General features: G+C 36.3%; 54 protein-coding genes. 2 read left to right on the top strand and 52 right to left on the bottom strand.

Annotated features, from left to right (window positions below; translation table 11 throughout):
* Positions 1-251: 251 nt before the first annotated feature.
* From aroA to prsW, 29 genes are all read right to left on the bottom strand, one after another.
* Complete coding sequence (aroA, locus tag Q1A47_RS05790) at positions 252-1,538, bottom strand: 3-phosphoshikimate 1-carboxyvinyltransferase (RefSeq protein ID WP_026681009.1); 1,287 nt, start codon at positions 1,536-1,538, stop codon at positions 252-254.
* A gap of 31 nt (positions 1,539-1,569) precedes the next feature.
* On the bottom strand, positions 1,570-2,670 hold the full coding sequence (locus Q1A47_RS05795; RefSeq protein WP_026681010.1) for a prephenate dehydrogenase: 1,101 nt from the start codon (positions 2,668-2,670) through the stop codon (positions 1,570-1,572).
* A gap of 1 nt (position 2,671) precedes the next feature.
* On the bottom strand, positions 2,672-3,763 hold the full coding sequence (gene hisC, locus Q1A47_RS05800; protein WP_026681011.1) for a histidinol-phosphate transaminase: 1,092 nt from the start codon (positions 3,761-3,763) through the stop codon (positions 2,672-2,674).
* Positions 3,764-3,767: 4 nt separating this feature from the next.
* Positions 3,768-4,142 (bottom strand): chorismate mutase, encoded by a 375-nt coding sequence (gene aroH, locus Q1A47_RS05805; RefSeq protein WP_026681012.1) that lies wholly within the window; start codon positions 4,140-4,142, stop codon positions 3,768-3,770.
* Entirely contained in the window at positions 4,139-5,254 is a 1,116-nt protein-coding gene (gene aroB, locus Q1A47_RS05810) for a 3-dehydroquinate synthase (RefSeq protein ID WP_366141114.1), read from the bottom strand. The genes aroH and aroB overlap by 4 nt, the downstream gene beginning before the upstream one ends.
* Positions 5,220-6,389 (bottom strand): chorismate synthase, encoded by a 1,170-nt coding sequence (gene aroC, locus Q1A47_RS05815; protein ID WP_166530094.1) that lies wholly within the window; start codon positions 6,387-6,389, stop codon positions 5,220-5,222. Before aroC ends, aroB begins: the two co-directional genes overlap by 35 nt.
* Before the next feature lie 116 nt (positions 6,390-6,505).
* On the bottom strand, positions 6,506-7,300 hold the full coding sequence (locus tag Q1A47_RS05820; RefSeq protein WP_026681015.1) for a protein-glutamate O-methyltransferase CheR: 795 nt from the start codon (positions 7,298-7,300) through the stop codon (positions 6,506-6,508).
* A gap of 75 nt (positions 7,301-7,375) precedes the next feature.
* Positions 7,376-7,822, bottom strand: a complete 447-nt coding sequence (ndk, locus tag Q1A47_RS05825) for a nucleoside-diphosphate kinase (RefSeq protein WP_026681016.1) — start codon at positions 7,820-7,822, stop codon at positions 7,376-7,378.
* Positions 7,823-7,912: 90 nt separating this feature from the next.
* A complete protein-coding gene (hepT, locus tag Q1A47_RS05830; protein ID WP_166530093.1) occupies positions 7,913-8,884 on the bottom strand; it encodes a heptaprenyl diphosphate synthase component II in 972 nt (323 codons plus the stop codon).
* A 32-nt stretch (positions 8,885-8,916) separates the two neighbouring features.
* Positions 8,917-9,621 carry a demethylmenaquinone methyltransferase gene (locus Q1A47_RS05835; protein ID WP_026681018.1) on the bottom strand — a complete coding sequence of 235 codons (705 nt, stop codon included), beginning with the start codon at positions 9,619-9,621 and terminating at the stop codon, positions 8,917-8,919.
* Positions 9,622-9,625: 4 nt separating this feature from the next.
* On the bottom strand, positions 9,626-10,423 hold the full coding sequence (locus tag Q1A47_RS05840; RefSeq protein ID WP_299631118.1) for a heptaprenyl diphosphate synthase component 1: 798 nt from the start codon (positions 10,421-10,423) through the stop codon (positions 9,626-9,628).
* Positions 10,424-10,513: 90 nt separating this feature from the next.
* Positions 10,514-10,738, bottom strand: coding sequence for a trp RNA-binding attenuation protein MtrB (gene mtrB / locus Q1A47_RS05845; RefSeq protein ID WP_026681019.1), 225 nt, complete (start codon positions 10,736-10,738; stop codon positions 10,514-10,516).
* A gap of 131 nt (positions 10,739-10,869) precedes the next feature.
* Positions 10,870-11,142, bottom strand: a complete 273-nt coding sequence (locus Q1A47_RS05850; protein WP_021291258.1) for an HU family DNA-binding protein — start codon at positions 11,140-11,142, stop codon at positions 10,870-10,872.
* Between the two features lie 677 nt (positions 11,143-11,819).
* The gene (spoIVA, locus tag Q1A47_RS05855) at positions 11,820-13,298 is read right to left on the bottom strand and encodes a stage IV sporulation protein A (RefSeq protein WP_026681021.1); all 1,479 of its coding nucleotides are present in this window, start codon (positions 13,296-13,298) and stop codon (positions 11,820-11,822) included.
* A 206-nt stretch (positions 13,299-13,504) separates the two neighbouring features.
* Positions 13,505-14,233 (bottom strand): hypothetical protein, encoded by a 729-nt coding sequence (locus Q1A47_RS05860; RefSeq protein ID WP_026681022.1) that lies wholly within the window; start codon positions 14,231-14,233, stop codon positions 13,505-13,507.
* A 17-nt stretch (positions 14,234-14,250) separates the two neighbouring features.
* The gene (locus Q1A47_RS05865) at positions 14,251-14,448 is read right to left on the bottom strand and encodes a DUF2768 domain-containing protein (RefSeq protein ID WP_026681023.1); all 198 of its coding nucleotides are present in this window, start codon (positions 14,446-14,448) and stop codon (positions 14,251-14,253) included.
* Positions 14,449-14,720: 272 nt separating this feature from the next.
* Entirely contained in the window at positions 14,721-14,981 is a 261-nt protein-coding gene (locus tag Q1A47_RS05870; protein ID WP_026681024.1) for a stage VI sporulation protein F, read from the bottom strand.
* A gap of 61 nt (positions 14,982-15,042) precedes the next feature.
* Positions 15,043-16,077, bottom strand: a complete 1,035-nt coding sequence (locus tag Q1A47_RS05875) for an NAD(P)H-dependent glycerol-3-phosphate dehydrogenase (RefSeq protein ID WP_166530092.1) — start codon at positions 16,075-16,077, stop codon at positions 15,043-15,045.
* A 14-nt stretch (positions 16,078-16,091) separates the two neighbouring features.
* Positions 16,092-17,402 carry a ribosome biogenesis GTPase Der gene (gene der / locus Q1A47_RS05880; protein WP_166530091.1) on the bottom strand — a complete coding sequence of 437 codons (1,311 nt, stop codon included), beginning with the start codon at positions 17,400-17,402 and terminating at the stop codon, positions 16,092-16,094.
* A gap of 202 nt (positions 17,403-17,604) precedes the next feature.
* Positions 17,605-17,790 (bottom strand): capping complex subunit for YIEGIA, encoded by a 186-nt coding sequence (locus Q1A47_RS05885; protein WP_026681027.1) that lies wholly within the window; start codon positions 17,788-17,790, stop codon positions 17,605-17,607.
* A complete protein-coding gene (locus Q1A47_RS05890; RefSeq protein ID WP_026681028.1) occupies positions 17,791-18,684 on the bottom strand; it encodes a YIEGIA family protein in 894 nt (297 codons plus the stop codon).
* A gap of 25 nt (positions 18,685-18,709) precedes the next feature.
* Positions 18,710-18,850, bottom strand: a complete 141-nt coding sequence (locus Q1A47_RS05895) for a hypothetical protein (RefSeq protein WP_299631129.1) — start codon at positions 18,848-18,850, stop codon at positions 18,710-18,712.
* A gap of 435 nt (positions 18,851-19,285) precedes the next feature.
* Entirely contained in the window at positions 19,286-20,416 is a 1,131-nt protein-coding gene (gene rpsA / locus Q1A47_RS05900; RefSeq protein WP_026681029.1) for a 30S ribosomal protein S1, read from the bottom strand.
* A 160-nt stretch (positions 20,417-20,576) separates the two neighbouring features.
* Complete coding sequence (locus tag Q1A47_RS05905; protein ID WP_166530090.1) at positions 20,577-21,155, bottom strand: 1-acyl-sn-glycerol-3-phosphate acyltransferase; 579 nt, start codon at positions 21,153-21,155, stop codon at positions 20,577-20,579.
* Positions 21,156-21,167: 12 nt separating this feature from the next.
* On the bottom strand, positions 21,168-21,851 hold the full coding sequence (cmk, locus tag Q1A47_RS05910; protein WP_121605086.1) for a (d)CMP kinase: 684 nt from the start codon (positions 21,849-21,851) through the stop codon (positions 21,168-21,170).
* A 153-nt stretch (positions 21,852-22,004) separates the two neighbouring features.
* The gene (locus tag Q1A47_RS05915) at positions 22,005-22,667 is read right to left on the bottom strand and encodes a flagellar brake protein (RefSeq protein WP_026681032.1); all 663 of its coding nucleotides are present in this window, start codon (positions 22,665-22,667) and stop codon (positions 22,005-22,007) included.
* Between the two features lie 87 nt (positions 22,668-22,754).
* Positions 22,755-24,098, bottom strand: coding sequence for a germination protein YpeB (gene ypeB, locus Q1A47_RS05920; RefSeq protein WP_026681033.1), 1,344 nt, complete (start codon positions 24,096-24,098; stop codon positions 22,755-22,757).
* Positions 24,099-24,112: 14 nt separating this feature from the next.
* Complete coding sequence (gene sleB, locus Q1A47_RS05925; protein WP_026681034.1) at positions 24,113-24,925, bottom strand: spore cortex-lytic enzyme; 813 nt, start codon at positions 24,923-24,925, stop codon at positions 24,113-24,115.
* A 465-nt stretch (positions 24,926-25,390) separates the two neighbouring features.
* A complete protein-coding gene (prsW, locus tag Q1A47_RS05930; protein ID WP_051388308.1) occupies positions 25,391-26,101 on the bottom strand; it encodes a glutamic-type intramembrane protease PrsW in 711 nt (236 codons plus the stop codon).
* An 86-nt stretch (positions 26,102-26,187) separates the two neighbouring features.
* Here prsW and Q1A47_RS05935 point away from each other — a divergent pair, with 86 nt between their 5' ends.
* A complete protein-coding gene (locus tag Q1A47_RS05935) occupies positions 26,188-27,159 on the top strand; it encodes an asparaginase (RefSeq protein WP_026681035.1) in 972 nt (323 codons plus the stop codon).
* Between the two features lie 302 nt (positions 27,160-27,461).
* On the opposite strand, the gene Q1A47_RS05940 is transcribed toward Q1A47_RS05935, so the two are convergent.
* The 22 genes from Q1A47_RS05940 to Q1A47_RS06045 all read right to left on the bottom strand — a co-directional run bounded on the left by Q1A47_RS05940 (position 27,462) and on the right by Q1A47_RS06045 (position 48,996).
* Entirely contained in the window at positions 27,462-28,424 is a 963-nt protein-coding gene (locus tag Q1A47_RS05940; protein ID WP_026681036.1) for a YpdA family putative bacillithiol disulfide reductase, read from the bottom strand.
* Positions 28,425-28,548: 124 nt separating this feature from the next.
* Positions 28,549-29,829: a Glu/Leu/Phe/Val dehydrogenase gene (locus Q1A47_RS05945; protein WP_026681037.1), complete on the bottom strand. Its 1,281-nt coding sequence runs from the start codon at positions 29,827-29,829 to the stop codon at positions 28,549-28,551.
* A 322-nt stretch (positions 29,830-30,151) separates the two neighbouring features.
* Entirely contained in the window at positions 30,152-30,730 is a 579-nt protein-coding gene (locus Q1A47_RS05950; protein WP_026681038.1) for a genetic competence negative regulator, read from the bottom strand.
* Between the two features lie 162 nt (positions 30,731-30,892).
* Complete coding sequence (locus Q1A47_RS05955) at positions 30,893-31,612, bottom strand: metallophosphoesterase (RefSeq protein WP_205388520.1); 720 nt, start codon at positions 31,610-31,612, stop codon at positions 30,893-30,895.
* An 864-nt stretch (positions 31,613-32,476) separates the two neighbouring features.
* Complete coding sequence (locus Q1A47_RS05960; protein ID WP_026681040.1) at positions 32,477-32,812, bottom strand: hypothetical protein; 336 nt, start codon at positions 32,810-32,812, stop codon at positions 32,477-32,479.
* The gene (locus Q1A47_RS05965) at positions 32,809-33,396 is read right to left on the bottom strand and encodes a CPBP family intramembrane glutamic endopeptidase (RefSeq protein WP_026681041.1); all 588 of its coding nucleotides are present in this window, start codon (positions 33,394-33,396) and stop codon (positions 32,809-32,811) included. Before Q1A47_RS05965 ends, Q1A47_RS05960 begins: the two co-directional genes overlap by 4 nt.
* Complete coding sequence (locus tag Q1A47_RS05970) at positions 33,383-34,939, bottom strand: ATP-dependent DNA helicase RecQ (RefSeq protein ID WP_026681042.1); 1,557 nt, start codon at positions 34,937-34,939, stop codon at positions 33,383-33,385. The genes Q1A47_RS05965 and Q1A47_RS05970 overlap by 14 nt, the downstream gene beginning before the upstream one ends.
* Positions 34,932-35,999: a helix-turn-helix domain-containing protein gene (locus Q1A47_RS05975; protein WP_166530089.1), complete on the bottom strand. Its 1,068-nt coding sequence runs from the start codon at positions 35,997-35,999 to the stop codon at positions 34,932-34,934. The genes Q1A47_RS05970 and Q1A47_RS05975 overlap by 8 nt, the downstream gene beginning before the upstream one ends.
* A 492-nt stretch (positions 36,000-36,491) precedes the next feature.
* On the bottom strand, positions 36,492-37,649 hold the full coding sequence (locus Q1A47_RS05980; RefSeq protein ID WP_166530088.1) for a hypothetical protein: 1,158 nt from the start codon (positions 37,647-37,649) through the stop codon (positions 36,492-36,494).
* Entirely contained in the window at positions 37,646-38,179 is a 534-nt protein-coding gene (gene sigX, locus Q1A47_RS05985) for an RNA polymerase sigma factor SigX (RefSeq protein ID WP_026681045.1), read from the bottom strand. The genes Q1A47_RS05980 and sigX overlap by 4 nt, the downstream gene beginning before the upstream one ends.
* A 338-nt stretch (positions 38,180-38,517) precedes the next feature.
* Entirely contained in the window at positions 38,518-39,036 is a 519-nt protein-coding gene (locus Q1A47_RS05990; protein ID WP_166530087.1) for an ECF transporter S component, read from the bottom strand.
* A gap of 5 nt (positions 39,037-39,041) precedes the next feature.
* On the bottom strand, positions 39,042-39,482 hold the full coding sequence (locus Q1A47_RS05995) for a DUF4430 domain-containing protein (protein ID WP_121605081.1): 441 nt from the start codon (positions 39,480-39,482) through the stop codon (positions 39,042-39,044).
* Positions 39,483-39,532: 50 nt separating this feature from the next.
* A complete protein-coding gene (locus Q1A47_RS06000; RefSeq protein ID WP_026681048.1) occupies positions 39,533-41,299 on the bottom strand; it encodes an ATP-binding protein in 1,767 nt (588 codons plus the stop codon).
* 2 nt (positions 41,300-41,301) lie between these two features.
* Entirely contained in the window at positions 41,302-42,015 is a 714-nt protein-coding gene (locus Q1A47_RS06005) for a response regulator transcription factor (protein ID WP_026681049.1), read from the bottom strand.
* Between the two features lie 120 nt (positions 42,016-42,135).
* The gene (gene ccsB / locus Q1A47_RS06010; RefSeq protein ID WP_166530086.1) at positions 42,136-43,326 is read right to left on the bottom strand and encodes a c-type cytochrome biogenesis protein CcsB; all 1,191 of its coding nucleotides are present in this window, start codon (positions 43,324-43,326) and stop codon (positions 42,136-42,138) included.
* Between the two features lie 25 nt (positions 43,327-43,351).
* The gene (locus Q1A47_RS06015) at positions 43,352-44,995 is read right to left on the bottom strand and encodes a cytochrome c biogenesis protein ResB (RefSeq protein WP_166530085.1); all 1,644 of its coding nucleotides are present in this window, start codon (positions 44,993-44,995) and stop codon (positions 43,352-43,354) included.
* 31 nt (positions 44,996-45,026) lie between these two features.
* Entirely contained in the window at positions 45,027-45,599 is a 573-nt protein-coding gene (gene resA / locus Q1A47_RS06020) for a thiol-disulfide oxidoreductase ResA (protein WP_026681052.1), read from the bottom strand.
* 52 nt (positions 45,600-45,651) lie between these two features.
* The gene (locus tag Q1A47_RS06025; protein ID WP_166530084.1) at positions 45,652-46,395 is read right to left on the bottom strand and encodes a pseudouridine synthase; all 744 of its coding nucleotides are present in this window, start codon (positions 46,393-46,395) and stop codon (positions 45,652-45,654) included.
* A 72-nt stretch (positions 46,396-46,467) separates the two neighbouring features.
* Positions 46,468-46,998 (bottom strand): spore maturation protein, encoded by a 531-nt coding sequence (locus Q1A47_RS06030; RefSeq protein ID WP_026681054.1) that lies wholly within the window; start codon positions 46,996-46,998, stop codon positions 46,468-46,470.
* Between the two features lie 3 nt (positions 46,999-47,001).
* Complete coding sequence (locus Q1A47_RS06035; RefSeq protein WP_026681055.1) at positions 47,002-47,586, bottom strand: nucleoside recognition domain-containing protein; 585 nt, start codon at positions 47,584-47,586, stop codon at positions 47,002-47,004.
* A complete protein-coding gene (locus tag Q1A47_RS06040; protein WP_026681056.1) occupies positions 47,580-48,692 on the bottom strand; it encodes a D-alanyl-D-alanine carboxypeptidase family protein in 1,113 nt (370 codons plus the stop codon). The genes Q1A47_RS06035 and Q1A47_RS06040 overlap by 7 nt, the downstream gene beginning before the upstream one ends.
* Before the next feature lie 145 nt (positions 48,693-48,837).
* Positions 48,838-48,996: a hypothetical protein gene (locus Q1A47_RS06045; protein ID WP_205388518.1), complete on the bottom strand. Its 159-nt coding sequence runs from the start codon at positions 48,994-48,996 to the stop codon at positions 48,838-48,840.
* Positions 48,997-49,058: 62 nt separating this feature from the next.
* Here Q1A47_RS06045 and Q1A47_RS06050 point away from each other — a divergent pair, with 62 nt between their 5' ends.
* Positions 49,059-49,220, top strand: coding sequence for a hypothetical protein (locus tag Q1A47_RS06050; protein ID WP_166530083.1), 162 nt, complete (start codon positions 49,059-49,061; stop codon positions 49,218-49,220).
* Between the two features lie 189 nt (positions 49,221-49,409).
* On the opposite strand, the gene Q1A47_RS06055 is transcribed toward Q1A47_RS06050, so the two are convergent.
* On the bottom strand, positions 49,410-50,288 hold the full coding sequence (locus Q1A47_RS06055; RefSeq protein ID WP_166530082.1) for a superoxide dismutase: 879 nt from the start codon (positions 50,286-50,288) through the stop codon (positions 49,410-49,412).
* Positions 50,289-50,690: the final 402 nt, after the last annotated feature.

The following is a 50,690-nucleotide window of genomic DNA, read 5'->3' on the forward strand; positions in this document are numbered from 1 at the left end:
CTCCTGCGGGATTAGCGCGAGCCGAAAATCCACTTTGCAACGTGTTCTTCTTTGCAAAGTTAGTTGAGGCCGTGCCCCGGAAAGCGAAGTAATTAGTCGGAGCATTGTCAATATACATCAAACATTTCAAAATAACTATTTGGCTTAACGCAGTCATTGCACTGATTTTATACTTTCTTAACTTACAAAAAATAACTGCCGAGAAAGTTCCTCGACAGTCTAGCTACCTGCACATATATAAATACATCGTCTTACTTCATTTGTTGTAAATCTTGAAAGAACCTAGGATAAGAAGTTGAAACCGGGGAGATATCATCAATCACTACTTCACCATCTGTTATTAATGAGGCAATGGTCGCCATCATAGCCATCCGATGATCGTGATAAGATGCTACTTTATTACCGGTTAGCTTTGACTTACCTTCAACAATTAGTCCATCTTCTCTTTCCTCAATCCTAGCTCCTAAGCTTGTTAAAACTTCTGTAACTGCTTTAATTCGATCTGTTTCCTTTACTCGAAGTTCTTTCGCATCTTTAATTATTGTTCTTCCCTTTGCCTGCGTTGCTAGTAGTGCAATTACTGGTATCTCATCGATTAATCGTGGAATCATATCACCTTCGATAGTCGTAGCGTGTAAATCCTGATAAGTGATTGAGATATTTCCTAATAATTCTCCACCTTTTCTATGGATATTTCCCACTTCGACAGCCGCTCCCATTGCTTTTAATACATCTATAATGCCTGTCCTGCTCTCGTTTAAACCTACATTTAGTAATGTCACATTACTTCCTGGAACAATCGCAGCTGCCACAAGGAAAAATGCAGCAGAAGAAATGTCCCCTGGTACATATATATCGGTAGCAGTAAGCGGTTGTTTTCCTTGTAGTGAAACGGTACTACCTTCAATTAGTATTGACGCTCCAAAGGCTTGAAGCATTGTTTCTGTATGATTTCGCGAAACCGTCGATTCCTCTACAGTTGTTTTCCCGTCTGCAAGTAGTCCTGCTAACAATACTGCTGATTTGACTTGTGCACTTTTTACAGGTAAACGGTACTCAATTCCTGTTAAACCATTTCCTCTTATGGCTAATGGAAGTTTACTCCCTTCTAATCTACCATCAATAATGGCTCCCATTAATCGTAAAGGATCAACCACACGATTCATTGGTCTGTTTGTTAGAGATACATCACCGTATGCCGTTGTAAAGAAAGGAAGCCCCGCTAAGACACCTATCATGAGTCTTGCCGTTGTACCAGAGTTTCCAAAATATAAAGGTTCCTTCGGCTCGATTAACGCTTCAGGACCTTTCCCATCAATCAATAAAGAATTTCCTTGCTTTTCAATAGAAACACCCATTTCACGAAAAGCAGTAACTGTGCGCATACAATCTTCACTATCTAGAAAATGACTTACCCTTGTCACTCCATTTGCTAAAGCTCCAAAAATAACGGAACGATGAGAGATTGACTTATCTCCAGGTACCTCTATTTCTCCACGTAGCGGATTTTCAGTAGGAAGTAGTTTTTGCTCCTTCAATCATTCTCACATCCTTTTCTTTAACTGCTGATTACTTTTCAATCATCGTTTCATATCCTTGCTGTTTTAAAATATGTTCACTTGATTTTTGTAACTGCTGAGTAGCAAAACTTAACCGCAATGCTCCCATGATACCTTCACGGATCTCCAGGATTTGTATATTATTGATACTTATACTTTCGTCGGCAAGCAATTGCGTTACCTCTGCTAACGCCCCAGTCTGATCACGAATATCGACATATAAATCATAATACGACGGAATAATCCCTTTATCAGAAGTACCCAATCCATCTCGATAATTTTTAGCACGATCTAAGTATTGAATCATTTCTTTTTTACTGCTAGTATCCACAAGATTTTTGAGAAATTGCATTTCTGTTATCCATTCCTCCAAAAGCTGTGACATTTTCTTACGATTGTGATAAAAAATATCCTGCCAAAGTGTCGGATTACTTGAAGCTATTCGCGTAATATCACGAAACCCACCAGCGGCAAGATTGGGAAGATAGCTATGCGTTTTAGCCCAATGTTCTGCTTGATGCACTAAAGAGGATGCAATTAAATGCGGAAAATGGGATACGACACCGGTCATCTCGTCATGCTCTTCAGCATTTAACGTAATAAATTTACTTTTGGTTGGAAGTAATATTTCTTTCAGCTCTTCTACCTCATTATTTGTACTATTGACAGTAGGTGTTAAAACATAGATTGCATTTTCAAATAAATGGGATTTAGCTGCTTCAATTCCTTTTTTATGTGAACCTGCCATTGGATGGCCGCCAATAAAGACGATCTTCTTGTTTTTTAACTGATTTGCTGTATGGATAACTGATTGCTTGACTGATGAAACATCACTTATAATAACTCTATTTGGAAAAGGTACTTCATCTAGCTTTTGCAATAAAGCTATTGTTTCCGATATAGGTGCTGCTAGGATAATATAATCGGCATTGATGGCATCCATAGGGAATTCTGTTATTACTTCATGAACAATATTGTTTTGCTTGGCATATTCTAGAGTGGCTGTATTGATGTCGTAACCAATAATATGATGATCAGCTACCCTAGCCAATCCTTTTGCTATGGATGCTCCGATCAGGCCAAGACCTGCTATAACTATTCTTCGTTTCACATTATGTCTCCTCATTGTTATAAGTTAAAAGTAGTTGCTGTAACTGTTCCATATCCTTTTCTAACCCTAATGTTAAGCGAATCGTATTAGGGATACCTAATAGCTCGCCTGGTCTTACAATAAATCCATGCTTTATTAAATACTCAAATAAATCTATTCCACTCTTAGGTGTGCAAACGAGCAGAAAATTGGTTTCCGATGGATAATATTCCCAACCAATTTGATCCAAAAAGTATTGAAAGGATCGCTTAACACGATTGTTATTCGATATCGTTTGGTTTAAAAATTCACCATCTTTCCATGCAATTAATGCTAATTTCTGGGCAATGGAAGTTGTATTAAAAGGGCCTCGAACGACATTTAATTTAGTGATAATTTGCTCAGCTGCTAAGCCATAGCCAATCCGTAGTCCAGCGAGCCCATATGCCTTTGAAAACGTACGTAAAATAATTAAGTTCTTAAAATTGGGCAGTTGTTTTATACTTTCTAAGTCTCTTACTGGATCTAAATATTCATAATATGCCTCATCGAGAACTACAAGCACATGCTCAGGGCACCTTGTTATAAAATCATAAAAGTCTTGTTTTGCCATTGCATTACCTGTGGGATTATTTGGTGAACAAAGCCAAACAACCTGTGTATCATCATCGACAGCAGCAAGTATTGATGCTAAGTCAAGATAGCCACCTTTTGTTGGAATTTCTTTTATTTCCGCCCCTTCAATTACGGCATTATGCTTGTACTGTGGAAAAGTTGGCTTAGGCATAACCGTATTTACTCCCGGATATAAAAACGCGCGACAAATCATTTGAACAATCTCTTCAGAACCACTTCCAAAAACAATCTCAGATTCTTCCACCTTTAACTTTAGAGCAAGAGCAGTGCGTAATTCAGCAGTGTAACCGTCTGGGTACATATCGAAGCCTAGTCTATGTTCCAATAGAAATGCATCGATTTTACTCGAATAACCATACGGATTTTCATTGGATGATAGTTTTACAATTCGATCTATTCCGTATTGATCTTTGATATCCTGTATCTGTTTACCTTGTTGATATGGTTCTAATAACTCAAGTGCCGCTTTACCTTTCATTCTTTTACTCTCCTACCTTTTCTGTTAAATCTGGACGTAAGTTGACTGCTTGATTGTGAAATACATGATCAATTTTATGTTGTGGTGTATCGGTATTTACAACCATCATGATACGTATACAAAGCTTTAAACTATTTGGAACATCAATCTCTGTCATGCACATAACTGGTACATAAGTCCATCCAGTTAATTTTCTTAGTGCTTTTGCAGGAAACGTAGCAGTTATATCCTTTGTTACAGAGATAAAAACATGAGATACCTCTGAGGGATCGATCCCGTTTTTGCTAACCATTTCCTCTATTAATATTTTTGTGTTTTCAATAATAACAGTCGCCTCATTTTTTGGAACCGTTGTCGCCCCTCTAACTCCTCTTGTCACTTAGCCACCAGCTTTCCTACAAAAGATTTTAAATAATGCTCCACTTGCTGATCCGTTACTTCTTTTACAATTGGTTTTCCTATTTCTTCAAGAAGTATCATCTGAATCATGTTTTTCACGTTCTTTTTATCTTTTTTCATTTTCGTAATAATTGATTGCATATCCTCATACTGAAAGTTCAGTGGGTAATTATTTTGTTGTAGCCATTGGAAAAGTGCTTGATACGGTAGATTGCTTGAAAATAGATCTTCACTTACATGTAGCGAAAATAATAGACCGATTGCAACAGCTTCACCATGTGCTAGCGAGCCATAGCCTAATTCAGCTTCAATGGCATGACCAAGCGTATGACCTAAGTTTAAAAATTTGCGAATGCCTGACTCCTTTTCATCGGACTCTACAATCCTAGCCTTTATTTGTATACCTATGCGCAAATGCTCTTGAAGTTCCTCTGAAGATAATGCAAGCAAATTCGTTTTTAAAAAAGAACGAAAAGTGAACTCATCAGAGATCAATGCTTCTTTTATTAACTCTGCATAACCAGAGCGTATCTCTTTTTGATTTAATGTCCGCAATGTTTCCACATCATAGATAACACTTTTAGGAGGGTAAAAGCTGCCAATCAGATTCTTCCCCATTTGATGGTTAATAGCTACTTTTCCACCTACACTACTATCATGAGCCAAGATAGTAGTTGGTATTTGTACAAAATCAATACCACGCATGAATGTAGAAGCTACAAATCCAGTCAAATCTCCAATGACTCCTCCGCCTAAGGCAATCATTAATGACTCCCGATCAAGACCATACCTTATCGCTTCTGTTTGAAGTTGATAAAAATACTCGATACTTTTTGTTTTTTCACCTGACGGAATGATCGAATGAAACACATTCTCCGTGGAAAGTCCGCTTAGAACATCCCTTAAATACAATTTACCCACTTGCTCATCCGTAACAATTAATATGGAAGTATAATCTTTTTTAAGAAAAGATTGTACTTCATAACGAATACCTTCACCTATAATAATAGGGTAGTCATGCGAGCTAGAATGGACGATGATTTCATCTGTTTCCATACTAAAAGCACCTGATTTCTTCTCGATACGCTTCAACAGCTTGTTGTAACTGTGGAAATTGATCGCTTGAGAATTGTTCTGTAAGAGCCTTTGCTAATTCAAAAGCTACAACATGTTCCATAACAACCGCTGCCGCAGGTACAGCACATGCGTCTGAGCGTTCGACAGTTGCTTTGAATGGCTCTTTTGTTTCAATATCGACACTTGTTAATGGTCGCTTCATTAAAGTTGGAATAGGCTTCATAACACCTTTAACAATTATTGGCATGCCGGTTGTCATACCACCTTCAAAGCCGCCAAGTCGATTTGTCTTTCGATAATATCCTTTGTCTTGATCCCAAGCTATTTCGTCATGCACATCACTACCATTTCGCTTCGCTGCTTCAAAACCGATTCCAAATTCCACACCTTTAAATGCATTAATACTAACAACACTTCCTGCAATTCTGCTATCTAATTTACGATCATAATGAACATATGAACCAATCCCAGCAGGCATCCCTTCGACATATACCTCAACAACTCCACCAATAGAGTCTCCTTCTTGTTTTGCTACATCAATAGCATGCATCATATTCTCTTCAACCTGTTTATCTAATACTCTTACAGGGGAATCTTCAGAGATCTGTTGTCGTTCTTTTGCAGTATAATTCGCTTGCTCCACTGCTTCAATACCGGCTATTTCTTTCACATAACCTGCAATTTCTATACCAAGATGCTTTAACAGCGTTTTAGCTACGGCTCCTGCCGCAACACGTGCTGCAGTTTCACGAGCTGAGGAACGCTCTAAAATGTTTCGAATATCCCTATGTCCATATTTTAAAGCACCATTTAAATCTGCATGACCAGGTCTTGGTCGTGTAACCACTCTTCTGATTTTTGTATCAGCTTCGATTGGGTCTTCTCCCATAATGTCTATCCAATGTTTATAATCATCATTATGTATAACGAGTGATAAAGGGGAACCAAGTGTATATCCATGTCTTACACCACTTGTAATTTCCACAAGATCTTTCTCGATTTGCATTCGTTTACCTCTACCATATCCCTTTTGTCTTCTTAAAAGGGAGCTGTTTATATCATCTTTTAACAGTGGCATTTGGGCGGGTACGCCTTCTATAATGGTCGTTAGCTGTTTTCCATGCGATTCTCCTGCAGTTAAATAGCGCACATTACATTCTCCTTTATGAATTTTTCTAATTACTATATCATAACTTATTGTGTTTTTGGAAATAAATTTGAGAAAAAGCATAAAATATCTAAGAAAGAATGAAAAATAAACTCTTATCAAATCGATAAGAGTTTATCTTCGTCCTTTTTTTGGTAAAAAAAGGTATCCAATAATTGCAGATCATAATTATCAGGACTAAATATCTGCTCTGTACTTCCTACGAACAAAACACCGTTATTCGTTAAAGCTCTACTAAAATTACGATAAATCATTTCTTTCGCCTGGTCGGTAAAATAGATCAGTACGTTTCTACAAATAATTAAATCTACATTTGCTGGATACCTATCTGCTAATAAATTATGTTTTTCAAAAGTAATCGAATTTTTTAATTCATCTTTTACATAGTACAAGCCGTGTTCTTGCGTGAAATATTTATTTACAAGCCCTGATGGTAATTCTTTAAGTGCTTGTTCTTGATATACAGCTTGTTTTGCTTTTCCTAATACAGCATTGTCGATATCAGTAGCAATGATTCGATAGTTTATACTTGGAAAGTACTCCTTAAGCATGATGGCAACACTATATGGTTCTTCTCCTGTTGAACAAGCAGCACTCCAAATCGTGAGGGAATTCCTTTCCAAAAGCTGAGGAATAATGGAGGTTTTTAATACCTCCCACCTCTTTGGATTTCGATAGAACTCCGAAACATTAATCGTTATACGATCTAGTAGTTCCTCTAATAGATGTTCATCATTTCGCATCGCCGTAAAGTATTTTGAAAAGCTCGAATATCCTCGTTTATTTCTTAATGAGGTTAGCCTTCTCTTCATTTGTGTTTCTTTATATAAATTCAAGTCAATGCCTGCCATGTTTTTTACGTTGGCAATAAACTCCTTATAGTCTTGTTCCACCTTCTCCCGCCTCTTTCACCTAATTAAGAATCATATAATAAAACCTCCGTCTGTAACGGAGGTAATGGTGTGTCATTAGTATACCCAGTCACTATCCTGTTTTGTATAGGAAGTAAGCTCTTTCTTTTCAAAAAATAGTCCGAGTTCTCGTTCTGCACTTTCCGGAGAATCTGAACCGTGAATGACATTTTTACCTACTGTCATACCATAGTCACCACGAATCGTTCCAGGAGCTGCGTCCACAGGATTGGTTTTACCCATCATCTCACGAGCGATTGCGATTACATTTTCACCTTCCCAAGCCATGGCAAAGACTGGGCCGGAAGTAATGAAATCTACTAATTCTCCAAAAAATGGCCGCTCTTTGTGTTCACCATAATGTTGTTCAGCCAACTCATTTGGTATAACCATTAATTTTGCACCCACTAATTTAAACCCTTTTGATTCAAAGCGATTTACAATTTCTCCAACTAAATTACGTTGAACACCATCCGGTTTAACCATTAAAAATGTTTTTTCCATGCTACACACCTCATCAATTATGTATTTTGTATTTGTCTAACCGATAAAATTCTATCAAAATTATGTAAAAATTACAACGGGACAAGGTGATTATGATCGTCGCTTCCCAATATATTTTCCAATATCCATCAACGTATTTTTTGATCTGCTATCCGGAAGCTCGCTAAGTTTTTGCAAGGCTTTATTTAAATAACGGTTGCTTAATGCATAAGACTCCTCAATTGCATCTGAATTTCGGACATCTTGAACAATTTCTTGAATCTTTTCCTCATTAATCGCCTCTGAATGATTAAATAAATGCTCTATTTTTTCATGAAATGTTTTATTTTTCATCGCTAAAAACACTGGTAATGTTAGATTTCCTTGTAAAAGATCATTTCCAGCTGGTTTCCCTAGTTGTTTTGGTGATGCTGTAAAATCAAGAATATCATCAATGATTTGATAAGACATCCCAATATTATAACCATATTGATAGAGGCGATGTGCATCTCTCTCATTAACACCTGAAGCTATCGCTCCCATTTTACAGCTGGTAGCAATTAATAATGCCGTTTTCCTTTTAATCCTCCGTAAATAATTACGTAAGTCTTGATTCAAGTTAAACTTGTCTCGAATTTGTTCTATTTCTCCCCTGCACACCTCTACAATTGTCTTGGATAAAAGTTGGTGAATTTTTGGATCCCGTAGCATAGTTATCTCTTCTAGTGCTCGAGCTAGAATATAATCTCCCGTGTACATGGCAACACGATTACCATATAGCTGTCTAATCGTTGGTTTTCCACGACGAATTTCTGCATCATCAATAACATCATCATGGACTAACGTTGCCATATGAATGAGTTCTAAAGAAACTGCTACTGTCTTCAATTTTGTTAGATCATACGTACCTACTTGACCTGATAGTAAGACAAATACGGGGCGTATTCGTTTACCACCAGCTTTAAGCAATTCTGTTGATGCTTCGCGCAACACGGAGTGATCTGCTTGTATGACTTGATTTATGGTTGCTTCTATATCTTCTAAATCTTTTCTTAAATATCCATAAGCTTTAGCTAATTTCATGTATGTCACCTTTTTTACTTATTCAACAGTTATCATTTGAAAGCCATATGCATTGCCGCTACACCACCAGTATAACTTTTAACCTGTACTTCAGAAAATCCCGCAGCTAAGAACATTTGCTTTAATTTTTTCTTTCCAGGAAATTCCTTGGCAGACTCTTGTAGCCATGCATACTCCTTATAGCTTTTTGCAAATAGCTTACCAATCAATGGCATCATATAACTAAAATAAAAATAATATAATTGCCGATAAATAGGTATGGAAGGTTGGGAGGTTTCTAAACATACTGCTATACCGCCAGGCTTTAATACACGATACATTTCTTGTAAGACAGTCATGTAATTCTCCACATTTCGAAGTCCAAAGCCAATGGTCACATATTCAAAAGAATTGTCTTCAAATGGTAAGTCCATTGCATTTCCTTGCATAAAACGCAGCTGACTTATTTGTGCTTGCTGTTTCTTCTCTTCGGCAACAGACAACATATTCTTACTAAAATCAAGCCCTAAAACTTCTCCAGTAGGACCAGTTTCTTGAGCAATAGCTAAGGACCAATCTCCCGTTCCACAACAAATGTCTAGAGCTTTAGATCCAGCTTCTACATTCATTCGCTTCATGACATCTTTTCGCCATGCTTTGTGACGTTGAAATGAAATAATCGAATTCATGGAATCATATTTGGAATAAACTTTTTCGAAAACGTGATGGACACGCTCTTCTTTTGATTGCTCTGACATACCTTTACCCCTTTTCCGCAATAGATGTCTTCGTATGAAACACCTCAGTCAATTGTTTTCTGATATGCACAGCTAGTTGCTGGTTACTTGTAAGATTTTTTACTTTCTGGTTAACATGACATATTTTCTTTTGCAAATACTTATCTAAATAACTTATAAGCAATGTTGAATCACTGTCACCATTAGCCCAATTTTTAATTAAAGAAGAAGACTTCCCGTTTTTTAACCGTTTTATATCTTCAACAATATTTCCTACAATTAACCAATCTTCCGCAAGTTGTTCCACTGTAGGAACCTGTAAATACGCTGCAATACGCACAATAAGTAAGGCGTCTATCCGTTTCGTTAATTTCATATATTCTTCGAACGATAAAGCTTCTTGGTAATATAGATCCATTTTATATTCATTGATTTCCTTAATTGCTGTTGCTAATTGATGGATTAAATCAAAATCATCGATTTCGGCTAAGAGCAAATAGTATAGTCCACTATAATAATCGCCAGCTAAAACACGTAATTGCTTTTGCAGTTTCACAGCTGGACTTTCATCCTGTTCTGTTTTACTTGGAACAAGATCATGTGTATCTAAAGCTACTTGAACAAGCATTGTCGTTACAATATATCTTTCCTTCTGGTATTCGGATAGTGATGTAGCATTTATGATTTCGTTCAATAACCTTAATTTTTCTTCGTCGATGACGGGCTTGTTTATATATGTTTCTAAAAATGTGTGCTGTAACTCATCTTCTATGCGTGCTTTGAGTTTGTTTACGTCTAATCCAGATGTATTCAAAGAAATCACCTTAGCCCTTTCATCCATTCTCATCATGCTTTAGCTATTATAGCATAATTTATGTAGCATCGTTAATCAAGCATTCTGTTATAAAACGAACTATTCATTTTCAATTTGACCATGGCTTGTTTGAATTATTGCTTTACCGCGAACTTTTACAGCAGACGTATGTTCTGTAAATTGCGCAATCATTACCTCCCCTTTATCTAGCTTTTCAGAATGATGGAATCTTGTATCTGTACCACGTGTTAAACCAATCACATTAACACCGTCTTCTAATGCTTTTATTACAAAAAAATCTGATGTCACACTCGTTTTATCCATTATGCGTCCTCCTTAGTAATCTCTTAATAAATAATGAATTATATATGGGACAATGTCAATCAAGCAATTATCACTAAATAGACAAGAAAAAAAGGATACGCTAATGCGCATCCTTCGCCCTATGTAAAATATTATTTTACGCTATCTTTTAGGGCTTTTCCTGGTTTAAATGCAGGAACTTTACTTGCTGGAATTTCGATCTCTTCTCCTGTTTGAGGATTACGACCTTTACGAGCTGAACGCTCACGTACTTCAAAGTTACCAAATCCGATTAACTGTACTTTTTCACCTTTTTGTAGTGAATCCATGACAGAATCGAAAACTGCATCAACCGCTTTAGTTGCATCCTTTTTAGAAAGTTCGCTTTTTTCAGCTACAGCATTCACTAAGTCTGTTTTGTTCATGACATTCACCTCCTCCCATTAATCATCAATCGACATTGGAACAAAAATGAAACTATCATCATTTGTTCACCATTTTGCCAGTTTTTATACTTCATGTCACATGTTTCTTTAGTGACAAGGCTTATATTAACCGAGTTTGCAGCAAAATTCAACAGTTAGCACCCAATTTTTACTTATTTCTTTATGATTTAACTAGATTTTACAGTAAAATTGGTAATTAATACCAAAAAAATTAAAACTGTTCTATTCATTGCCAGCAATACATTTCGGCTTTAATAAAGATATACGACACCTAATAGAAATATCCTGCTGTTGGAAAAAATTTTTTTTAGAAATTGACGATTTTGCTAGAATAACTAATAACCAAGTGAAATAGAAGGTAGCATAAATTAGTCTATTTAAGTGAGATAATTATACCATCTGATGTAGCTTTGCTATTCTCATTAATCCAACCTATGAGGCAAAGAACACAAGCGCCAGATTAGAAACTTAGCGACTGGAGCGAGTCAACGGAGAAAAAGGAATCACGGTGTGCTTGCGGAGCCGATGATGAGATTCGTGAAGTCGCATCGTTTCTGGGCGCTGGAGCTGGAAACGGCTCAACATGCCCATATCTATCCATAGGTTCCAATTTCATAATTTCCTAGACAAATAAAAAAGCAGCCTTTGATCAGCTGCTACAGTATAATCGCTATAAGTCCACCTGAACCTTCGTTAATTATCCGTTCAAGTGTATCTTTTAATTTATATCTTGCATTTTCTGGCATTAGTGCTATTTTTGCTTGAATACCTTCCCTTACAATAGAGCTTAATGACCTTCCAAAAATATCTGATTCCCAAATGGATAAAGGGTCCTCCTCGAAATCCTGCATTAAATATCGAACGAGCTCTTCGCTTTGTTTCTCGGTCCCAATGATTGGGGAGAATTCCGATTCTACTTCTACTTTTATCATATGAATGGAGGGCGCTACTGCCTTTAGTCGCACTCCAAATCTAGACCCTTGTCTTATTATTTCCGGCTCATCCAGAATCATGTCTTCTAATGCAGGTGCAGCTATGCCATATCCAGTTTGCTTGACCATTTGTAAAGCTCCTGAAACCTGATCATATTCACGTTTGGCATGAGCGAAATCCTGCATCAGCTGCAAGAGGTGATCTTTTCCTCTAATTTCTTCACCAACAATTTCTTTTAATACTTCATCATACAAATGATCAGGAGCATGTAAGTCAATCTCTGCTACCCCTTCTCCCATTTCCATTCCAGCCAGACGAGCCTGATCAATATATTCGAATTCAGAAAATTCTCCAACAATATGATCTACATCTCGTAATCGTTTGATATTTTTAACTGTGTCTTGAATGGCGTCTTGATAATTTCTTCTTAACCAATGATCTTCATTAAGAACCATTACCCAGCTAGGTAAGTTAACATTAACTTCTAGGACCGGAAATTCATAAAGCGCCTCACGTAAAACATTGTTAACATCATGCTCTGTCATTGATTCAATACTCATAGAAAGTACAGGAATATCATATTTATCCGATAGCTCTTGCCGTAACAGCTCTGTCTCCTGACTACTTGGTCTTTGAGAATTTACAACCATGATGAACGGTTTTCCAACTTCCTTTAACTCATCAACTACTCTAGCTTCTGCATCAACATAATCATTTCGTTCTATTTCTCCAAATGATCCATCGGAGGTTACAACTACACCGATTGTTGAGTGCTCCTGAATAACCTTACGCGTGCCAATCTCCGCCGCATCATGAAAAGGAATAGGTTCTTCATACCAAGGTGTATGAATCATTCTCGGACCGTTCTCGTCCTCAAATCCTTTCGCTCCTTCAACCGCATATCCGACACAATCGACTAGGCGCACATTGACATCAAGCCCCTCATCCACATTGACTGATACTGCTTGATTGGGAACAAATTTTGGTTCTGTTGTCATGATGGTTTTCCCAGCTGCACTCTGCGGTAATTCATCATGCGCCCGAGCCCTTTCACTCTCTTCTTCAATGTTAGGCAGGACTACCAACTCCATAAATTTCTTAATAAAGGTGGATTTTCCTGTACGGACTGCTCCTACAATTCCAAGATAAATATCTCCATTCGTCCGTTTCGAAATATCTTTAAAAATATCAACTCTTTCCAAAAGATCCCCTCCCGATCTCCGTTCTTTTTCATTACGAACAAACTACGAATAATTGACATTACAAGTCTATGATGTTGTCCTATCAAAATATGCCTTAAATATGTGCAAAAGATTAAAAAACATAAACGTTCAACCTGTTCGTAAAAGAAAAGACAAATAAACCCTTGAAACAATATATGTTACAAGGGTTTTAATATGATATATTTTTATTTATTTTCAAGTTGAAATACTGGTTCACCATTTTTTATTGTATAAGGGAACGAATATACAGGTACAAACGGCGTGTTATCAGCTAGTATATACCTTATATCATCACCAGGTTTAAAACCATGCTCATACTTATTTAATGCATTATTTAAGTCTATTCGATAGTCAACATAGAGATTACCCTCTACATCCATGATGATTGGTATATGCTGATTAGAATATGGACTAACAACCGTTGGCGACTTATCTAAACCTAGTTTTTCATAATCAATAGAATACACGCCTTCTTCGATTTCTTCACCAAACGGCGGATAAATATGTTCATTTCGGTATATATCTAACTTAACATTTATACTTCGTATTGCTTCAGTAACTTGTAAATCAATTAACTTCACACGTGGGTTATTATCAGGTGTAATTAGTGTATACTGATATATCCCACCATTTTCATACGCATTACCAGGAATTTCAGTTAAAATATTTTCTTCCTTTAGCTTTGAAAAATCAACTAAGTATTTTTCGAAAATTGGTGTATCACTACCCTTTGTTCTTATTGGAACCAATCCCTGTGTCTTCTCCTTAAACTGATCGACCGCTGATTGAACCGTTTCCAATTGATCTTGATTTGGTGCTTGATTTTTGGATAGCTGATTCTGCGGGTATAAACACCCAGTAAGTAGGATGGTAACTACTAACACGATTAACATCTTTCCATATGTATACTTCACTATAAAGCCTCCTTGCCTTACACTGTAGGACCGCTAAAAACAATGTAAAAGATAATTAAGCCACCGGTAATTAATGATAAATAGGCAAAAATTGCAACTATTCCGGCCAAAACACCTTTTAGTTTATATCGAGATAACAGAATAAGACCAATTGCTACTAGCAGTAATACCATACCTGCAAATGAAATATACATTTTTAGCATTGATTCCGACATGACACCACTCCTATACAAACAAACTGAACAATATCATTGCAACACGTATTATAACACAAAGACATATACACTCGTCCAAAAAATACGTATTCAAAATATTTCGTCGATGCTACAGACATTTTCATTTGTACCATAAAAATCCGAGATGAAGGGGGCTTACTCCATCTCGGTTTGACTAAATAATTATCCACAGCAACTCTATCCATGAATGCTTGTGCGATTTATTTTATGCGAGTATACGGCTGAATGTATCCTCACTTGCCCAAGTACGCTTATTTTTTAAATAATTGGTTTAACGAATTCATATCCATTGGTACATCATTTTTGACAATAGACTGTACAATTTTATCTTCTTTTTCCTTTGATATAGGCTTATTAGCTAATTTACTTAAATGACGAACTAGCTTTCTAACTGTTTTCTCGTCTTTAAAATTAGCATGTTTAACCGAATCAGCAACTTTGTATACGTCATCAGGATTAATATTTGCCTTTTGCTGTATTTTGTCAAAAAGACCTTTTTGGAAATTATTCACGTACTCGCCTCCCTGCTAAGTTAACTCAACACATTATATGCAGGAAGGAGTTTACGTGTTATCAGGAATACCTCTCCATTAATAATTTAGCTAGATCGTCCATTTCCTCTCTTTTCGTTCGATTCATAAGCTGCTCTACAATGTCCTTCGGATCCTTCTCTTCAAATAAAACTTGATAAATTCCCTTCGTAATTGGCATCTCTACCTGTTGTTCTTCAGCAAATTGATATGCAGCTTTCACCGTACGAACTCCTTCAACTACCATGCCCATCTGTTCAAGCACATCATCTAATTTATGTCCTTTACCTAACAGGTTGCCTGCTCGCCAATTACGGCTATGAACACTAGTACAGGTAACAATTAAATCGCCAACCCCTGGTAATCCTAAAAAGCTTAACGGATTTGCTCCTAGTGAGGTCCCCAATCTCGCAATTTCTGCTAACCCTCTTGTAATTAATGCTGCCTTCGCGTTATCTCCATAGCCTAAACCATCAGAAATACCTGCACCAAGTGCAATAATATTTTTTAGAGCACCACCTAATTCAATCCCTAAAATATCTGGGCTGGTATAGACGCGAAATGATTCATTAATAAACAAATCTTGCGCAACCTTAGCATTATCCATCTGAACTGAAGAAACTGTAACAGTTGTTGGTTGACGTAAAGCAACCTCCTCAGCGTGGCTAGGGCCAGATAATACAACAATATCTTCTTCCTTATAATTTTCTAGCTCCTCAGCAATCATTTGTGATACACGTTTTAACGTCACCGGCTCAATTCCCTTTGACGCATGGATGATTGTTACATCATGATTAAGCACATCATTCAATGACTTACAAACTTCTCGAATTGCCTTGGTTGGTACTACTATAACAACCGCTGTAACGCCATCTATTGCTTCAGTTAATATATCATATGCCTTAATATTGCTTGGAATTTCAACATCTAAATATTTGTCATTTCTTCTTGTTTCATTGATTATAGCAGCTTGGTCTTTTCGATGCGTCCATAAGTTTACCTCATGTCCATTATCAGCTAATACAATACTTAAAGCTGTTCCCCAGCTTCCAGCTCCCAATACAGCAATCTTCGTCACAAAATTCTCCTCCTCTATTGTCTTCTTCTCGCAAATAACTTAATTGGTGTTCCAACAAATCCAAATGCTTCTCTAATTTTATTTTCTAGAAATCGTTCATATGAGAAATGCATGAGTTCTGGATCATTCACAAATACAACAAAGCTAGGTGGTTTTACAGCCACCTGTGTAGTATATAAAACTTTTAATCGTTTCCCTTTTAAAGTTGGTGTAGGATTCATTGCAATTGCGTCCATAATCACATCGTTTAGCACATTTGTCGGGATCCGCTTCGCGTGATTCTCACTAGCCAATTTAATCGCAGGAATAAGCGTATGTAGACGTTTTTTTGTCATTGCGGATAAAAATACAATTGGTGCGTAATCCAAATATTGAAAATGAGCCCGTACGTTTGCTTCAAATTCTTTCATGGATTTTTCGTTTGCCTCAACCGTGTCCCATTTATTAACAACAATTACGATAGCACGTCCCGCCTCATGAGCATAGCCGGCAATTTTTTTGTCCTGTTCTCTGATCCCTGTTTCAGCATCAATTAAAACCAATACAACATCAGATCTTTCAATGGCTTTCAATGCCCGCAAAACACTGTACTTTTCTGTAGTTTCATAAACTTTCCCACGTTTTCGCATACCGGCAGTGTCAATAATTACAAAGTCTTGGTCATCCTTATGGAGCTTCGTATCAATGGCATCTCTCGTCGTACCTTCTATCTCACTAACAATAACCCTTTCTTCATTTACTAACGCGTTTACTAATGACGATTTTCCAACATTTGGTCTTCCAATCAAACTAAAATATATTGTCTCCTCGTCCTCATCGTTATCTTCCCTTTCAGGAAAGTAGTCAACAACTGCATCTAATAAATCACCTAATCCCAGACCATGTGAACCAGAGATAGGATAAGGCTCGCCAAATCCAAGCGAATAGTATTCATAAATTGATTCACGCATCTCAGGGTTATCAATTTTATTTACCGCAAGTACAACTGGTTTATTTGATTTATATAATAATTTAGCTACCTCTTCATCTGCACCAGTTATACCTTCTCGTCCATTTACAAGAAATATAATGACGTCTGCTTCATCAATTGCAATTTCAGCTTGCTGACGCATCTGAACAAGTAGCGGTTCATCTCCCATTTCAATACCACCGGTATCAATGATGTTAAAGGTAGTTGCTAACCATTCAACTTGTGCATAAATTCGATCTCTTGTTACTCCAGGAATATCTTCTACGATGGATATCCTTTCGCCAACTAATCTATTAAAAATAGTTGATTTTCCAACATTTGGTCTTCCTACAATTGCTACAACAGATTTCCTCATGAAAGGAACATCCTTTCTCTTTACGTTCAATTTTAATGTTATACCATTTTTTATTGTCCAAATAAGCGATATTGTCGTATCGATAATTATATATTGCAATCATTGAAATGTTATTTCTATATTTATCGTCACTGCTCTATGACCTTTGAACAATTTCTATAATAGCAAAAGTAGTACATATTAACAATGAAATTCAAAATCGTTAATGCCTGACGATAATAAATAACTCTTCACTTAGCTCATGGGCAATTCCATCGGTGATTGCTTCTAGATTAGCAGCTGTATCCTCAGCTTCCTTTCTATTCTTGCAGATGAAAATAGGAGCACCACCATCAATAGCTGATCTATTCGTAGTAATAACAGCCAAAATCGCCTTTTCAATTTGCATTTATGAATTTCCTCCCTTTTTCACCGAACCTGATTCTGAAGGCATGCGAATTGCATTCTCTAATACTGGTACTGCTCCAATAACCTTAATTGCCTTATCAACCTCACGAATTTGTGGCAAAATGAATACGCCTATTCGACCATCATCTAAATCCCTTTTAATCAAAGGTGTAAGTGCTGGTGTGCCGGAATCACGGAAAACGCCAAGGGTTACAGATACATCATGTAATATTGCTTGTCGTTGCCCTAGATTTGCAATTGTCGTAATGACATTCATATTCTTAGGGGTTAAGACAAACCCCATACCATACTTCAATATTTCTTCCTGTCTTTCTGGAAGCCCGATATTCATAATATAGATGTTATCGACATAGAGACCGGCTCCTTCAAAATGGAGTTGATGATGTTTTATGTCGACAATATCCTTTATCGTCGATCCACTCATTAATATTCTGCTTATTATTAAACAAGCAATTGCTGCAATCATTGCATAGTACACGTTCCATACAAGAAAAACAAGTGTGCTTATAAAGGAAGTGATAATAACTAAGTAATTTCTACTTTCGAATGATATAGCTATCCCTTCAATATATGTTTTTCCTCTTGGTACTAATTCAAAACTATCTACTTCGGTTAAGGTATTCCGCTCCATATTTCTTACTTCTCTAAACTGGGTTGCTGCAACAGTTAAAAATGTAACTGCAGTAAATTCCAACTCCATGATTGCCGGAATAGCTACCGACCCTAATGCAGCTGCAATAAAGCCCAATGATACATGAATTACCTTTCCATGAAGATATGTAGGGTATTGACGATAATCGGTACGTAACATTAGTATTCTTGCTACAGTTCCTATGATGACACCAAATAGAATTGGTAACGTATATTCATTCATTCTGACACCTCATGCATGCTTTGATTTATCCCGCATATAACTGGCAGTAATTACTCCCTCCTTCAAGCAATAGAGTGAAACCAATATTGGTAAAAGGGGATTGAACTGTGAGTAAATGTCCGATGGGTTTAAGGGCCTCTAGGTCATACCCTTGTGGTACTAACAATCAATGGGGATAAACAAAACCCTCACTGATTGAAGTTTTACTTTATGACGAAATAATTTACTTCTTCCTTTTTGTAGTATGTCTAAAATTGTTTTTATTACTATGACAAATAGGAGAATATCAAAAAATTGAATGTCGCCAATTTTTTCTAGAAAACCATATGTGGGATAAAATAATAAGCCGCTGTGCACAATTACCGCTTGCCATTAGCATCATAGCTATTTTCAAATAGTGGTATAGAACAAAAGAGCAAGCGTCCGATTAGAATCGTATCGACTGGAGCGAGCCAACGGATATAAAAGAATCACGATGAGCTTGCGGCCGATGATGACCTAGATTAGGGCGATTCGTGAAGTCGCATCGTTTCTATTTCCTAGACTACAAAAAAGGTTCTTTCTAAATTAAAGAAAGAACCTTTTTAAACAGCATCTCTATTTATTTGTATTTATTTAATTTATCACCAATAAAGTCTCCTAGTTGAAATCCAGACTGATCTTCATCCTTTTCATATTGCTTATATTCTTTTGCTTCTTGCTCTTGCTCAAGTTCTCTTATACTTAAAGAAATACGCTCTTCTTTTTCATTAACATCGAGTACTTTCACTTTCACGTTCTGACCAACTTCTAATACTTCCTGTGGTGTTCCGATATGACGGGTAGCAATTTGCGAAATGTGAACAAGCCCTTCTACACCAGATTCTATCTCTACAAATGCTCCAAAATTAACTAATCTTTTAACAACGCCTTCTACAATAGCTCCTCTTGAAATACGTTCCTCAATACCTGACCACGGACCTGGAAGTACCTTTTTACGAGATAGTGAAATACGTTCGCTATCTCTATCAACAGATAATACTTCTACTTTAATTTTATCTCCTTCTTTCACCACTTCCGAAGCATGATCAACATGCTCATGGGCAAGTTGAGATATATGAACAAGACCATCAACGCCACCAATATCAACAAATACACCAAAATTAGTTAAACGCTGTACCGTACCCTCGATTACTTGTCCAGATTCCAGTGATTGAAGTAATGATTTTTTCTTCTCTTCTAGCTCTGCTTCCTCGACAGCGCGATGAGATAAAATAACTCGATTTTGCTCTCGAACTAGATCAACAATTTTTACAGTAAGGGTCTTATCTTTATAATCACTAAAGTCTTCTACGTAGTGTGTTTCGACTAGGGAAGCAGGTATAAATCCACGTAACCCTACGTCTACAACTAAACCACCATTAACAATTTCTTTTACCTCTGTTTCAAAAACTTCATTATTTTCATATTTTTGTTGTAAGTCTTCCCATGCTTTATCTGCATCAATTGCTTTTTTAGATAAAATTACATCCTCTTCATCTATTTTTTTAACCTTTAGTGTTAGCGTGTCTCCTTCAGTTACAACATCGCTAGCTTTTTCAATATGAAGATTAGATAGTTCCCCAATTGGCAATATCCCTTCGGCTTTGTATCCGATATCAACAAGAACCTGTTTTTCATCTACTTTAACAACCGTTCCTGTTAGTGTATCTCCTACATTAACATTTGATACTTCATTTTTTGCTTCACTCATATCCATAGCCCTCCTAAATACAATTCGAAACAGAATAACTTATCTTTATTTTTGTTATTCACGTTTCCGTCATTCACCCTAAAACTAATAGAATAATACCAAAAAAAATCCCTTTTTTATAACTTCTAATAATTATAATTATTTGTCAAGTAAAGTAGTTTTAATTATTTTTTTCAATTAGTATGCTTATTTCTTCCATAATTGCATTGGCAGCTTCTTGTGCAGAAGCCTTTTTGATTCGTAATTCTTCCATTCGAACAGGCTCTCCGTATATAACCTGTAATTTGTGAAACGGTTTATATGTGCCCACAATCGCACAGGGAACAATAACTGCCTTAGATCGTAGGGCAAAAAAACCAGCCCCAGCCAGCGGTTCTCCTAGTTTACCCGTCTTACTTCTCGTCCCCTCTGGAAATAATCCAAGTGTACGCCCTTTAGAAAGTATTCCTAACCCATTGCGAAGCGCATTGCGATCACTCATACCTCTTCGAACTGGAAAAGCTTGGATGCCTAATAATAATTTCCCTAAAAATGGTTTTTCAAACAATTCCTCTTTCGCCATAAAATGAATATCTCTAGGAGAAGTTATTCCAACAACAGGAGGATCTAGGTTGGAAATGTGATTAGAGCATATTATAACTGGACCTTCCTTTGGCACATTTTCTTTACCAGTAACCTTGATTCGATATAGAGGATAAAATATAAGCGCAACAACAAATTTAGCGAATTTATATAACATGAAAGTTTCCCTCTATTTCGTATGTTTTATTTTTTTGGCTTGCTCGAGTATTTGCTGTGCTACCTCGTTTATGGTAAGTGATGTTGTATCAATTTCAAGAGCATCCTCTGCTTTAACTAAAGGTGATGCTTCCCGTTTAGAATCAATTTGATCTCTTTGCTCAATTTCTTTTTTCAATTCTGCTAAATCAGAAGCTATTCCATTTTTTATATTTTCTTCATGCCTTCTTTTTGCTCTTTCTTCAACAGTAGCTACTAAAAATATTTTAACTTCAGCATCTGGAAGTACATGAGTCCCAATATCGCGACCATCCATAACCACATCTCTTTTAGCGGCCAAGGCTTGCTGACGATTAACCATTTCACTTCGGATCTTCGGATGTTTAGCAACATAAGAAACCGTATTAGTGACTTCAAGTGAACGAATTGCTCCTGTTACATCCTGATTGTCAATAAATACCTTTTGTCCCTCTATGGTTTGCTTTAATTCAATAGTTGTTTTTAGTAGTAGTGCCGTTAGAGCTTCTTCATCGTTTACATCTACTGAATGGTTCATTGCTTGTAATGTTAAAGCGCGATACATTGCTCCCGTGTCTATATAAATACAAGCAAGTTCCTTAGCTACCATTTTTGCTACCGTACTCTTTCCTGCTGCAGCAGGTCCATCAATTGCTATTGTTAATGTATCCTTTTTCATGAAATGACTGTCATTCCTCTCATAACGATAAGTTCTATTAAAATAGGTTGAAAAAACTTGGCTAATGCCAAGTTTAAGAAAACAAACCTATTTATTATAATAACATACCCCACAAATATAGGTCTATTTCAAAACGGGGTTAACATGCTGTTATTATTCTAACGACATTTCTTTTTTTCTAGCCTCTCGCTGTTTTTCAAAACAATAACGGATAATATTTTGTTGCTCACTCGTAGACAGTGTCAAAAATTTTAACGCTGCTATTTTTATACCATGTTTTTTTTCCTGTTGAAAAGAAATAAATTCTACAATCGATCGCACATAATAATACGTACCATTTGAGAAAGGGAGCGTAAGCCAAACCTCCGCCTGACATCCAACTATTTTTATATGTTTTGGAATAATAATAGAAATTCCCCCTGCACTTAAATCAGAAGTAATCGTCGTAAATGGTTGACTGTTACTATCGATCATATGCACCGCTACATCAATTGCTGTATTAACTCTAACAAAGGTTCGTCGTTGAATTCGCTTCATATTTTCGTCAGGTAACGCAATTGCCATAGCAGGCACATTAAGCTTTACTCTTGCTATAATTTCTGAATTAAAGTGATAGATAATATCTTCTTCATCACTATAAGTTACCGATAACAACGTACCTTTTACGAATAATGTCGACTTCTGCGTTTTCATATGAACTGGATAGTCAATAAACAAATAGTTTTCGTTTTTTTCAATTACTTTACATCGGTATTTTTCTTTTTCTGTATTCCCAGCTATGGCTATTTCAATATTCAATACCGTACCAATTTTCATATTAACTCACCCTATTTCACTATAATGAACCTTTATACCTATTATTACAGAAAAATCCGAAAAGAGGAAGACAATTTTGTCCTCCTCCTACATACTACTTGCATAGTTTATTTCCGAACCACTCAATTTCTCTACTCTTTCTTCTTTTCCATCCATAGCATTAATAAATATTCGGTACGTTTCGTTTCCTAATATACCAAGAAATTCATAGGTTAAGACTTCTTCACCAAGATCATTATCAATTACGGCTAGAAATTCTTCCTGGATATCGACATTAGGATTAACCATCTCTTTTGCTTCTTCTTCACTGAGCTCTGGCGTTGGTTTTTCTCTCTCTGTATGGTTCATAAAGTAATCATTTGCTGTTAATCCAAGAATATCACCGTTATCTAACGCCACTTTAACTTCCATCGCATCGGAATAATAACGGACCCCATCTTCACTGTATAGGAAAGAGAATGCACCAATATTATCAAATTGCGTACTTTGAAATACAGTCATATTTTCAAAGTCAAATTGCTCTAAATATTTTTGCGCTTTTTTCATGCCTTGATTCAAGCTAATTTGTTTATCATTTACCGGTCTATCTACCAACAGCGTAATTGGATGTCCGCCTTTTTGCGAGAGATCCATATAGGCATTTTTCTTATCATTACGGTAGGAGATGCTGTAAACTGGGACATCTGCGCCTTTTCCGCTCTTTGTTATATTTATTTTTTCATTATTTTTTACGTTAAATAATGATTTAGCTTTTGCCAATGCTTCATCTTCACTTATTTCTTCTCCAGTTAGAAACTTATACTCATGTTTTTTGACGGAGGTATTTGAGATAGAAGCATCACCATTACCCTCTGAAAATCCTTCTACCGTTTTTTCCACAGTCTTAAACCCATCAATAATCGTGTTATCCATCTGTTCATCTTCATTCGCCATTGCTAACTGAACATCCATCCAGCGTAAATTATTTTTTAAAGCTACATGTTGAACTTGCCTTAATTCGTCTTTAATCTCACCTGACTGCTTGTATAAACTTTCTAATGATTTGGTCTCCTTATCTGACAACGGATCAGTCTCTAAATTCCTAACCGCTGTACGATAGGTAAAGTCGCCAATCTCTGAAAGAAATTCTTCCGTTTTATTAAACGGTAGTAATCCTAGCGGTAATTGACCGACATCAGAGAGTGCCTCTGATGTTATACGCCATATTTCTACGAGCTGTGGCGATAATCGTTGATCTGAATTCATAGCTAATGCAGAGCCAATTTTATCATTCAGTAGATCTACGTGATAGGTGAGCTCATGAAAGGCTCGTTGATACGTATTTTCAGCTTGGATAAGAATTGCGTTTTTTTCCTGATGTTCTTGGTAGCCCCAGAAAGCTGTACCTGCAATCCCAATTGCTAAGACAGCGATTAGTATCCAGCGAAACATAATAAACACCCTTTCTATTTACAAAATATATGTTTTCCTATTTTCTTGATTTGTGGTCGTGACCATATCCACGCCGATGTTGCTGTATCTGGATTAAAATAATACTGTGCATTCCCTGATGGATCCCAGCCGTTTATCGCATCTAGCACTGCTTTCCTTGCAGTTTCATTTGGTGTTAACCAAATTTGTCCATCTGCAACAGCAGTAAAGGCTCGAGGCTCAAAAATTACACCAGAAACATTATTAGGGAAAGTAGGACTTTCAACCCTATTCAAAATTACTGCTGCCACTGCAACTTGTCCGACATATGGTTCCCCTCTTGCTTCACCATAAACAGCATTTGCCATTAATTGAATATCATTTTGTGAATATCCCTGCGGCACATTAACAGCTGTATTGCTATCGGCTTGATTACCACCAGTAGCACCTCCACCAGTATCCTGGTTTTTATCTGTTCCACCATAATGGGTAAAGTCTTTTCCTTGATTAATTTGTTGCTTGACATACGACTCATCATATTCACTGGCTTTTACTAGTTTTGCCTTTGTAGCAGCACCGGCAAGCCCATCAATTTCCATACCAAATTCATATTGAAAATTCCGTAAAGCCCAGTATGTTCCCCAGCCAAAAACACCATCAATTTTCCCATTATAAAAACCTAAATATTGTAACCTAGCTTGCAATTCTATAACGTCATCACCGACTGCACCGTGCTGAATTACTTGTGAACTGAAAGCATGGACAGGTTTATCTGGTTGTGATACTTGTATTCCAATAAATAAAAAACATATAATAAATAATGTAATCGGTCGTTTTTTATTCCTCATCTGTTATCCTCCTGCTATCTCATATTGTCTATCTATTTTTTGACTAAATCATGTTTTTATTCATGAATCGTTCACTTGGACTAATACCGGACTTTGAAGTGCATAAAATTAGGAGAAGCACAAGTAAACGTAGCATAACTGTACTTAAAACGCGTGACGTTTTATAAAGTAGCTGAGCCTTGTATTTAATACAAAGAAATACAGACACATCGAATTCTGATATAATTAGAACAAAAGCGCAAGCGCCCGATTCGAAACATAGCGACTAGAACGAGTCAATGGAGATAAAAGAATCAAGGTGCTCTTGCGAGCAGATGATGACTTATCGGTGCGATTCGTGAAGTCGCCTAATTTCTAGGAAACTGGAGCTGAACGCGCTCAGCACGCCCATATTTATCCACGTGGAATAATTTTATATTTTCCTAAACTAAAAAAATCCTCTTTACTTAACGTATAAGAGGATTCTTAGCCTTCTTTTCTATTTTGTACATCGACTGTAGATGCTTTATGATCTGTATCTATTAAAAGATAGTGATTCATTGGTTCATTAGCTAATTTTACTCTGCGTAATCCTATAATCCATAGAATAATCATAAATGGGGCAAGCAAAACTACCCAATTACTAGCGACTTCGACAAGAATATAATTATAGGTGCCGTGCAATAAAAAAGGAAACAAAAATGCGAGTAGTAAATTTTTTGGTTTTTGTAACGGGTAAAGCTTCGCCTTCCCAAAATAATAACCCATAATCACTCCAAATAATGCATGAGAGGAAACTGGAAATAAGGCTCTTGTAAATGCATAGCTTATTCCATTTGTAAACAAATATAATACATTTTCAAGCGTCGCAAAGCCAAGACTGATGGCTACTGCATATACAATTCCATCATAATGAGCATCGAATTCTGAATGATGAAATATAGCATACATGAAAATAAACCATTTAAAGAACTCTTCTAATAAAGAAACAAGAAAAAAAGACTGTAAAAAATTATTAGTAATCAACTCTTCAGATTGAAATACATATTGAATAAACATGATTGGAAACACAAGTAACATACCTAGAACAAAGGTACGAATAATTAATGGCAAGGGTTCGCTATAACGATCCTTTAAATAGAAAAATGACATTAAAGCTAATGCTGGTGCTATTCCAGCAGATAAAATTGAAAACATAGCTTTTAACCTCTTTCACTTCCAATACAATAATCGTATCATTAAGTATAGTGAATGAAAATAGAAAATTATAGCAGGTGATTAAAATGAAGAAAATACTTATCCTCCATACTGGCGGGACCATCTCAATGGTTGAAAATAAAGAGACAGGTGCAGTAAATACAACTAGCCAGCATCCACTAACAGATTTAACCCACCACTTAAAAGCATATGCAAATATCGATGAGCGTATTGAGCTTTCATTACCCTCACCACAAGTAACACCGAAGCATATGTTACAATTAGCCAAAATAACAGAAGAGATGCTACCGTTCTATGATGGTATTGTAATTACACATGGAACAGATACATTGGAGGAGACTGCCTATTTTATTGATCTTTTACTCGATACTGATAAACCAATAATAATAACTGGTGCAATGCGTTCAAGTAATGAAATTGGTTCAGATGCTCTATACAATCTAATTAGTTCAGTTAGAGTTGCTGTATCCGATCAGGCGTCTAACAAGGGCGTGTTAGTAGTTATGAATGATGAAATTCATACGGCTAAAAATGTGACGAAGACTTCAACTAGTAATGTAGCTACCTTCCAAAGCCCACAATATGGGCCGCTTGGAATAATTACTAAAGACTCTATTATTTTTCATCACACCGTCATTAAACGATATGCTTATCCAATTAACCAAATTGAGAAACAGGTTTTTTTATTAAAAGCTTATGCTGGTATGGACGCAACAATCCTTGAGGCTATTCATAAAATAAATCCAGACGGTATTGTAATCGAGGCATTAGGGCAAGGAAATCTTCCAAAAGAAACAATTGTACCAATACAGCAAATGGTCCAGCAACATATACCTGTAATTTTAGTATCTCGATGCTACCAAGGTGTTGTACAGGCTACATACGGATACGATGGCGGCGGAAGACAATTAAAGGATATGGGAGTTATCTTCGCGAATGGCTTGACTGGTCCAAAGGCTAGAATTAAATTACTCATTGCACTAGAAACAACTAAGAATATGGCTGAATTACAATATATCTTTGAAAATGAATTTTAGCTTTCTACAAGTCAGGAACCTACATTGTCGGAACAGAACATAATAACCCAAAGCCGAACGAAGAGGTAGTTACCCCAGAAGTTAGACTTTTCACACTAATTTCTGGGGGCGTACCAATCCATTCGGCTTTTTCTACTCAAAGCTATTTTATGGTAGTCTAGGAAATGATAAAATTTGCCCATGTGGATAAAAGGGGCGTGTTGAGCAGCGTCCTTCAACTTACACACAGTGCCATTATTTTATAATTTCTTTCCTGTTCTTGTTCGTCTATAGAGAGGCGAGCATTGATGTTGTTCCCATCCTCAACTTTTGCTGTGGATTGATTTTGCAATTGCTTCTCCATGGAAACGTCCATTTTCAATAAAGATTTTATTATTATTAAATCCTGCTGCAACTACGCCAGCTATATAAATACCGGGTATATTAGTTTCATAATTTCTTTCATTAAACCTCGGCATCCCTGAATCTTTATCTATTTCTACTCCCATAGAAGTAAGTAAAGAAATATCAGGTCGATATCCTGTCATTGCAAAAACATAATCATTCGGGATAGTTTTAGTTTCCCCATCCACTTCATATACAATCGCTTCCTCAGTTACGTTACAAACCTTACCATTAAAGATCATATTCACTTCTTCTTTTCGAACAAGTGAATCAAATTCTGGCAAAATCCAGGGCTTAATACTCTCCGAATAATTACTACCTCTATATATAACGGTTACTTCTGCACCTGCTTTATGCAATTCAAGTGCTGCATCTACGGCTGAGTTCTTTCCACCGATCACTACTACACGCTTTCTAAAATAAGGATGACCTTCCTTGAAATAATGCATCACCTTATCCAACTCTTCACCTGGAATGCCCATCATATTTGGTTGACCATAATAACCAGTAGCAATTACAACATTATCTGCTTCATACTCTTGTTTTTCGGTTCTCACATGAAATCCATTATTCGTTTTCTTAACGGAGGTTACCTCTTCAAATGTATTTATACGTAATTGCTTACGCTCCGCAACAGAGCGATAATAAGCTAATGCTTGATTGCGGACTGGTTTGTGCTTTTCGGTAATGAAAGCTACATCGCCTATTTCTAGCTTTTCACTTGAGCTAAAAAAGGTTTGATGCGTTGGGAAATTATAGATAGCATTGACGATATTTTCTTTTTCAATTACTAGTGGACGATATCCAAATTTTTGAAGTTCAATAGCACAGGACATACCACAAGGTCCAGCACCTACGATAATAACTTTTTCTTGTTGCATGAATAAAACACTTCCTTCTAACTAGAATTCCACGAGAATATTCACGAATAATGAGAAAAACTCTTACCTTACTTACTTGGATAAGAGTTTTCCGTCATTAATCATCTACTCATGGTTTTCTTTTTTATACCCAGCCGCGGAATCTCGAAGCCTCAGCCATTTTTCGAACACCAATCATATATGCAGCTAAACGCATATCTACTCGTCTCGTCTCAGCTGTATTATAGATAGAGTTAAAAGATTTAACCATAATTTCATGAAGTTTCTTATCAATTTCTTCTTCTGTCCAATAATAACCTTGATTATTTTGAACCCATTCAAAATAAGAAACAGTTACACCACCTGCAGAAGCTAATACATCGGGTACTAACAATATGCCTCGTTCACTCAGTATTCGTGTACCTTCCATTGTGGTAGGTCCATTTGCAGCTTCAACTACAATGCTTGCTTTGATCTTATCAGCATTCTCTCCAGTAATTTGATTTTCAACAGCAGCTGGTACTAGGATATCACAATCAAGCTCTAATAGATCTTTATTTGAAATTGTATTATTAAATAATTTGGTAACCGTTCCAAAACTGTCTCTTCTATCCAGCAGGTAATCAATATCAAGTCCTTCTGGATCATAAAGAGCTCCATATGCATCGGATATACCTACAACTTTCGCACCAGCATCATGCAAAAATTTAGAAAGAAAGCTTCCCGCATTCCCAAATCCTTGAACTACTACTCTTGCTCCCTTAACATCTATTCCTTTTTTCTTTGCAGCTTCGTTAATACAAATTGTAACACCTTTCGCAGTTGCAGATTCCCTACCGTGTGAACCTCCGAGAACAATTGGTTTACCAGTTATAAACCCAGGACTATTAAATTCATCAATACGGCTATATTCATCCATCATCCATGCCATAATCTGAGAATTTGTAAAAACATCTGGAGCAGGAATATCTTTTGTAGGACCTACAATTTGACTGATAGCTCGTACATATCCTCGACTTAATCCTTCTAACTCACGGAAGGACATTTCACGGGGATCACAAATAATTCCACCTTTTCCTCCTCCATATGGTAAGTCTACAATACCTGCTTTTAAACTCATCCATATAGATAATGCCTTCACTTCTTTTTCTGTTACATCCGGGTGGAATCTTACCCCGCCCTTTGTAGGGCCTACTGCATCATTATGCTGTGCACGATACCCAGTAAAAACCTTAATTGACCCATCATCCATACGAACTGGAATTCTTACTGTCATCATTCTGATCGGGTCTTTTAACAACTCAAAAACTTCATCAGGGTAACCCAATTTCTCCAATGCAGTTTTTACAACAGTTCGTGTTGAACTTAATACATCCATTTTCTTATTCGTGTCTTTGGTAGAGTCTGCTGCGTTATCGGCTACCATGAATTTACCTCCTAGAATATCTATAAATATTTAGTAATAGCTGTACTCAGAGATTAGTATACACCTTCACTACAAATATGCAATAAAATCACTTCATTTTTTATAATAATTATCCTCTTGTCGGAATTGACTGATTATTCTTATGCAAAATAAAAGAAAACGCTTTACTTTTTCAAAAAATAATTGCCGAAGCTCTCTATTTTAGCTGTAAATTACTGTAAAAGCTTCGGTATATATTTTTGATCTAATTAAGTAGCACATTAAAGATTAAAAGCACTTTTTTCTTCCACTTCTTTGTGGGTATATTTTCCTTCATATCAATTTATTTAAATTTAGCTCTAATTTGTTCGACCGCATGAGATGGAAAAATTATCTTACCATACTCTTTTAAGCGATGTGACGTTATAATACTTGGATAGGCATATTCTGACATGACAGCTATAATATCTTCACGGTTATGATTCTCTAAATCATCATCTTGAAGTAGCATATAATATGTGCTATCCATATGATAAACTTGGCCGCCTTCTATGGATAGTGCGGACAAATTATTAGAAACATGTATGACATCTTCGAAATCTAAAAATGAGAAAAGTAGCTCTTTACTTTCATCTAACGTAACTTTCATCTCAATGAAATCATCATCCCAATGCAGGGTTTCGATATTTTGAGTTACAATTACATGCATCCCTTGCGCCTGCATTAAATGCACTTGTACCAGTAGCATGCCTTCAAGTTCAAAACCCAGCTCCGAGCTTGCTTCATACATCATATCACTAAATAAATTTCGGACACCTGATGCATCATACCATAAATCCTCTTTCGTAAATCCTCGTTCAATTAAATCATCAAATGTCAAAAAAATTGTAAACTGATTATCGGACACTCGTTCAATACGCATATAGCATCCTCCTTTATGAGCTGTATTTTCATTTACAAACATAACTCCATGCTATTTATAACATACGTTACTAAGCTGCACAATACAATATAATCATTCTATTGTAGTTCTTTTATACACTATATGCTAATGGAGTTATTCTTGAACTTGACAACGTCACTTTTACGTTAATTTTTCAAATGTAATCACATGACATTGAGAATTGGTTCCTAATCGAAAAGGTAATGATGAATAACCATATCCTTCACTAATTAATATCTTCGTATTTTTATATTTATCTAAGCCTCCGCGTTCATATGGTCCAACTCCCATTATTCGAATTTGTCCTCCATGTGTATGCCCCGCTAACGCAATATCAATTGATTGTAACTCTTGATCAGATAAGAGGTAGAAGGCCTCAGGATCATGGGTGAGTAGAATCATAAAGCTTCCCTGCGCGCCCTGCATCGCCAAATCTAATCTCGGCTCTCCATATGTAAAACAATCTAGTCCAAGTATGCTAATTGTTCGATTACCCCGAATTATGGTATCATTCGAATTCGTTAAAATGATTACATTTTCTTGTCTAAGCATTCGTTCTAATCGATCTGGTTGTGCTTCATAATCGTTATTTCCCCAAATGAAATAAATAGGTTGTTGCCATTTTTTTAAACGCCTAATATTTTTTATTGTTCGCTGCAATGGTACAAATTTTTCTGTAATGTCTCCACCAATAATGATAATATCAATAGGTTCTTTTATTTTCTCAATCGTTTTTTTATTTATTCTTCGACGATGAATGTCAGATATAAAAAAGATACGAAAATTAGTGAATTGGTCTGGAATTTGCTTATCTGTTACATGGTGATACAGCAATCTATCGTGATGTGCTAAAAAGATCATTCTAAAAACAAGAACCAAACCCGCACAAATAATTATCCCAAGAATAGCCAATCTCTCATACCCCTTTACGTTTACCGTTAGCTAAAAGATCAACCTGTTTTATCCCGCATATAACTGGCAGTAAGCACCCTCTTCAAACATTTAAGTGAAACCAAGGATGGGTTAGTGAGGGGGCAACTGCCAGTAAATGTCCGATTGGTTCTACTTACCATCCGTAGGGAAAAATAAAACCCCACGGATGGAAGTTTCACTTTATCCCGCATATAACTGGCTGTAAGCCCCTCTTCAAACATTTAAGTGAAACCAAGGATGGGTTATGAGGAGGCAACTGCCAGTAAATGTCCGATTGGTTCTACTTACCATCCGTAGGGAAAAATAAAACCCCCCACGGATGGAAGTTTCACTTTATCCCGCATATAACTGGCAGTAAGCACCCTCTTCAAACATTTAAGTGAAACCAAGGATGGGTTAGTGAGGGGGCAACTGCCAGTAAATGTCCGATTGGTTCTACTTACCATCCGTGGAAAATACAAAATCCCACGGATGGAAGTTTCACTTTATCCCGCATATAACTGGCAGTAAGCCCCCTCTTCAAGCATTTAAGTGAAACCAAGGATGGGTCATGAGGAGACAACTGCCAGTAAATGTCCGATTGGTTCTACTTACCATCCGTAGGGAAAAATAAAACCCCACGGATGGAAGTTTCACTTTATCCCGCATATAACTGGCAGTAAGATCCCTCTTCAAACATTTAAGTGAAACCAAGGATGGGTTAGTGAGGGGGCAACTGCCAGTAAATGTCCGATTGGTTCTACTTACCATCCGTGGAAAATACAAAATCCCACGGATGGAAGTTTCACTTTCTTAGTTAATGGTGCTATCCATGACATTATTCATGAGCTGTGGTATATCTCCCCCAAATAGATAGTATACCCCAATTAGGATTATGATTAATAGGAATATAATTAAAATAAATCGTCTGAATGGTAAACTTATTTTTATATGTGTATGCTGCTTTTTATTTCCGTGAACTTCTTTGCGGGGAGGTAAATTAAGGATATCTACTTCCCTTTGTTCAAGCTGTACTTCTTCTGATTCTATAGATTTATTCATTTCAGGATCTTTAATACTTTCTACTTCATTTAATAATTTCCTTAATTCTTCCGCCTGATCTTCTTGTTTGCTTAATTGCTGGCTCATTGTTTCCACACCTCACTTTTAAAACGTATAAATAACCCCAGTAAACTATCTATTAGAAAATGAGTAACAATGGTTACTATTAAATTTTCGGTTACATAGAACAGATACCCAAGATAAAAGCTAACAATGACTACGGAGATAAGAAGTACAGGTTTTTTTAGGTATCTAATGTGAACGACTGCAAAAATAATGCTTGCACTTATGTAACCAAAGGTGGTTTGCAGCAAACCGCGAAAAAGCAATTCCTCCGCTATAGCTACTAGCAATGCTATAAAAAAAATAAAGAAAATGGGCTGCTTATGGAATAGTTTGTAATTAATACCACCATCATCATAATACGTTGTAGGAAGGATGACGATTAGTATAATTTCAATTCCAGCAATTAATAAACCAGATAATACCCCATAAAAAACGATTTCTGAAAAATCCCAGCTAAATAATTCACGCCATTGCTCTTCAATAGGATCGAATACGAAGACACTTCCAATAAAAGCAATAAGAAGTAATAGAAGCTGCGATATAACTAGGTGCTTCCGTAACGATTTATCTTCCATCTGTAATATCAATTGTTCACGTTGTTTCATGTATATCTCCATGTAAAAGCTTTTCCTGTAATTTTTCTCTCCATGTTTTTGGTTCTGTACGTTTGATTGTCGTCTGTACCGGATTCCATTCATCCCAAGAAAATCCACAATTGCTACAACATAGAGAAGTCGGGGTTGCATAAGATGTCTGGAACTCTTGGTATAAATGCTTGCGAAAACACGCTTTTTGCTGAATCCAATGAATCATTTTTGTTAGCTTCTGTTCTTTTAAATGTGTACGACTGTTACGATGTTCAATTATTTTGTGCAAAGCACGCTGCCAATTACGTTGATCATAAAAAATACGATTTTTTTTAATAATACCATGTTTTTCTAATTGATACTGCATAAATCGCCACTGTACTTCATTCATTTGAAAAATCCCCGCTCGTTCGTCCATCTGTTCTGGTAAGCTTTGATTTGATGAAAATAACGTGAATAGTCGTTTAAATACAGAAGTGATATCGGATTCCAATGGCAATTCTTTCTTTATTATATTCTTCGGCAAGTGAATGTCTTTTATGGAGAATAATAGTAAACTTATACTTTGCTCACCATCTCTCCCTGCTCTTCCCACCTCTTGAATGAATGCTTCCATTTGTGGAGGCATGTGGTAATGAATAACCAAACGTATGTTAGACTTGTTTATCCCCATTCCAAATGCACTAGTGCAGCAAACAATATCTAATTGATTGTTCATAAATTGCTGTTGAATGGTAACTCGATCATGCTGTTCCATTCCACCATGATAAACAGCTATTTGATAGGAAAGCTTATTAGATAGCTCATGTGCTACGTCTTCAGCCACTCTTCTACTGGAAAAGTAGATTAGTGTTGGAACTCGGTATCTCTTGAATAAACGAGCCATCGTATCTAGTTTTTCGCTATCATCATTTACATGCTGGATATAAAACGCAATATTGTCTCGATCCATGTCATGAACATGTTTAATCGTTCCTTTTCTACCTAATGCTTCAATAATATCTTCTTGCACTTTTGGTGTGGCGGTAGCACTCAAAGCTAATACTGGTGGATTTCCATAACTTTCTATACTCTGACTTAACTTTAAATAATCTGGTCTAAATTCATGTCCCCATTGCGATATACAATGCGCTTCATCGATAACAAATAAGCTGATTTGCAGCTGACGAAGCTTCCTTTGTAGCTTATCCTGTTGCAATAGTTCAGGAGATAGGTAAATTAATTTATATGTATGTAGTTGATTCCATACAGTATACCGTTCAGACCTATTCATAAAACTGTTAATAGCAACTACCTGCTTAAAATTCATAGCCTTTAGATGTTTTACTTGATCAATCATTAAAGATATGAGAGGTGACACTACAATTGTTACTCCATCCAGCAGTTTAGCTGGAAGCTGATAGCAGATCGATTTGCCAGAACCAGTTGGTAATATGCCTAATACATTCTCCCCCCGCATAACATCTTCAATTATTTCACGTTGTCCTTTACGAAAAGCATCATATCCAAAATGCTTCTTCAACTCATGTCTTAAATTTAATTGATTTTCTACATTATTCACCTATTTTCACTCCATGGTTTAAAACTGCTAATACTAATCGAATTTGAAAATAATCGATACGATTAGGAACATGTTCTTTAATTACACTTAATTTATACGAATTAGTTTCAACATGAGCATTAATAATTTCTTGTTGATCTGCTTGGGATACGTACTTTTCTATAGGGAAATGAACGTCGTACAAGGCAATTTCCACAATATGATCCTGAATCGTATTTATTTTAAGATTTCTGATACGTGCTATCCTCTGCACCGGCATTCCGTTTTTCAGTAATTGATAAGTAGCTTGAGCTGTCTTTGTTAATGATGTATTCGCTGATAAATCATCTGCTATACTGGCCAGATAAGGGAAACAATCTTTTTCTCTTTCAACGGTTTCCAATATATAGTGTAAGTAAGCTGTAATTTGGAGCTGTATCTCATCTTTTTGTACACCATACTGCTGTGCTAATTGATAAACACTTTTGCCAAAGTTCTTATACCCTGTTAACCGATCAACAAACATTTCGGCAACAATATCAGGAAATCGGCTAAGCAACATTTCTAATTCCTCATAGAAATGTAGTAAGACCTTTGATCGTGTTGGCTTTATTTTTATATAGTACCACTTCACCCATACTTCCACTTCCTTATTTTCAATTACAGGGATAAAGTTAAAATTGCTCATCCTACTATTTATCAATGTTTGGAGTAATAATCGTAACCTATCGAAATAAATTTTTTCTAACCCGGCAAAACGAAAACCGTTCAATAATTTTAACGTTGAGCTTTCTCCCACCTCGTTTAATCGCCTGCTTCCTACAGGAGTCAGTTTATATATTTGTTTTTCTTCATTACATATCCTTAAACAGTCTTCCTTTATTAAATAACGTATTTGTTTTTGGAAAACCGCTTTATCCAAACTGGGATAAACACCATAAAAACTTTTTAATTGGTACATGTGAATATCTTGTACAGTCTGAATCGATTTTTTACCTGTTATAATGTGAAAGATAGCTGATATGGATCGCTCTTTGTTTAAATATGAGGTGCTCGTCAAAATGATCCCATCTAGTATCATTTTTTTCCCCCTTTTTCAATCGATTCTTCAAACGATAACATTATAGGTAATGACACTATTTATTTTCCAGTTTACACTATTGCAGGAGAAAGATAGCATACTTCAAAGAGCTAGGAGATATAAATCATTGCAAAAGTAGATAGAGAAAATATACTGCTTGTGGTACAGTAGTCACCTGTGACTATGATTATGATAAGGCAAGTATCCCTTATGTTGGACATGGCGAGAATCGTGGCATTCTTCCATTACAAGCATCATCTATTAGATATTTACTAAGCTACATCTCACCTATCCAACCGTTTCGTAACTTCTGTTTACAGAAACTCTTTACAGTAGATAGACTATACATATAGTTTACAACAACCCAAACCATAGAAAAAGGGCTGTCCCAAAAGTCATGAAATAGGAGGTAATCCAAATAAATGCAAATAAAGAAGAAAACCGACCTGTTAAAATTATCACGATCGGTTTTTAAGATTTAAGACAGTGTCTTTATTTTTTTATTGGATTTGCGGCAACAGGTACCGGAATTGGCTTTGTTAAATCATATTCCCCTACACGTTCTATAGAAGCATTTTCAAATTGCACTTCCACATATCCATAGCTCTTGGCTGTCATTAATATTGATTCAATCATCGTTATTCCTTCTTCATTATTTGTCAAGCTAGAGTCATTTCTAAACTCCAACCGTAAAGACTGATCATTTGAATGGATCGAGAATTGCATATCTTTAGGAATCGTTCGCTCAACATGATACGATTCTTCACTTGTTTTTAGCTTATTAATCGCATCAACAATTGTTTCATGTTCCTCATTCGGTACTTGTATAAGCCTTTTTTGTGCTGCTTGATCGTATAATTTATAACTAAACGTTTTCGTTTCTTTTATCGACATTTCCTTCACTCGGCCCATCTCACCAAAGTCCACGTTATCTAAATTCCCAGTAAATTTAACCCTTTCTATTTGGTAGGGCTGAAACATTACAGCTAACATTCTCTGGAACATTCCAGTAGTAGCTGTACCATTACCAAGTGAAAAGCCATTCGGTAAATTTAAGCTAACTTGATTATTCTCCTCATCAAATTGGTACTTGATATCCCGGAATAAATAGATGTCGTTGTCTTGATTAGTGGTTGCTATCAACTGATCCAATTGATTATAAGCCTCATTTACACTTGAGTCAGGAACAATGAAGGTTAGAGGGATGATATACTGCATTTGTTTTTCTGCGACAGCTGCATATACGAGTTGATCTGAAGATTCCGTTTCATTAACAACTAACGAGCTATTCACAGTTGAACTATCTTGTTTCTCCAATATATTTCCTTGACCAGCCATGTCTTGCTCCTCTCCTTCTAAGCCTAAACCACTTTCCTCTTTGCTTTCCTGATTAAATTGCTTTACATCGTTAACGGATTTATCACTCATCTCTTGCTGGTTCCTATCCATGATCGACGGAGCTATCATGAAAAACAGGATAGCTACTGCTGTAACAAGGCCAAGTACTGGAAAAATTTTATGTGACTTTTTAGTATGTTGCGCAGAGGAAATACGTTGATAAATCTCTTCTTTAGATCGTTTATCTTCAATTTTAGGTAATTGGTTAAGTTGTTCAATTAAGTGTTTATCCCGATCATCATTGTGATTCATCTACGTTCTCCTCCTTCATCTTGATTTTCTATATATGTACGCAATGCCTTTAAAGCACGATGCTGGGTTGTTTTCACTTTACTTTCACTAAAATTTAATATTTCCGCCGTTTCCTTTATAGAAAATGACTGCATGTATCGTAAAATAATGACACTCTTTTGATCAATTGTACATTGATCTAAACAGTTGTAAATTTGTTTCAGTTCCTCACTCTGAATCGCTACTTCATCAGGCAATGGATGAACATCCTCGATTTTTTCTCCTTTTGTTGTCCAATCAAAAAACGTAAGTATTCGTTTTCTTTTTCTGTTTTGCGACCGAAAATAGTCAATGGTTACATGTCTCGCAATAGAAAATAACCAAGTTCTAACACTACTATCACCTTTAAAATGATGGTGTGATTTTAGTACTTTAATATATACTTCCTGAACGAGATCTTCAGTTGTCAACCTATCCTTTACCATATAAAAAACAAACTGATATAAATCTTTATGATACTTTTCATACAATTCCTCAAAAACGATCTCCATTAAGATCCCCCGTTCACCTTCAATAGTCGCTTAAACCAATAAAAAGGTTACATTCAATTATCTATAACTATAAATTGACAGGAGCATATGTGCAAGGATACACGACATAATTTTAAAGAGAACAAAAGCACAGGCGCCAGATGAGAAACGTAGCGACTGGAGCGAGTCAACGGAGATAAAGGAATCACGGTGTGCTGGCGAGTCGATGATGACTTAGATTAGGGTGATTCGTGAAGTCACCTAGCTTCTGGGCGCTGGAGCTGGACGCGGCTCAACACGCCCATCTTTATCCACTTGGGCTAATTTTATAATTTACGAGTCTATAAAAAAATACTGACTCAACGGTCAGCATTTTTCTTAGCAAATGTATCTGCTGCATATTTCTTTACTAAATAGCTAATAAAAGGATAAAAAAACATCATAAACACGGCATTACCAATTGCGTGGTTTGTATCAAATAAAAGACCACTAAAATAGTAAGCCCGAAACTCCCCACTTATCTGATAGTTTGTTAATGAAATAATCAAACCATAAAAATACCCACAAAAAATTGAAAAAAATACAATAAAAGGAAAAGATATGCGGGTGAAAACATTTCCGATAATTCCACTTATTAAACCGATAATCCCCCAAGCAACGGTTTGCCATATCACCCAAATCCCCATACCCAACAGCATATTAGAAACAAATGTTATAAGTAACGATAGTATTACAGCAGCACCCGGCCCCAAGATCAAACCAGTAATAATTATAATGGACGTAACGGGCTGTACATTTGGGATAAAAACGAAGGCGTATCTCCCAACAATAGCTAGTGCTGCTAAAATCGCTAATAAGGTTAATTTATATGGGTTCAATTACATCATTCCCAAGCTTGGAAATCAAAAACGACCTTATCATCAGGCTTTAGTTCATACTCAGCAGCACCTACCTTTGCCATTTCTCCATTAACTGTATAAATCCAGCCCTTCTTTTCTCCTTCTTTAGCAGCTACCCTTTCAATTGAAGTAATGAACGTACCATTCTGTTCTGTTTCAATGTAGAAGTTCTCCTCCATGACATCCATTAAGATATCACCTTCTTCAATGGGTACCTCCTTTTCGTGAATATATTCCTCACCATGATCTTTTGTAATGGTTATTAGGACTGTTTCTTCAGACTGCTCTGTGTTACTCCCTTGATTTTCTGTTGTATTATTTGCTTCTTTCTGTGTAGCTTGATCTGTTGAATCTTCAGTACCACATCCAGCTAATAATACAACAACCATAAACACAGCTATCAACCGAAACATCCATTGCTTCATTGTTATCCTCCCCATTCCTTCCATATTTGCAAACATATCATAACATAAATTTAACTTTCCTTGTTTTTCGGTATTTTAAAACTAAAGGCTGTACCTTGATTTATTTTACTATTCACATTAATGATTCCATTATGTGCATCAATAATATTCTTTGCAATGGCTAAGCCTAAGCCAGTACCTTTTTTCTTCTTATCTCTCGTTCTTGATTTATCGGCTTTATAAAAACGTTCAAAAACAAAAGGTAAATCTTCTTCAGGAATTCCGCTACCACTATCTTCAATCTCAACCTGAAGTCCATGTTCATCATTAGAAACTTTTACTTTAACAAATCCCTGTTCACTTGTATGACGAATTGCATTATCAATGAGATTTGTAAAAACTTGTTCAATTCTGTCTGGATCAATTTGTACATATGCTTCACTTAGCTGCTTATCTAGCGAGAGAGTAATTTGATTATCTAAAGCTAATCCATTAAATTTCTTTAGGATTCTCTCTACATATTTTTCTACTTCTACGGTTTCTAAATTTAAGTGAATATGACCTGCCTCCATTCGGGCAAGATCCAATAATTCATTGACTAGTCTTCCCATACGTAAAGACTCTTCATGAATGATTTGTGCGAGCTCATTCTTTTCTTCTTTTGATTCAGCTATATCATCTACAATGGCTTCACTATACCCCTGAAGCATCGAAATCGGCGTACGTAATTCATGTGAGACATTAGCAATAAAGTCCTCCCTAAGTTTATCCATTCTTCTTTCTTCTGTCATGTCACGAATCACGGCAACCGCTCCTCTTACATAGGATTGATCATATAATGGGGTCATTACCATTACCCAATTTCTACCTTGTAAACTAAGCTCGTGAATCGCTTCCTTTTCACCCTCTATAACTTCTTGTAAAATCTCATTTAATTCGCTAGGAAGCTTTCGTTCTTCTTGCTGATTTTGCATATTATTTTCATAATACCAATCTTCGATAAATCGTTCTGCAGGTGAATTTGTTACAATCATATCTCCACTACGGTTTAGTGTAATAACACCATCTGCCATAGAACTTACGATACTTGATAATTGTTCTTTCTCTTGCCGTAATGCATTTAAATGGAATTTCAATTGTCTGCCCATACGATTAAATGCTAACGCTAGTTCTCCAATTTCATCATGTGTTAGTATTGGGACCTTTGTATTAAATTCTCCTCTAGTTAAATCAAATGCTGCTTCACGCATCTTGATTAACGGGGAAGTTATTCTCGTCGATAAGAAAAAGGCAAAAATAGTAGTCAAAACAATTGCAATTCCTGCTGCAAGAAATATTCTTTTTGTCGTCTCTGCTTTCGTTTGATCAATTACATCTAACGATTGATATACAAAAACTGCACCCTCTTGGTTTTCTATAGGAATTCCAACAATCATAGCTTCCATTTGATTCCCTGGTAGAAAGAGTTGTTTTCTTACTTGCCTATTCGTGGTTAAAACTTCTGATAAGTCTTCTTCGCTTTCAATCCACTCTTTTTGTAATTTTAACAGATTTTTATCTTCACTATTCGACACCCATAGTTCCCCATCTTCAAAAACGATAGCAACTCTGCTCGCTGGGTCTTTTACACGTTCGGTCGTCTCCATAACATTGGACTTTTGTTGGGATTGAACAAGTACAGATACCTTCGTTGCTGTTTGGTGCATATCTTGCTCTGCTTCCTGAATATGAAAATCCTCAAAAAATTGTAATAGTAAAATAGTCAAAATAAACAATACAAAAGAAACTAGCAATAGGATGGTTATTGCTAGTTTACCAACAACACTTCGCCAAAACATTATTATTCATCCACCTCAAATTTATAGCCTACACCCCATACTGTCACGATCATTTTTGCTGCCTCTTTAGAAACATGATTCAGCTTCTCTCTTAATCGTTTAACATGGGTATCAACTGTCCGTAAATCTCCAAAGAATTCATATTGCCATACTTCCTTTAGCAAATGTTCACGATTAAATACTTTATCAGGAGATTTAGCTAAAAAACACAATAACTCATATTCTTTTGGAGTTAGACTTACTTCTTTTCCGTCAGCAGTTACTCGATGTGCATCATGATCAATCGTAATGTGTGGGAAGACCATAATATTTTTTGTCGCAGATTCTGTTTCATTAAACGATGAACTGGTCACCCTACGAAGGATTGCTTTCACACGTAATACCACTTCACGTGGACTAAACGGTTTAACAATATAATCATCAACACCTATTTCAAATCCTTGGACACGATTAGCTTCTTCCCCTTTTGCCGTCAGCATAATAACAGGTGTGTCTTTTTCTTTCCTTAGCTCCTGGCAGACTTCGATTCCATCCATTTCTGGCATCATGATATCCAACAGAATAACATCATAGTCATTATTTAATGCGAGCTCTAATGCATCCGTTCCATTTTCTGCTTCTTCCACAGTAAAACCATCACGCTCCATATACATACGTAATAATCGTCGAATTCTTTCTTCATCATCTACTATCAAAACTTTAGCTTCTATATCCATGCTAGTTGATCCCCCTTAACGTTACCTATTCTATTATGAGTATAAACGAAGATGTTCAAAAAGTATAAGAAAAAACAAGGCATCACTAGAAGTATAATGATGCCTTGCTATCATTTCATGTTATGCATAAGAGTGTAGCCCTGCAAGTACAAGGTTTACAACAATTAAATTAAACATAATGATTGCAAACCCAACCGCTGCTAACCAAGCGGATTTTTCTCCATGCCATCCTCTTGATAATCGTAGATGTAAAAACGCTGCATAGAAGAACCAAGTAATGAGAGCCCAAACCTCTTTCGGATCCCAGCCCCAGAATCTACCCCAAGCTTCTTCTGCCCAGATTGCCGCAAAGATTAGTCCACCTAAAGTGAAAGCTGGGAAGCCAATTGCGACCGCTCGATAACATATCTCGTCAAGTAGATCTGGTCTTGCATTTTTAAGTAACGGTTGGATTACCGCACCAATCCTTTTTCTGAAAACAAGAAATAATAAAAGATAGAGACCTGTACCGAAGATGAATGACCAAATAAGCGTGTTTAATTTTCTACCTGCATCAGCTCCATGCATCCATTCCGGTGTCTCAAACCACGGGTTCATGACATCTTTTGTAATTAATGTACTATCATTCGGACTAGCTATCGCCGGCATATGATATTCTACTTCAACAACATTATTACCAGTAGTAGGTTGTTCAAATGAAACATTGTAATTCATCACACTAAATAGGGTCGAAGCTAGTATAAATCCTACAAAGAGTATTAATGAATAAAGAATAACTTCTAATGAAAATGATCTTCTTGTAAGTTTGGTTTGATCAATTTGTCTTATTAAATAAATTAATCCCGCAACAAAGCTGATCGTTAATATTCCCTGTGCAAGTGACACAGTTGTTACATGTATATATAACCAATGACTTTGCAGTGATGGAATAAGAGGCGATACCTCGGTTGGGAACATACTCGCATACGCGATGATAATTAGTGCTACTGGTAGAGCAAACAAGCCCAGTACAGGAAGTTTGTAAATAAAATAAATAATGATAAACCCTAACACAATTGCCATACCAAAGAACGTCATGAATTCGAATAAGTTACTAACAGGAGCATGTCCACTACCCATCCATCTTGTGATAAAGTATGACACCTGTGCTAAAAAGCCAATTATTGCTAAAGTAATTCCTATTCTTGCTGCCTTTCCATCTGATTTCCGTTTACTCCCAATTGTAAAAGAGAAAAACACCGTTGCTATTAAGTAAAGGAAAAAAGCAGTATAAAGCAGCGTACTGCTTAATTCAATGAAATTATTACTCATATAAACCCTCCTTATAGCTTATTAGCTATTCATCCAGTTCTTGCTGATCTGAAACCATTTTTACTTTCGTACCTGCAATTACCTTTTCTATATCTTTTTTTACTCCATGCCAATTTTTGTTCGTATGTGCAGCTAGTAATATTCCACCATCTTTAGGACGAATCCAGATTCTCCGATGCTGCCAATACATTCCTTGTATAACTCCGATCATAAAAATTACTGCCCCAACCATGAAATACGGTAATGAGTAATCACGCCTAACACTTAACCCACTCACATCATGCATTTCAAAATCAGTAATTCCTACGTTGTAATCATTTTCACCTGTTGCATCAATATTTTTACCAATCCCTAAGAAGCTAATTTCTGGCTCTTCCCCGTTTGGAGGATGTACTAGCATAACAAACGCTGGATTTCTAGGATAATTCGTTTCTGAGGCTGGTACACCATCATCATCCAAATAATAATCTGGATAGTATTTATTAATTTCTACTCGAAAGCCATTTTCTAGCTTGTATTCCGACTTAGGGGAAGTTAAATCAATAGTAAACGAGCCCAGAGCCTTTTCATCAGGATCATCTGTTTTATGCACCTTAAACGACATACTAGTAAATTCGTTTAATTGATAGCCTGATTGATAAACAGCATAGCCATCAAATTTAACAGGCTTATTCATGCGAATGTCGTCCTCGATAATTTTTTCTAATTCAGGTTCTGCCCCAGTTACTTCTGGTTGCTTTGCCTTATAAATAATGACGTCAGTTTGGTAATTACTAGGTACTTCTCCCCCCTCTTTGGAGATTGCCTCTTTAAAGCGTGTATCATTCGGATCATGATTTTCAATGATAAAATCTTTATTCTTTATATAATATTCTTGATCTGTCCCTGGCAGCACGAGCTGTTCGCCCTCACGTATCCATACATATTCATCCATATAAAAAAGCGGAGTTGTTCGTAGCAAGGCTGCAAGTAAAATAATGATTAAACCGATATGATTAACATACGGACCCCATCTCGAAAATCTCCCCTTTTCCGCGAGAAGATGTCCATCTTCTTCTGTCATTTTATAGCGTTGTTTCTTTAAGCCTTTTTTAAGGGCAGCCCAGTCTTCAGAAGATACAGTTTCTGTTTCACTAAATAGCCGTTGCCTGCTTAGAAAAGTCTCATGCCGTTTCGCCCGTTGTTTTCGAAGTGCTTTAAACAATGGCACGAACCGATCGAGACTACAGATTACGAGTGATACACCAATCAAAGCGATTAAAATCATATACCACCATGAGCTGTATAGATTATGAAAACCAAGTTGATAGAATATTAATCCAAAAATGCCATAGCGCTCTTCATAAAAAATAGCGGGATCACGTGAAACTGCATTTTGAGGTATGTACATTTCTTGCGGAAATATGGAGCCAATCGCCGATGCTACTAAAGCAATAACAATTAGCCAAACCCCTACCTTCACCGAAGAGAAAAAGCTCCATATCTTATCCACTATCGATTTATTGTATGTTTGTGATCTGCGCGCGGTACCATCATAACGCATGTTAAGTAATTTTTTCTTATCATTGCCGTCTATGTGTTGGTTTCCTTCTATTGGTTTACCACATGCCTCGCAAAGCACAGTACCTTCTGGATTTACATGACCGCATTCACATTTAATTTTTTTCATTTAAATCTCTCCATAATTATAGACTCTGTTGCTATTTCGGCTCTATTTCCTGAAGGTATCCTTCTAATCGATCTAATGTTAAAGCACCGTTCACTACTTCTTCAATCTTTCCTTCTGGATTAATGAATACAGTACTAGGAATCGGACCTACTTTATACAAGTCCCTTACTTGTCCACTTTTATCAAAAGGAATAGGGAAAGTTAAATCATACTCTTCTATAAATCGATCGACAACCAATTTTGTCGAATCTAGACTGACTGCTACAATCTCTACTCCCTTCTCTTTGTATTTAGGGTACAATTTCTGCATATAGGGCATTTCGGCTTTACAAGGTTCACACCACGTACCCCAAAAATTAAGCATTACACCTTTTCCTTCTAGGTCACTTAACCGAATCGTTTCAGTCTCGTTGTTTTTATTAATTTGCTGCAACTGGAAATCAGGTGCATCGTCCCCTACTTTATAGATAATCTTATCCTCTTTTAGATTTGATATCACAGCAAAAACAACAGCAGCTACTAATATTGCTAAAATAACAGACCTAAAAATTAAGCGGTTTCGCTTTTTGCTCTTCTTCTTTTTTTTCATTTCTTCAAGACTCAAACGAATCAACTCCCAGAGTCATTATATCATTTTGCTTGCTATTATTTTTTGACTATTCTTCAACATTTTTTGTTGCCAAATTACGCATTTGCTTTACTTCCTTAGGGGTTAATGGGCGATATTCCCCTGGTTTTAATCCATCCAAGGTTAAAAGCCCATAATTTTCCCTCTTTAGCTTTAATACAGGGTATCCTAACCCATCCATCATTCTGCGTACATGTCTATTTTTGCCTTCACGTAAGGTTAGTTGCAAAATCATATAATTATTTTTCCTGTCGGTAGATAGTACGCGATACTGGATTGCCTTCAATAGATCACCATCTGAGCGTACTCCTTTTCTTAATTGAGCTAATTCCGATTTCTCTGGAGTACCTTTGACTTTTGCTATATATACTTTGTCAACCTCATAACGTGGGTGCATTAGAAGATTAGCAAATTCACCATCATTCGTTAGTATCAGTATTCCAGATGTATCATAATCTAATCTTCCAATTGGAAAAACACGCTCGTCTACTTCACCAAGTAAATCGGTTACCACTTTTCTTCCTTTATCATCTTGTAAGCTGGATATTACTCCTCTTGGCTTGTATAACATAAAATAAACTGGAGCTTCTTTTTCCAACGGCATACCATCTACCTCTATTTCATCATTTGCAGTTACTTTTGTTCCAAGCTTCGTCACTACTTTTTGATTCACCTTAACTTTTCCTTCTTGTATTAACTGTTCAGCTTTACGCCTTGAGGTTATACCGCTTTGTGCAATTACTTTTTGTAAACGTTCTTTGGAATTTGACATTTTATCACCATTACCTATATATTTTCAACCATTATAATAGCGTTAACAAGAAGTTAACGCCACTCTTAAGTCTTATCCAAATAATATGGATACAATAACGATTGATGCTATTATACCAATTAAATCAGCTAATAGTCCAACTTTCAACGCATATCGCATCTTTTTAATTCCAATAGCACCAAAATATATTGTTAAAATATATAGTGTTGTATCCGTACTGCCCTGCATCGTTGATGCTAACCTACCAATAAATGAATCGGGGCCGTGTGTATCAATTAATTCTGTTGTCATTCCCAGTGCAGCAGTACCTGATATGGGTCTTACTAAAGCTAGGGGAATGATATCGGGTGGTATCCCAACCATCGTTAACAAGGGGGATATCAACTGAATAAAAGCTTCTAGTGCACCAGAGCTACGAAGTATGGATATTGACACAATCATACCAACTAAAAAAGGAAGTAAGGAAAATGCCATTTTGACTCCTTCCTTTCCTCCTTCAACAAATAATTCATATGAGGGAACTTTCTTAAACGTAGCTGTAACCAAAACAATTGCGATAAAACAAGGGATTAACCAGGCGCTCACTGTCGTTATTAATTCCATCACTTATGTCCTCCACTTGCTCTTATAATGAAAAATACGATCAATTACTATGGCACTTAAAGAAGAAACCAATGTAGCTAATATCGTTGCCCCTACAATTTCTGTAGGAGAAACGGAATTGTACTGCATTCGAATAGCAATTACCGTAGTTGGTATTAACGTGAGGCTAGATGTATTTAAGGCCAGAAATGTAATCATCGATCGTGAAGCAGTATCATCTCCACTTAATTGTTTCATTTGCTCCATTGCTTTTATTCCCATAGGAGTAGCTGCATTTCCTAAACCAAATATATTGGCAGTAAAATTAGAAAGTATATAACCAATAGCTGGATGATCTTTGGGGATATCCGGAAATAACCGGACGACTATTGGACGAAAGAGCCTTGCAAGGATACTTAGAATACCTGCTTCTTCAGCAATTTTCATAATACCTAACCAAAATACAAGCACACTTATTAGCCCAATGGACAATGTTACGGCTTCATTTGCACTTTCGAAAATTGCCTCGTTAACCTTGTCCATTGTTCCATTTAGCATGGCGTAGAAAATTCCAACTAGTGCCATAGCAGCCCAAATCACATTTACCATTTGACACCAACACCAACTACTTGTTGAAGCAACGATATAAATGACTCAAAAATAGTTTTCCGCTGTTCTAATTTTTGTTCATTTCGTAATACATCCGTTTCGGCAATTTCTTTGCCATCTAAGTAGAATACATTTTTACCGATTCGTTCACTGGTTATTTCCGATGCATCCTTTACTATATACAATTGATTTGTTACTTTCGCTTTTTCTTTATCGGTTAGGGGGTACGCAATATCATCCTGCATATAACCGGACATTACTTTGGAACTTTCATTTAACTTAAAGGATATAGATTTCTCCTCTGCAATTTTTTCCATATCATAATTCGTAAACCCCCATTCAAACATCTGGATATGATCACGCCAATCATCTGGAGCATCTAATGTTACAGCTATAAGGCTCATTCCATCCTTTTCAGCGGAAGATACGAGTGTTCTTCCCGTTTTTTTGGTATAGCCTGTTTTTCCACCAGTGCAATAATCATAATATTGCGTTAATAATTTATTTTTATTTTGCCAGCTGTATGTTCGATTTTCTGACAAATACGATTGGGCACCTGTAATTTTTCTAAACGTTTTATTTTTCATTGCGTAGCTCATTAAGATTGCCATATCGTATGCAGAAGAATAATGGCTATCCGAATCAAGACCATGAGGGTTATCGAAGTGTGTATGATTCATCCCAAGCCATTTCGCTTTTTCGTTCATGAGATAAACAAACCCCTCTTCACTCCCGCCAATATGCTCACTTATAGCAACAGCTGCATCATTCCCTGATCGAAGCATAAGCCCATAAACCAGATCGTTAATTGTCATTTTTTCTCCCTGCTCTAAATAAATCGAGGAGCCCTCCGTGTATATTGCTTTTCGGCTTGTCTTTGCCTTCTCTTGCATTTTCCCTGATTCAATTGCAATAATCGCGGTCATAATTTTCGTAATACTCGCAATCGATTCTGGATCATGAGCATTCTTTTCAAATAATACTCTACCAGTAGATTGCTCCATTAATATCGCATTTTGACCAGATATTTCCGGCTTTGCTTGTCCAATGGAAGGGAAAAATAGCAAGATAATAAGTACTATTATACCAACTGTTACAATGCGCATAAGCAGGTTTCCTCCTACGGTGGTGTTGTCTATACAGTTTATGCATGTACAATTGAGATATGATTAAAAGAAACAGTTTCGCGTTAGATATTCTATTATGATTGACTTACATTATTGTTCTTTACTGGTTTTTAGGATTTATCCCTCATATAACTGGCAGTAAGACCCCTACTTCAAGTAATAAAGGAAAAGCAATATGGGAAAGTGTGGAGTCCACTGCCAGTAAATGTCCGATTGGTTCAAGGACCTTTAGGTCATACTCTTGTGGTACTAACCATCCGTAGGCGATAAACAAATCCCCCACGGATGGAAGTTTCTCTTTATTGAATATGCGATGTGAATTTATAGAGCGTGGGAAGGATTTACATGAGTGAAGAATTAGATATATATAGAAAAGCAAATGGGACGTCTGTATGCATGAAAGCTAATGGAAGCATTTCATATCGAACCTTTAGTAATGGAGATCCTTTAACAGTTCAAAAAAAGCCTAACACATTGAGGCATGGACAAAAGTACTTTATTTTTTAATCTGTTTACTTCAAAGAAGTTCTATCATCACTCCATCCAAAATACTTCACTTTCCGCGGGCATGGCTTCAACTTCCTCGCACAGCTAAGAACGCCCTCAAATGCATTAACAAAATACCTATGCCAATTGTTCATTAAAGGAACAGCAGTTTATAACCTACTTTTGTAATTTATAGATACTGCACATCAATTAGAATAAGTTCCACATTAGACTTTTGGCTTTTTTATACCTATTATTTACATTATTCCAATTGACAACATTCCACCAATTCTCGATATATGCTTTTTTGTCGGTTTTATATTGCAAGTAATAAGCATGTTCCCACATATCTAATACTAATAAGGGGATGATATCAGCAATTTGAAAGAATTGATGTTTTTCAAAGGACTGAACCCCTAGCTTTCCGTTCCTCGGGTTCCAATATAGAAGAGCCCAACCATCTCCTTCAACGGAGGTTGCAGTTTTGGTAAACAACGATTTAAATTGCTCCCATGTGCCAAAATCGTTGTTCAATTTTTGCGATAATTCACCTTCTGGCCGCTTTGTTGAATTGGGAGTCATATTGAACCAAAAAATGGTATGCAGTTGGTGTCCTGATCCATGAAAAGCTTGTTCCCTAAGCCAATATTTCATAAATTTAGCATCTGGCTTTTTAATATATAGTTCTTTCTCCGCTTTATTTAATCCATCGACATAACCTTGATGATGCTTGTCATGATGTAATCGCATTATTTCTTCACTAATGTAAGGTTCGAGCGCATTGTATGCATATGGCAGAGCCGGAAGTTTCCGTTGTCCATATGGAATTCCCTTATTTCTATTGTTTATTTGTTTCGAATGTTTGATATCAAACAAAATCCGCTCTCCTTCTGCATTTATTGCTGTTAAGTCATGTTGACTGATGAATTGTTCCGATTCCTTTAAGTGAAGAATGGTAGATTGCCAACTTCTTAAGCGTTCCAATATTTGTTCATTTTTGTCTTGCGATAGAGATTCATCTAACCCCCGACTTATGTCATTTCCCCAATCCATAAGATCATTTAAATATTGATGTACTGTATTATCCATATTAACCACCTCTATGTACCATATGCCCATTTGCTCTGTCTGTGCATATAGGTAAAGAGGACAGATTACTTATTAGAATGGTTTTTAATCGTTCGACATTCTGCTTCACCGCATAAGAAAAACGGAGCAAAATTCGCTCAGTCCTTATCACTACATGCTCAGATTTACGCTTTCTCTAGGGGCTGGGACAAAACCCAGTAAAATTAAAAGTGGTACTCGCCAATAATTTGGTGAGTACCACTTTTTTTGAGATTTATGTACGCAAAAGGGATACCTTCTGATAAAGTTAAAGTAACTACACAAAAACTTAGAAAAGAGGTATCCTTTATGTTTAAACATTATACCATGAATCAAGTCGTTTTGCCTTTAGATTTTGAAATGAAATTACAAGAAAATGATATC

Source organism: uncultured Virgibacillus sp., assembly GCF_947495635.1.
GTDB lineage: Bacteria > Bacillota > Bacilli > Bacillales > Amphibacillaceae > Virgibacillus > Virgibacillus salarius.

Coding starts and splice junctions, on each gene's coding strand:
- hisC (WP_026681011.1), bottom strand. CDS start 3,763: ATGAAAGGTAAAGCGGCACTTGAGTTATTAGAACCATATCAACAAGGT.
- ndk (WP_026681016.1), bottom strand. CDS start 7,822: ATGGAAAAAACATTTTTAATGGTTAAACCGGATGGTGTTCAACGTAAT.
- hepT (WP_166530093.1), bottom strand. CDS start 8,884: ATGAAATTAGCTAAAGCTTATGGATATTTAAGAAAAGATTTAGAAGAT.
- Q1A47_RS05835 (WP_026681018.1), bottom strand. CDS start 9,621: ATGTCAGAGCAATCAAAAGAAGAGCGTGTCCATCACGTTTTCGAAAAA.
- mtrB (WP_026681019.1), bottom strand. CDS start 10,738: ATGGATAAAACGAGTGTGACATCAGATTTTTTTGTAATAAAAGCATTA.
- Q1A47_RS05850 (WP_021291258.1), bottom strand. CDS start 11,142: ATGAACAAAACAGACTTAGTGAATGCTGTAGCTGAAAAAAGCGAACTT.
- Q1A47_RS05865 (WP_026681023.1), bottom strand. CDS start 14,448: ATGTCGGAATCAATGCTAAAAATGTATATTTCATTTGCAGGTATGGTA.
- der (WP_166530091.1), bottom strand. CDS start 17,402: ATGAGGAAATCTGTTGTAGCAATTGTAGGAAGACCAAATGTTGGAAAA.
- Q1A47_RS05885 (WP_026681027.1), bottom strand. CDS start 17,790: ATGCAAATTGAAAAGGCGATTTTGGCTGTTATTACTACGAATAGATCA.
- Q1A47_RS05890 (WP_026681028.1), bottom strand. CDS start 18,684: ATGAATGAATATACGTTACCAATTCTATTTGGTGTCATCATAGGAACT.
- rpsA (WP_026681029.1), bottom strand. CDS start 20,416: ATGAGTGAAGCAAAAAATGAAGTATCAAATGTTAATGTAGGAGATACA.
- Q1A47_RS05905 (WP_166530090.1), bottom strand. CDS start 21,155: ATGTTATATAAATTCGCTAAATTTGTTGTTGCGCTTATATTTTATCCT.
- cmk (WP_121605086.1), bottom strand. CDS start 21,851: ATGAAAAAGGATACATTAACAATAGCAATTGATGGACCTGCTGCAGCA.
- Q1A47_RS05915 (WP_026681032.1), bottom strand. CDS start 22,667: ATGAAAATTGGTACGGTATTGAATATTGAAATAGCCATAGCTGGGAAT.
- ypeB (WP_026681033.1), bottom strand. CDS start 24,098: ATGTTTCGCTGGATACTAATCGCTGTCTTAGCAATTGGGATTGCAGGT.
- sleB (WP_026681034.1), bottom strand. CDS start 24,925: ATGAGGAATAAAAAACGACCGATTACATTATTTATTATATGTTTTTTA.
- prsW (WP_051388308.1), bottom strand. CDS start 26,101: ATGTTTTCAATTTTATCTGCTGGAATAGCACCAGCATTAGCTTTAATG.
- Q1A47_RS05935 (WP_026681035.1), top strand. CDS start 26,188: ATGAAGAAAATACTTATCCTCCATACTGGCGGGACCATCTCAATGGTT.
- Q1A47_RS05940 (WP_026681036.1), bottom strand. CDS start 28,424: ATGCAACAAGAAAAAGTTATTATCGTAGGTGCTGGACCTTGTGGTATG.
- Q1A47_RS05945 (WP_026681037.1), bottom strand. CDS start 29,829: ATGGTAGCCGATAACGCAGCAGACTCTACCAAAGACACGAATAAGAAA.
- Q1A47_RS05950 (WP_026681038.1), bottom strand. CDS start 30,730: ATGCGTATTGAACGAGTGTCCGATAATCAGTTTACAATTTTTTTGACA.
- Q1A47_RS05955 (WP_205388520.1), bottom strand. CDS start 31,612: ATGATCTTTTTAGCACATCACGATAGATTGCTGTATCACCATGTAACA.
- Q1A47_RS05960 (WP_026681040.1), bottom strand. CDS start 32,812: ATGAGCCAGCAATTAAGCAAACAAGAAGATCAGGCGGAAGAATTAAGG.
- Q1A47_RS05965 (WP_026681041.1), bottom strand. CDS start 33,396: ATGAAACAACGTGAACAATTGATATTACAGATGGAAGATAAATCGTTA.
- Q1A47_RS05975 (WP_166530089.1), bottom strand. CDS start 35,999: ATGATACTAGATGGGATCATTTTGACGAGCACCTCATATTTAAACAAA.
- Q1A47_RS05980 (WP_166530088.1), bottom strand. CDS start 37,649: ATGAATCACAATGATGATCGGGATAAACACTTAATTGAACAACTTAAC.
- sigX (WP_026681045.1), bottom strand. CDS start 38,179: ATGGAGATCGTTTTTGAGGAATTGTATGAAAAGTATCATAAAGATTTA.
- Q1A47_RS05995 (WP_121605081.1), bottom strand. CDS start 39,482: ATGAAGCAATGGATGTTTCGGTTGATAGCTGTGTTTATGGTTGTTGTA.
- Q1A47_RS06000 (WP_026681048.1), bottom strand. CDS start 41,299: ATGTTTTGGCGAAGTGTTGTTGGTAAACTAGCAATAACCATCCTATTG.
- Q1A47_RS06005 (WP_026681049.1), bottom strand. CDS start 42,015: ATGGATATAGAAGCTAAAGTTTTGATAGTAGATGATGAAGAAAGAATT.
- ccsB (WP_166530086.1), bottom strand. CDS start 43,326: ATGAGTAATAATTTCATTGAATTAAGCAGTACGCTGCTTTATACTGCT.
- Q1A47_RS06015 (WP_166530085.1), bottom strand. CDS start 44,995: ATGAAAAAAATTAAATGTGAATGCGGTCATGTAAATCCAGAAGGTACT.
- Q1A47_RS06025 (WP_166530084.1), bottom strand. CDS start 46,395: ATGTCAAATTCCAAAGAACGTTTACAAAAAGTAATTGCACAAAGCGGT.
- Q1A47_RS06030 (WP_026681054.1), bottom strand. CDS start 46,998: ATGGAATTAATAACGACAGTGAGCGCCTGGTTAATCCCTTGTTTTATC.
- Q1A47_RS06035 (WP_026681055.1), bottom strand. CDS start 47,586: ATGGTAAATGTGATTTGGGCTGCTATGGCACTAGTTGGAATTTTCTAC.
- Q1A47_RS06040 (WP_026681056.1), bottom strand. CDS start 48,692: ATGCGCATTGTAACAGTTGGTATAATAGTACTTATTATCTTGCTATTT.
- Q1A47_RS06050 (WP_166530083.1), top strand. CDS start 49,059: ATGAGTGAAGAATTAGATATATATAGAAAAGCAAATGGGACGTCTGTA.
- Q1A47_RS06055 (WP_166530082.1), bottom strand. CDS start 50,288: ATGGATAATACAGTACATCAATATTTAAATGATCTTATGGATTGGGGA.